The 52,377-nt window shown below is 29.6% G+C and carries 54 protein-coding genes and 1 pseudogene; 34 read left to right on the top strand and 21 right to left on the bottom strand.

Going from position 1 to position 52,377, the window contains the following annotated elements:
* From glyA to CRV03_RS13225, 12 genes and pseudogenes are all read left to right on the top strand, one after another.
* Window positions 1-134, top strand: a pseudogene (gene glyA, locus CRV03_RS13170) (serine hydroxymethyltransferase); the annotation flags it as partial.
* Window positions 135-170: 36 nt separating this feature from the next.
* The gene (locus tag CRV03_RS13175; RefSeq protein ID WP_129085609.1) at window positions 171-1,133 is read left to right on the top strand and encodes an SPOR domain-containing protein; all 963 of its coding nucleotides are present in this window, start codon (window positions 171-173) and stop codon (window positions 1,131-1,133) included.
* 15 nt (window positions 1,134-1,148) lie between these two features.
* Window positions 1,149-2,561 carry an anthranilate synthase component I family protein gene (locus tag CRV03_RS13180; protein WP_129085610.1) on the top strand — a complete coding sequence of 471 codons (1,413 nt, stop codon included), beginning with the start codon at window positions 1,149-1,151 and terminating at the stop codon, window positions 2,559-2,561.
* Window positions 2,562-2,572: 11 nt separating this feature from the next.
* The gene (locus CRV03_RS13185) at window positions 2,573-3,349 is read left to right on the top strand and encodes a pyridoxine 5'-phosphate synthase (protein ID WP_129085611.1); all 777 of its coding nucleotides are present in this window, start codon (window positions 2,573-2,575) and stop codon (window positions 3,347-3,349) included.
* Window positions 3,346-4,281 (top strand): 4-hydroxythreonine-4-phosphate dehydrogenase, encoded by a 936-nt coding sequence (gene pdxA / locus CRV03_RS13190; protein WP_129085612.1) that lies wholly within the window; start codon window positions 3,346-3,348, stop codon window positions 4,279-4,281. Before CRV03_RS13185 ends, pdxA begins: the two co-directional genes overlap by 4 nt.
* Window positions 4,278-5,345 (top strand): ATP-binding protein, encoded by a 1,068-nt coding sequence (locus tag CRV03_RS13195; RefSeq protein WP_129085613.1) that lies wholly within the window; start codon window positions 4,278-4,280, stop codon window positions 5,343-5,345. The genes pdxA and CRV03_RS13195 overlap by 4 nt, the downstream gene beginning before the upstream one ends.
* A gap of 60 nt (window positions 5,346-5,405) precedes the next feature.
* Entirely contained in the window at window positions 5,406-6,113 is a 708-nt protein-coding gene (gene pyrH / locus CRV03_RS13200; protein WP_129085614.1) for a UMP kinase, read from the top strand.
* 9 nt (window positions 6,114-6,122) lie between these two features.
* Window positions 6,123-6,338 (top strand): DNA-directed RNA polymerase subunit omega, encoded by a 216-nt coding sequence (locus CRV03_RS13205; protein ID WP_129007978.1) that lies wholly within the window; start codon window positions 6,123-6,125, stop codon window positions 6,336-6,338.
* A 41-nt stretch (window positions 6,339-6,379) separates the two neighbouring features.
* Window positions 6,380-8,518, top strand: a complete 2,139-nt coding sequence (locus CRV03_RS13210) for a bifunctional (p)ppGpp synthetase/guanosine-3',5'-bis(diphosphate) 3'-pyrophosphohydrolase (protein ID WP_129085615.1) — start codon at window positions 6,380-6,382, stop codon at window positions 8,516-8,518.
* Between the two features lie 20 nt (window positions 8,519-8,538).
* Window positions 8,539-9,747: a tyrosine--tRNA ligase gene (gene tyrS / locus CRV03_RS13215; protein WP_129085616.1), complete on the top strand. Its 1,209-nt coding sequence runs from the start codon at window positions 8,539-8,541 to the stop codon at window positions 9,745-9,747.
* A gap of 12 nt (window positions 9,748-9,759) precedes the next feature.
* Window positions 9,760-10,842 (top strand): nitronate monooxygenase, encoded by a 1,083-nt coding sequence (locus CRV03_RS13220; RefSeq protein ID WP_129085617.1) that lies wholly within the window; start codon window positions 9,760-9,762, stop codon window positions 10,840-10,842.
* 97 nt (window positions 10,843-10,939) lie between these two features.
* Window positions 10,940-12,259 (top strand): N-acetylmuramoyl-L-alanine amidase, encoded by a 1,320-nt coding sequence (locus CRV03_RS13225; RefSeq protein ID WP_129085618.1) that lies wholly within the window; start codon window positions 10,940-10,942, stop codon window positions 12,257-12,259.
* On the opposite strand, the gene CRV03_RS13230 is transcribed toward CRV03_RS13225, so the two are convergent.
* The 5 genes from CRV03_RS13230 to CRV03_RS13250 form a co-directional block, all read right to left on the bottom strand.
* Window positions 12,222-12,665 (bottom strand): NUDIX domain-containing protein, encoded by a 444-nt coding sequence (locus tag CRV03_RS13230; protein WP_129085619.1) that lies wholly within the window; start codon window positions 12,663-12,665, stop codon window positions 12,222-12,224. The two genes, CRV03_RS13225 and CRV03_RS13230, sit on opposite strands and share 38 nt — an antisense overlap.
* Window positions 12,658-13,728, bottom strand: a complete 1,071-nt coding sequence (locus CRV03_RS13235) for an LptF/LptG family permease (protein ID WP_129085620.1) — start codon at window positions 13,726-13,728, stop codon at window positions 12,658-12,660. Before CRV03_RS13235 ends, CRV03_RS13230 begins: the two co-directional genes overlap by 8 nt.
* 4 nt (window positions 13,729-13,732) lie before the next feature.
* Window positions 13,733-14,284, bottom strand: a complete 552-nt coding sequence (gene pth, locus CRV03_RS13240) for an aminoacyl-tRNA hydrolase (RefSeq protein WP_129085621.1) — start codon at window positions 14,282-14,284, stop codon at window positions 13,733-13,735.
* Window positions 14,285-14,297: 13 nt separating this feature from the next.
* Window positions 14,298-14,834, bottom strand: coding sequence for a 50S ribosomal protein L25/general stress protein Ctc (locus CRV03_RS13245; RefSeq protein WP_129085622.1), 537 nt, complete (start codon window positions 14,832-14,834; stop codon window positions 14,298-14,300).
* 69 nt (window positions 14,835-14,903) lie between these two features.
* Entirely contained in the window at window positions 14,904-15,269 is a 366-nt protein-coding gene (locus tag CRV03_RS13250; protein ID WP_258239099.1) for a c-type cytochrome, read from the bottom strand.
* 87 nt (window positions 15,270-15,356) lie between these two features.
* Between CRV03_RS13250 and folD the strand changes: the two genes are divergently transcribed.
* The 8 genes from folD (at window position 15,357) to doeB2 (ending at window position 24,327) form a co-directional block, all read left to right on the top strand.
* Complete coding sequence (gene folD / locus CRV03_RS13255) at window positions 15,357-16,217, top strand: bifunctional methylenetetrahydrofolate dehydrogenase/methenyltetrahydrofolate cyclohydrolase FolD (protein ID WP_129085623.1); 861 nt, start codon at window positions 15,357-15,359, stop codon at window positions 16,215-16,217.
* A complete protein-coding gene (gene lepB / locus CRV03_RS13260) occupies window positions 16,217-17,002 on the top strand; it encodes a signal peptidase I (protein ID WP_129085624.1) in 786 nt (261 codons plus the stop codon). The genes folD and lepB overlap by 1 nt, the downstream gene beginning before the upstream one ends.
* A complete protein-coding gene (gene rpiB, locus CRV03_RS13265; protein WP_129085625.1) occupies window positions 17,003-17,452 on the top strand; it encodes a ribose 5-phosphate isomerase B in 450 nt (149 codons plus the stop codon).
* 116 nt (window positions 17,453-17,568) lie between these two features.
* Window positions 17,569-18,798, top strand: coding sequence for an HD domain-containing protein (locus tag CRV03_RS13270; RefSeq protein ID WP_129085626.1), 1,230 nt, complete (start codon window positions 17,569-17,571; stop codon window positions 18,796-18,798).
* Between the two features lie 373 nt (window positions 18,799-19,171).
* Window positions 19,172-20,416 carry a diaminobutyrate--2-oxoglutarate transaminase gene (locus CRV03_RS13275; protein ID WP_129085627.1) on the top strand — a complete coding sequence of 415 codons (1,245 nt, stop codon included), beginning with the start codon at window positions 19,172-19,174 and terminating at the stop codon, window positions 20,414-20,416.
* 121 nt (window positions 20,417-20,537) lie between these two features.
* The gene (locus CRV03_RS13280) at window positions 20,538-21,932 is read left to right on the top strand and encodes an NAD-dependent succinate-semialdehyde dehydrogenase (RefSeq protein WP_129085628.1); all 1,395 of its coding nucleotides are present in this window, start codon (window positions 20,538-20,540) and stop codon (window positions 21,930-21,932) included.
* A gap of 22 nt (window positions 21,933-21,954) precedes the next feature.
* Window positions 21,955-23,139: a M24 family metallopeptidase gene (locus CRV03_RS13285; protein ID WP_129085629.1), complete on the top strand. Its 1,185-nt coding sequence runs from the start codon at window positions 21,955-21,957 to the stop codon at window positions 23,137-23,139.
* 30 nt (window positions 23,140-23,169) lie between these two features.
* Window positions 23,170-24,327, top strand: coding sequence for a N(2)-acetyl-L-2,4-diaminobutanoate deacetylase DoeB2 (gene doeB2, locus CRV03_RS13290; RefSeq protein WP_129085630.1), 1,158 nt, complete (start codon window positions 23,170-23,172; stop codon window positions 24,325-24,327).
* Between the two features lie 23 nt (window positions 24,328-24,350).
* On the opposite strand, the gene CRV03_RS13295 is transcribed toward doeB2, so the two are convergent.
* Window positions 24,351-26,303 carry a TonB-dependent receptor gene (locus tag CRV03_RS13295; RefSeq protein ID WP_129085631.1) on the bottom strand — a complete coding sequence of 651 codons (1,953 nt, stop codon included), beginning with the start codon at window positions 26,301-26,303 and terminating at the stop codon, window positions 24,351-24,353.
* Window positions 26,304-26,435: 132 nt separating this feature from the next.
* Between CRV03_RS13295 and CRV03_RS13300 the strand changes: the two genes are divergently transcribed.
* Genes CRV03_RS13300 through CRV03_RS13310 form a run of 3 tightly spaced genes read left to right on the top strand, consistent with a single transcriptional unit; the run spans window position 26,436 to window position 27,820 of the window.
* Window positions 26,436-26,657, top strand: coding sequence for a hypothetical protein (locus CRV03_RS13300; RefSeq protein WP_129085632.1), 222 nt, complete (start codon window positions 26,436-26,438; stop codon window positions 26,655-26,657).
* A 2-nt stretch (window positions 26,658-26,659) separates the two neighbouring features.
* The gene (locus CRV03_RS13305; RefSeq protein WP_129085633.1) at window positions 26,660-27,070 is read left to right on the top strand and encodes a hypothetical protein; all 411 of its coding nucleotides are present in this window, start codon (window positions 26,660-26,662) and stop codon (window positions 27,068-27,070) included.
* Between the two features lie 3 nt (window positions 27,071-27,073).
* A complete protein-coding gene (locus tag CRV03_RS13310; protein ID WP_129085634.1) occupies window positions 27,074-27,820 on the top strand; it encodes a hypothetical protein in 747 nt (248 codons plus the stop codon).
* A 231-nt stretch (window positions 27,821-28,051) separates the two neighbouring features.
* Here the strand turns inward: CRV03_RS13310 and CRV03_RS13315 are convergent, their stop codons facing one another.
* The 8 genes from CRV03_RS13315 to greA all read right to left on the bottom strand — a co-directional run bounded on the left by CRV03_RS13315 (window position 28,052) and on the right by greA (window position 34,389).
* Window positions 28,052-28,336, bottom strand: coding sequence for a hypothetical protein (locus tag CRV03_RS13315; RefSeq protein WP_129085635.1), 285 nt, complete (start codon window positions 28,334-28,336; stop codon window positions 28,052-28,054).
* Between the two features lie 84 nt (window positions 28,337-28,420).
* Window positions 28,421-29,074, bottom strand: coding sequence for an endonuclease III (gene nth / locus CRV03_RS13320; protein WP_129085636.1), 654 nt, complete (start codon window positions 29,072-29,074; stop codon window positions 28,421-28,423).
* A gap of 12 nt (window positions 29,075-29,086) precedes the next feature.
* On the bottom strand, window positions 29,087-29,662 hold the full coding sequence (locus CRV03_RS13325; protein WP_129085637.1) for a DJ-1/PfpI family protein: 576 nt from the start codon (window positions 29,660-29,662) through the stop codon (window positions 29,087-29,089).
* 1 nt (window position 29,663) lies between these two features.
* Window positions 29,664-31,637 (bottom strand): excinuclease ABC subunit UvrB, encoded by a 1,974-nt coding sequence (uvrB, locus tag CRV03_RS13330; protein ID WP_129085638.1) that lies wholly within the window; start codon window positions 31,635-31,637, stop codon window positions 29,664-29,666.
* 11 nt (window positions 31,638-31,648) lie between these two features.
* A complete protein-coding gene (locus CRV03_RS13335; protein WP_129085639.1) occupies window positions 31,649-32,218 on the bottom strand; it encodes a hypothetical protein in 570 nt (189 codons plus the stop codon).
* A complete protein-coding gene (locus tag CRV03_RS13340) occupies window positions 32,215-32,910 on the bottom strand; it encodes a UDP-2,3-diacylglucosamine diphosphatase (protein ID WP_129085640.1) in 696 nt (231 codons plus the stop codon). The genes CRV03_RS13335 and CRV03_RS13340 overlap by 4 nt, the downstream gene beginning before the upstream one ends.
* Entirely contained in the window at window positions 32,900-33,904 is a 1,005-nt protein-coding gene (gene argC, locus CRV03_RS13345) for an N-acetyl-gamma-glutamyl-phosphate reductase (protein WP_129085641.1), read from the bottom strand. Before argC ends, CRV03_RS13340 begins: the two co-directional genes overlap by 11 nt.
* The gene (greA, locus tag CRV03_RS13350; protein WP_129085642.1) at window positions 33,904-34,389 is read right to left on the bottom strand and encodes a transcription elongation factor GreA; all 486 of its coding nucleotides are present in this window, start codon (window positions 34,387-34,389) and stop codon (window positions 33,904-33,906) included. Before greA ends, argC begins: the two co-directional genes overlap by 1 nt.
* A gap of 78 nt (window positions 34,390-34,467) precedes the next feature.
* Between greA and CRV03_RS13355 the strand changes: the two genes are divergently transcribed.
* On the top strand, window positions 34,468-35,118 hold the full coding sequence (locus tag CRV03_RS13355; protein WP_129085643.1) for a ThiF family adenylyltransferase: 651 nt from the start codon (window positions 34,468-34,470) through the stop codon (window positions 35,116-35,118).
* Between the two features lie 81 nt (window positions 35,119-35,199).
* The gene (locus tag CRV03_RS13360) at window positions 35,200-36,105 is read left to right on the top strand and encodes a chemotaxis protein CheV (protein WP_129085644.1); all 906 of its coding nucleotides are present in this window, start codon (window positions 35,200-35,202) and stop codon (window positions 36,103-36,105) included.
* Between the two features lie 45 nt (window positions 36,106-36,150).
* On the opposite strand, the gene argH is transcribed toward CRV03_RS13360, so the two are convergent.
* The 5 genes from argH to CRV03_RS13385 form a co-directional block, all read right to left on the bottom strand.
* The gene (gene argH, locus CRV03_RS13365; protein WP_129085645.1) at window positions 36,151-37,548 is read right to left on the bottom strand and encodes an argininosuccinate lyase; all 1,398 of its coding nucleotides are present in this window, start codon (window positions 37,546-37,548) and stop codon (window positions 36,151-36,153) included.
* A 101-nt stretch (window positions 37,549-37,649) separates the two neighbouring features.
* Window positions 37,650-38,510 (bottom strand): DMT family transporter, encoded by an 861-nt coding sequence (locus CRV03_RS13370; protein ID WP_164968667.1) that lies wholly within the window; start codon window positions 38,508-38,510, stop codon window positions 37,650-37,652.
* A gap of 95 nt (window positions 38,511-38,605) precedes the next feature.
* Window positions 38,606-40,078 (bottom strand): PAS domain-containing methyl-accepting chemotaxis protein, encoded by a 1,473-nt coding sequence (locus CRV03_RS13375; protein WP_129085647.1) that lies wholly within the window; start codon window positions 40,076-40,078, stop codon window positions 38,606-38,608.
* A gap of 139 nt (window positions 40,079-40,217) precedes the next feature.
* A complete protein-coding gene (locus CRV03_RS13380; protein WP_129085648.1) occupies window positions 40,218-41,198 on the bottom strand; it encodes an iron-sulfur cluster assembly scaffold protein in 981 nt (326 codons plus the stop codon).
* Window positions 41,199-41,216: 18 nt separating this feature from the next.
* Window positions 41,217-42,413 (bottom strand): NifS family cysteine desulfurase, encoded by a 1,197-nt coding sequence (locus CRV03_RS13385; RefSeq protein WP_129085649.1) that lies wholly within the window; start codon window positions 42,411-42,413, stop codon window positions 41,217-41,219.
* Window positions 42,414-42,651: 238 nt separating this feature from the next.
* Here CRV03_RS13385 and CRV03_RS13390 point away from each other — a divergent pair, with 238 nt between their 5' ends.
* Together CRV03_RS13390 and CRV03_RS13395 are read left to right on the top strand one after the other, a co-directional pair.
* Entirely contained in the window at window positions 42,652-43,419 is a 768-nt protein-coding gene (locus CRV03_RS13390; RefSeq protein ID WP_164968669.1) for a transporter substrate-binding domain-containing protein, read from the top strand.
* A gap of 132 nt (window positions 43,420-43,551) precedes the next feature.
* Window positions 43,552-44,220 (top strand): amino acid ABC transporter permease, encoded by a 669-nt coding sequence (locus tag CRV03_RS13395; protein WP_164968668.1) that lies wholly within the window; start codon window positions 43,552-43,554, stop codon window positions 44,218-44,220.
* Between the two features lie 14 nt (window positions 44,221-44,234).
* On the opposite strand, the gene CRV03_RS13400 is transcribed toward CRV03_RS13395, so the two are convergent.
* Complete coding sequence (locus tag CRV03_RS13400) at window positions 44,235-44,768, bottom strand: GNAT family N-acetyltransferase (RefSeq protein WP_129085652.1); 534 nt, start codon at window positions 44,766-44,768, stop codon at window positions 44,235-44,237.
* Between the two features lie 184 nt (window positions 44,769-44,952).
* Between CRV03_RS13400 and sufB the strand changes: the two genes are divergently transcribed.
* The 7 genes from sufB (at window position 44,953) to CRV03_RS13435 (ending at window position 51,407) form a co-directional block, all read left to right on the top strand.
* Window positions 44,953-46,389: a Fe-S cluster assembly protein SufB gene (sufB, locus tag CRV03_RS13405; protein ID WP_129085653.1), complete on the top strand. Its 1,437-nt coding sequence runs from the start codon at window positions 44,953-44,955 to the stop codon at window positions 46,387-46,389.
* Window positions 46,390-46,525: 136 nt separating this feature from the next.
* Window positions 46,526-47,266 carry a Fe-S cluster assembly ATPase SufC gene (gene sufC, locus CRV03_RS13410; RefSeq protein ID WP_129085654.1) on the top strand — a complete coding sequence of 247 codons (741 nt, stop codon included), beginning with the start codon at window positions 46,526-46,528 and terminating at the stop codon, window positions 47,264-47,266.
* Between the two features lie 2 nt (window positions 47,267-47,268).
* Window positions 47,269-48,300, top strand: a complete 1,032-nt coding sequence (locus tag CRV03_RS13415; RefSeq protein WP_129085655.1) for a SufD family Fe-S cluster assembly protein — start codon at window positions 47,269-47,271, stop codon at window positions 48,298-48,300.
* On the top strand, window positions 48,293-49,474 hold the full coding sequence (locus CRV03_RS13420; RefSeq protein ID WP_129085656.1) for an aminotransferase class V-fold PLP-dependent enzyme: 1,182 nt from the start codon (window positions 48,293-48,295) through the stop codon (window positions 49,472-49,474). Before CRV03_RS13415 ends, CRV03_RS13420 begins: the two co-directional genes overlap by 8 nt.
* Window positions 49,475-49,482: 8 nt before the next feature.
* Entirely contained in the window at window positions 49,483-49,896 is a 414-nt protein-coding gene (locus CRV03_RS13425; protein WP_129085657.1) for a SufE family protein, read from the top strand.
* A gap of 18 nt (window positions 49,897-49,914) precedes the next feature.
* A complete protein-coding gene (locus tag CRV03_RS13430) occupies window positions 49,915-50,259 on the top strand; it encodes a metal-sulfur cluster assembly factor (protein WP_129085658.1) in 345 nt (114 codons plus the stop codon).
* Window positions 50,260-50,261: 2 nt separating this feature from the next.
* Window positions 50,262-51,407, top strand: a complete 1,146-nt coding sequence (locus CRV03_RS13435) for an MFS transporter (protein ID WP_129085659.1) — start codon at window positions 50,262-50,264, stop codon at window positions 51,405-51,407.
* Here the strand turns inward: CRV03_RS13435 and CRV03_RS13440 are convergent.
* Entirely contained in the window at window positions 51,400-52,251 is an 852-nt protein-coding gene (locus tag CRV03_RS13440; protein ID WP_129085660.1) for an EAL domain-containing protein, read from the bottom strand. The two genes, CRV03_RS13435 and CRV03_RS13440, sit on opposite strands and share 8 nt — an antisense overlap.
* Between the last annotated feature and the right edge of the window lie 126 nt (window positions 52,252-52,377).

A 52,377-nucleotide genomic window follows, 5' to 3' on the forward strand; every position in this document is an offset into this window, starting at 1 on the left:
AGTTTGAATTCATTGCTAATAAGATTGCTGATATTTTAGATGATATTAATAATACTGATTTACAAGAACAAATCAAGGGTGAGCTTAAAGATTTAGCTAACAACTTTGTTATCTACAATCAATCGACGTACTAATAACTGGAGTCAAACCGAAAGTAATAAGGATCAATTATGGAAATTAAAGGCGAAGATTTTATTAAGAAAGTTCAATTAAAGCAAGAAGAGACTGAAATTGAACAAAGACTAAGTGAAATTAAAAATGCTCAGTCTGCTTATGAAGAACAACAAAATCATCAGGAACAACCACAACCAAGGTTAAACCCTGATTTAGATAGAGAAGTTAGAATGCAAGAGGAACAAGAGTATAGCGATATTATGCTAGGTAAAACTCCCTCTTCTGCAGGAAAAAATAGTGATAATAAAAAGAAATATCTAGTTTTAGGTTTAATTCTTGTTATTCTATTTTTATTAACAATTATTATTATTCGCCTTTTAACTAATGATTCAACTGAGGATGAATCTTTTTCTAAAACAGCATCTGATAAAGAAAATACTCAAACTATCTTAGCAGATGAAAACATTGAAGAACAATATCAAAAGATAATCAATGAAAAACTAAAAAACATTAAAGAAGAGAATAACAAAGAAGCAACTACTTTAAAAGAGGCGACTACAAATCTTGACCTTGAAAAAATAGAAGAGAAAGAAAAAGTTGTAAAAGAAGAGCCTGTTGCTAAAACAAAACCAAATGTTTTTGATGTAAAAGAAACAGTAAAACCTGAGCCTAAACCTGTTGTTAAAAAACCAGAACCAAAACCAGTTGTTAAAAAAGTAGAGCCTAAACCTGTTGTTAAAAAGACACCAGTAAAAACAGCAGCTAGTTCAACTATTACGACAAAACCTTCTGGTACATTTGTTCAAGTTGGTGCATTTTCAAAAATGCCAAATGACAAATATCTTGATACTATTACTAAAAAAGGTTTTAAATACAAAATTTATAAAGTTTCTATAAACAATAAAATGTTCCATAAAGTTTTAATTGGACCATATAACTCAAGAGGACAAGCAAAACTTGCTATAGACAATATTAAAAAACAACTTAATATTTCTGGAGCATTTATTTTAACATTCTAAAAGGCTATATATATAATGCAATTTTACTCTAAAGTGCTTTTTCTAGATCAGTTCACTCCGGTGTCGATCTACGAAAAAGTTAAAGAACTATACTCAAACGAACTAACATTTCTTTTCGAAAGTACTATCAACTCAAGTGATGGGAACTACTCATTTATTTTTATTGGACAAAGAGAAAGAGTTTGGCATGAAAACAATCAAACTTTTTTTAGAAATGAAGCTGGAGAAACTAAAGAGGTTGATTCAAACCCATTAAAATTTTTACAAAAATACTATAAGCAGTTTGATAAAGCTATTTACAAAGAAAAAGCAAGAGAGTTAGGAATTGGTCTTGTTGATGGATTTATTGGAAATGTTGGTTATGATATTGGAAAAGAGTTTGAACCAAAACTTAAAAAATCAATGGATAATTTAGTTGACCAACTTAATATCCCTGATTTAGACCTGGTTAGACCAAAAATTATTTTAGGTTTCTCTCACAAAACATCTAAACTTGTAATGGTAACTTCATTAGAAGAGAAAAAAGATGATTTAGAAAAGATTGAAGAGAAACTTTATACTCCATACTCTTATCAACCACTAAAAAAAGCAGAGCTTTTAGATGAAGGTAAATTCAACTACTCAAAAGAAGAGTTCTTTGAAATGGTTGCAAAATCTAAAGAGATGATTAAAAGTGGTGATGTATTCCAAATTCTTATGTCAAATAGATTTATTCAAAAAGCAAAAGTAGACCACTTAAGTTTCTATAGAGCATTAAGAAGTAAGAACCCTAGCCCATATCTATTTTTCTTAGAGTATGAAAATTTTTGTATTGCAGGAAGTTCTCCTGAAGTAATGATTAGACTTGTTGATGGACATATCCTTTTAAGACCAATTGCAGGAACTAGAAAAAGAGGGAAAAATCTAGATAGAGATTTAGAGCTAGAACAAGAGCTTTTAGGTGATGAAAAAGAGAGAGCTGAACATATCATGCTTATTGACTTAGGAAGAAATGATGTGGGAAGAGTTGCAAAAAAAGGAACAGTAAAAGTAACTGACCTTATGAGGGTTGAAAGATATTCTCATGTTATGCATATTGTTTCAGATGTTGAAGCTTTAATTGATGATGAAAAATATGATATGTTTGACTTATTTGCTGCAACATTTACAGCAGGAACTATGACTGGAGCACCAAAAATTAGAGCAATGGAATTGATTGCTCAATTTGAAGGTATAAAAAGAAACTTCTACTCTGGAAGTATTGCTTACTTCGGTTTTGATGGAAATATGGACTCAGCAATTACTATTAGAACAACTATGCTTACAGAAGATAAAGTTATCTTCCAAGCAGGAGCTGGTGTGGTAGCTGACTCTAAGCCTGAGCTAGAATACTTAGAAGTTCACAATAAACTTGCAGCTAATATTGCAACACTAAAAGATTTATCATAAAAAGGAAAACTATGTTACTTGGAGTAAATATTGATCATATTGCTGTGTTAAGAGAAGCAAGACAAATAAATGACCCTAATCCACTAGATGCTTTAGGAATTTGTAAACTTGCTGGTGCTGACCAAATCACAATTCACTTAAGAGAAGATAGAAGACACATCCATGATAATGATGCAAAAGCTATCATTCAACAATCTTCACTTCCAGTAAACTTAGAGTGTGCTATTGATGAAGAAATTATTGATATAGTTTGCAAATTAAAGCCTGCTAGAGCAACACTTGTTCCAGAAAAAAGAGAAGAAGTTACAACAGAAGGTGGATTGAATTTAGATACATACTATACTAAAATCAAAAAAGCCGTTAAAAAACTACATGATAATGAAATTGAAGTTTCACTATTTATTGACCCAACAAAAGAGATGATTGAATTAAGTTCAAAACTAAAAGTTGAATGGGTAGAGCTTCATACAGGAACATTTGCAAATATCTATGCAATGTTACATAGTAACTTAAGTCAAACTCACCACTCTATTGAAGAGTTTGAATTACCTAAAAAAGTTTTAAAAGATTTACTTCATAAAAGTAGAAAAGATATTAAAAAATCTGCTGCTTTAGCTCAACAATTGAACCTAAAAGTTGCTGCAGGACATGGATTAAACTACCAAAATGTAGGATTAATTTCATCTATTAAAACAATTGAAGAGTTAAATATTGGACAAAGTATTATTGCTAGGTCTGTATTTACGGGACTTGAAAAAGCTATAAAAGATATGAAAGACTTAGTATGAGTAAAAAACCTAAAATTGCTATTTCTATAGGTGATTTAAATGGTATTGGTATAGAAATAGCTCTTAGTGCTCATGAAAAGATATCTGCTTATTGTGAACCTATTTACTGCATAAATAAACCTATGCTAAAGAGTGCTTCAAAACTTTTAGGAATGGATATTCCAAAAAGTTTTAAGACACATAATATAAAAGCAGACTTTGAGATAAAACCTGGACAAGTTACAAAAAAAAGTGGTAAATTTTCATATGATTCATTTTGTGAAGCAATTAATCTAGCAAAAGATAAAAAAGTAACTTCTATTGTAACTCTTCCAGTAAATAAAGAATCATGGAATAAAGCTGGCATAAAATATAAAGGTCATACAGAAGTACTAAGGGACTTTTTTGGTAAAAATGCAATTATGATGCTTGGATGTAAAAAGATGTTTGTAGGTCTTTTTACTGAGCATTGTGCCCTAAAAAAAGTTCCTAAAAAAATAAATGAAAAAGATTTAACAACTTTTCTTTTAGATTTCCAAGAAAGTGTAAATGCTAAAAAAATAGGTGTTTTAGGGCTTAATCCCCATGCAAGCGATAACGGGGTTTTAGGTGATGAAGAAGTAGAAATATTTAAAGCTATTAAAAAAGCAAATAAAGAGTTAGGTAAAGAACTTTTTAAAGGACCATTAGTTCCAGATACTGCTTTTTCTCCTATGTCTAGAAAAAACTACAAATACTTTGTAGCAATGTACCATGACCAAGGTTTAGCACCATTAAAAGCTTTATATTTTGACCAAAGTATAAATGTAAGTTTGAATCTTCCTATTATTAGAACTTCAGTTGACCATGGAACAGCTTTTGATATAGCCTATAAAAAGAATAGACAACTAAATACAAAAAGCTACATAAATGCAGTAAAAGAAGCTGTAGTACTTCACGAAAAAAGAAAATGAATACTTTAGAGTATTGTCATGAGTTTGAACTTTCTAAAATAAACTTTATTGAAAGAAAGACACGAATAACTCACCCTAAGACAATGCTCTCTGGACCAATAGGGTCAGGAAAAACCTTTTTAATTTTTGACTATCTATCAAATTTTGAAACAAAAGACTATTTATATATTGACTTTAATGATATTAGAAACTCAAAAGAAGTAATAAAAGAAAACCTTGAAGAGTATGTTTTTAGAAACAATATTAAAGTGATTGTATTAGAGAACTTTGATTTTTCTTTTAAGATTCCATATTGCGATAGTGTAATAATTTCTACTTATGAAAAAAAAGAGTTAAAAGGGTATAAAAACCTATTTTTAAGCCCTTTGGATTTTGAAGAGTATTTACTTCATGAAAGTAAACATCAAAATATTACCCAAAGCTTTAATACCTTTTTAAAACATGGAAACCTTCCTCAATCAGTAAACTTAGCTGAATACAAAGTTTATTCACAACTACAAGAGATGCTAAAACTTTTTACAAAAGATGAAACTAGTGAAAAAATATTAAAACTATTATTTGAAAATATTGATGAAAAGAAGTCTTTAAATCAACTTTTTTTAACCCTTAAACAAGATATTAAAATTTCAAAAGATAAATTCTATGCAAAATGTAAAGAGTATGAAGACAAGAAAATTATATATTTTATAAAAAAGTATAATCAAGATAAAGCTACAAAAAAAATATACTCTTATAATTCTGCTTTTTTAAATGCAATTAGCCATAAAAAGAAGTTTAAAAATGAACTTACAAACATCATTTTTCAGGAGCTAATAAATAAAAAACAAGAGATTTTTTATTTAGATTATATTGATTTTTACTTACCCAAAGAGAATATTGCTATTTGCTCTATTCCATTTTTTAACTCGATGCTTATGGCTGCACAACTTAAAAAAATTATTAAATCAGCAAATGAATATAATATTAAAGAAATTTACATAATTACTGTATCAAACAATGAAACTATAAGAAAAGAAAAGAATATTGTAAATGTTTTACCATTTTATGAGTGGGCATTAAGTTAATCTTATTAACTTTTTTTTTAGAATTTTTAGGTATAATCCCGTAATTATTAAAGGAACAGAATGAACAAAAGAGTACTTGTAAAGTTTTCAGGTGAAGCACTTGCTGGTGCTGACGGGTATGGTATCGACACTCAGATTTTAGACTATATTGCTAATGAAATCAAAGAGTTAGTTGATAATAATATCGCAGTTGGGATAGTTATTGGTGGTGGAAACATCATTAGAGGTGTTACTGCTGCTGCTGATGGTGTTATAAAAAGAACAAGTGCTGACTATATGGGTATGTTAGCAACTGTTATCAATGGTGTTGCAATGCAAGAAGCATTAGAACACAAAGGTTTAAGTGCAAGACTTTCAACTGCAATCAAAATGGAACAAATTGCTGAGCCATTTATTGTTAGAAAAGCACAAAGACATTTAGAGAAAGGTAGAGTTGTAATTTTCTCTGCTGGAACTGGAAACCCATACTTCACAACAGATACTGCTGCTACATTAAGAGCAACAGAAATTGATGCTTCAATGTTAATTAAAGCAACAAAAGTTGATGGTGTATATGATAAAGACCCAATGAAGTATGAAGATGCAGTAAAACTTGATACAATTTCTTATGATAGAGCTTTAGAAGACCATATCAAAGTTATGGATGATACAGCTATTGCATTAGCTAAAGATAATAAACTTCCAATTGTAGTTGCAAATATGAACGAAAAAGGTAATCTTTTAAAAATTGTTCAAGGTGACTATACTAAATGTTCAATTGTTAAATAAAGGAAAAAAATGAGACTAGAAGAAAGAATGGCAAAAGCCTTAGAAAGAGTAAACAACGATAGATATATTTTATCAATTGCAGTTGGTCAAAGAGCAGATGAACTAAGTAAAGGTGCTAAGCCATTATTAGAAAAAAACACTCAAAATATGAAATATACTGATATTGCAATTGATGAGATTGCAGATGGCCTACTTGTGATAGAAGGTTTAGTAGATAAAAATTAATTATAAAAGCTTAGGCTTTTATAGTTAATTAAAAGATCATTATGGATCCATTTATTGAAAAAATAGAGAGTATAAATACTCTTGACGACGCTATCCACCTACTTCACTCTGAAGCAAAAATCACCCCAAAACTTCAAGAAATTATTGACTTTGTTATTGAGGCTCACAAAGGACAATATAGAAAAAGTGGTGAACCATATTCTGTGCACCCTCTTTTGGTTGCATCAATTGCTTCACACTTTTCAAAAGAAGAAGATGTAATTGCTACAGCTTTACTTCATGATGTAGTAGAAGATACAAAATATGATATCAATTTTATTAGAAGTAACTGGGGAGATGAAGTTGCTCATATGGTTGATGGACTTACAAAAATTGATGAAATAAGAGAGCATGAGTTAGCACCATCTGATTCAGATAAAAAGCTTATTGCTTCTGCTCTTACATTTAGAAAAATGTTAATTGCATCAATTGATGATGTTAGAGTTTTAGTTGTTAAACTTTGTGATAGGCTACACAATATGTTAACACTAGATGCACTACCTCACAAAAAACAGCTAAGAATTGCAGAAGAGACTCTTGTTGTATATGTTCCTATTGCTCATAGACTTGGTATTTCAACTATTAAAAATACTTTAGAAGATTTAGCATTTTTTTATATCTACCCACAAGAGTACAAAAAAATTGATGACTTTATAAAAGAGCATCAACATGCAATCCAGTTAACTTTTAATAAGTTTATCTCTTCAACAAAAAAATTGTTAGAAAAGAATGGATATGATTTAAGTAAAATTCATATTTATAGTAGAATTAAACACCACTACTCTATTTATCTAAAAATGCAAAGAAAAGGTGTAAGTATAGATGAAGTACTTGACCTACTTGCTATTAGAATTTTAGTTGAAGATGACATTGACTGTTATAAAATCCTTGGATTCTTACATTTAGAGTATAAACCTTTAATCTCAAGATTTAAAGACTATATTTCAACACCAAAAGAGAATGGTTATAGAACTATCCATACAACTGTATTTTACAACTCTAAAATATATGAAGTTCAAATTAGAACTTTTGAAATGAATAAAATTGCAGAGTATGGTATTGCAGCACACTGGAAATATAAAAGTGGAGCAAAACAAGGGCCAAATTTAAATTGGCTAAAATCATTAGAGTACTCAACTGAAAATATTGAAGAGTTCTATCAAGATACAAAAGATGACTTATTTTCAGAAGATATTGTTGTTTATTCACCACAAGGTGATACATTCAACTTACCTCGTGGTTCAACTGCACTTGATTATGCCTATGCTGTACATACAGATGTAGGAAGAAATGCCGTTGAGTGTTTTATAAATAAAGTTAAAAAACCACTTTTAACAGAGCTGAAAAGTTCAGACATCGTTTCAATTAAAACAGTTGATTATGCAATCCCAAGATGTTCATGGACTGATTTAGTTAAAACAACTAGAGCTAAAAAACAAATCAAGTTTTTATGCTCTCAAAGATTAAAAGAGATAGATGAGTTAACAGGAAGAAATATATTAAACTCTTTCTTCTCTAAGTATTTTGATAGTATTACATCTTTTGTAAAAAAAGAGCCTTTACAAAAAGTACCACACAATCTTGATTACTTTAAACACTTAAAACATGAAATTGAGAAAAAAGTAATAGAAAAACAAGGTTTTGTAGCTAGATTTAAAATGTATACTAGTAAAATCAAAAAATTTAAATTTGATAATATACTTATATATTCAAATTTTAGTATTAATTCTGTATCATTTGACCACTGTTGTCACCCTAAATTTGCCGATGAAATCGTTGCATTTAAAGAAGGGAACAAAGCACTTATTCATCATAAAATGTGTGATAAAGCATATAAGAAAATCATGAGTAATGATGAGATGTTATTTTGCAAATGGACAAAAGATACACTTTACCAATACAGAATGGTAGTTAGTTTACCAAATACAAAAGGTGAATTAGCAAGACTTCTTATGTATATGACTCAATTTGAAGGTTATATATTATCTGTTGAGTATGGAAGAGAAAAACACTCATATAGACAATATTGCGATATTGAGTTTGAAGTAAACAAATCAAATATTGAAGAAGTTAGAAAATTAATTGAAAAAAAAGCAAAAGTTATAGAGTTTTTCTCAAAAAAAGACGCATATAACAAATAAGTTTTAAAAAAAGAGGATTTATGGAAGAACAAATTAAAGAAGCTTTAGCAGAAATTCAAAGAGGAACTGCAGAAATAATAGATATTGAAAGAATTGAAAAACTTATTAGAAACTATTATGAAAACGGTGAGAATTTTAATGTAAAAGCTGGATTTGATCCAACTGCTCCTGATTTACACTTAGGACATACAGTACTTATTCAAAAAATGGCAACATTTCAGAAACATGGTGGAATTATTCAATTTTTAATTGGAGACTTCACAGCTACAATTGGTGACCCAACAGGGAAAAGTGAAACAAGAAAAGTTTTAAGTGCACAACAAGTTTTAGACAATGCAGAAACATATAAAGAACAAGTATTTAAAATTTTAGACCCAGAAAAAACAAAAGTTATGTTTAACTCACAATGGTTAAATGAACTAGGAACTGCAGGACTTATTAACTTAGCATCAAACTTAACAGTAGCAAGAATGTTAGAAAGAGATGATTTCTCAAAAAGATATGCATCAAATACTCCTATTGCAGTAAGTGAGTTTACTTACCCACTACTTCAAGGATATGATTCAGTTGCAATGGATACTGATATCGAAATGGGAGGAACTGACCAAAAGTTTAACTTACTTATGGGAAGAACTTTACAAAAAGCATATGAGTGTAAAAAACAACAAGCTGTTTTAATGATGCCTATTTTAGAAGGTTTAGACGGTGTTCAAAAGATGTCTAAATCTTTAGGTAACTATATTGGTGTTACTGATGAAGCAAATGATATGTTTGGAAAAGTATTATCAATTTCTGATGAATTAATGTGGAGATATTTTGAATTATTATCTTCAAAATCATTAAAAGAGATTGAACAAATGGAAAAAGATGTAAAAGATGGTTCTTTACATCCTAAAAAAGTAAAAGAAAACTTAGCTATGGAAATTGTTGAAAGATACCATGGTATTGGTTCTGGTGAAAAAGCAAAAGAAGAGTTTGAAAAAGTTTTCGCTAAAAAAGATATTCCAACTGATATGCCAGAGTTTGAATTAGAAGCTGGTACTTGGATTTGTCAAGCTTTAGTTGATGCACAATTAGTTAAATCTACTTCTCAAGCAAGAAGAGATATTAAAGCAAATGCTGTTTCAATAAATCAAGAAAAAGTTAGTGATGAAAAACTAAATTTAGAAGCGGGAGAATATATTTTACAAAAAGGTAAAAAAAGTTTCGCTAAGATAATAATAAAATAAAGAAGGTCAGATTTGAAAATAGGGAAATATGAGATAAAGCACCCGATTATCCAAGGGGGAATGGGTGTCGGAATTAGCTGGGATCAATTAGCAGGAAATGTAAGTAAAGAAGGTGGCCTTGGAGTTATTTCATCTGTAGGTACTGGATATTACAAAGATGCAAGTGAAAATGTAAATATCGTATATAGAAAAGATAAACCAAAAGATGTGATGAACTTCTACTCAAGAGATGCATTTTTTGAAATTGTAGAAAATGCAAGAAAAATCTGTGGCGATGCTCCATTAGCTTGTAATATTTTATATGCATGTAATGACTATGGTAGAATGGTAAAAGATGCTTGTGAAGCAGGTATTAATATTATCATTACTGGTGCTGGACTTCCTACAAATATGCCTGAATTCACACAAGACTACCCTGATGTAGCCCTTGTTCCTATTGTAAGTTCTGCAAGAGCACTTAAACTTATTTGTAAAAAATGGAAAAAATATAACAAAGTTCCAGATGCAATTATCGTTGAAGGTCCTTTAAGTGGAGGACACCAAGGATTTAAATATGAAGATTGCTTTAAAGAAGAGTTCCAATTAGAAAATATTGTTGGCCCTGTTATTGAAGAAGCAAAAAATTGGGGAGAAGATATTCCAATTATTGCTGCTGGTGGAATTTGGGATAAAAATGATATTGATAAGTTTATCGCTATGGGATGTACTGGTGTACAAATGGCAACAAGATTTATTGGTACTTACGAATGTGATGCCTCACCTATTCTTAAAGATGTATTATTAAATGCAAAAGAAGAAGATATTAAATTAGGAAAGTCTCCTGTTGGATTACCAGCTAGAAGAGTTGTAACTAAATTACAAGAGACAATTGAAGATGGTACTGCTCCAAAAGTAGTATGTATTTCTAACTGTGTTGCTCCTTGTCACAGAGGTGTGGAAGCAAGAGCTGTAGGTTATTGTATTGCGGATAGACTTGGTGCTGCATACAATGGTGACTTAGATACAGGACTATTCTTTACAGGTTCTAATGGATATAAGCTTAATAAAATTATATCTGTACATGAATTAATGGAAAAGCTAACAAAAGGAGAATAAAATTTTTAAAAAATTTATTCTTCTAACTTTTTTTATACTAACACTAACTACAAGTTCCATTTTTGCTAGTACCTTAGATGAGTACAATGAAGCAAGAATGGATTATCTAAAAGCTGTACTTAACAGTGATAAAGATAAAGAAATAAAAAACCTAAAAACACTTATTAAAACTGGTAAAAAATTAAATAAAGATACTAGTAAATACCAAAGTGAATTAAATAAATATAATAAACAAACAAAAAAACATATTAAAATTGAACCTATTAAAGTTGAAAAACCTAAAAAAATAGAGAAACCTAAAAAGATTACAAAAGCAAAAATTTCAAAAAAAATACAAGAAAAAACAGAAAACTTCAAATACACAATTAAATCTGTTGAATCAAAAAACAATATGGTTATTATTGATTTTAAAACAAAAGTTTCAAAAAGCTATATTAAATTTTTCGAACAAAAAGTAAAATCAGGATTCCAAGACGTATATGATATAAAAGGTAGTTTTAAAGATGCATACCCTACTAAACTAAGTATAAATGGTGTTAAACAGATTGTTATTAAACAAGAAACATCAAATACTCTTAGAATATTATTTGAAGATAAATATAATTTAAAAACAGTCTACTTTTTTGTAAATGATAAAAGATTGATTTTAAAAGTACTAGACATTAAAAATAAAGCTACGACAAGCAGTACAAAAACTATTGCAAAAAAGCCTAAAAAAGTACAATATAGACCAGGTCTTAACAAAGTAGTTGTAATTGATGCGGGACATGGTGGAAAAGACCCAGGTGGAATTGGTCCTAGAAAAAGATATGAAAAAGTTGTAGTATTTAAAGTTTCAAAATACTTAGAATCTCACTTGAAGAAAAGAGGATATAAAGTATATCTTACAAGAAATACAGACAAATATCTAAAAGTTAGAAACAGAACAGTCTTAGCAAATAAAAAGAAAGCTGATATCTTTATTTCTATTCATGCAAATGCAATAGGAAAAGCAAAAGCACATAAATTAGAAGGAATAGAAACTTTCTTCTTAAGTCCAGCAAGAAGTGAAAGAGCAAAAAGAGTTGCAGCAAAAGAGAATGGTTCAGATGTTAGAAAGATGAGTGGTTCAACAAAAAGAGCCTTCTTAGAATCACTAAATAGACCAAGAATTACTGCTTCACATAAACTATCAATAGATATTCAAAGAAACATGCTATTTAATGCAAGGAAGGTCTATAAGAAAGTTGTTGATGGTGGAGTTAGAGAAGGACCATTTTGGGTTCTAGTTGGTGCACAGATGCCATCTGTTTTAATTGAGCTTGGATATATTACTCATCCAGAAGAATCAAGAAGACTATATCAGACTAAATATCAAAAAGCATTAGCAAATGGTATTGCTAATGGTGTTGATTCATATTTTCTAAAAAACCCTTAATCTTAGAGATTAATTGAGATTGTTTTTTCTTTATCTTAGGGAGTTCACTTATATCAAAGAACTTAACCTTTGAGTTCTCCCAAGAAAGATAACTCTCTATAAGTTTATCTTTTGTGAAGTATGAGTCAATATTATCTATTTTATTAGCATTTACAATCCAAATACCAATATCTTTTTCATCATTTTCCTGAGAGAAGTATTTTTCAAAAAGATAAGTTTGGACATTTATCCCACACTCTTCTTTAAACTCTCTTTTTGCACACTCTTTTGCATTTTCACCTTTTAAGATAACACCTTTAAGGCATCCCCATCTATCAAGGCTCTTTACAGATTTGCAAAATAGAACTTTTATACTCTTATTCTCTATTTTATATAATAAAATTCCATATGCTTTAATTTTACCCATTCTTCTTTCTCTTCTTATAAATAATATATGTACCACTAAACCACAAGAATAAAGGTAATAACAACGATAATTCTGGCTTAATTACACCACTATTTGAGAATTTATACAGCATAAAAAAGAATCCCCAAATAACTAATGTACCAAATATCGTTAATGATGTATAACTACCTACATTAAAAAATCTTCGATTTAAAGAAGTATATATAAATATTATCATAATTAAAGGTAAAATAAAAAACGGAATAAATAGTTCATAATAAATTGCTGCTCTAATCTTATCAGTATTTACACCTTGTTTTTCTAATAAAGAAAGAGCTGAAACTGCATCCATAATAGAGAAGTTTGATTTCTCTTCATATACATTGTCAAGAATCTTAGGCTTAAACCCTTCTAGAGTATTTAAAAATTTTTCATATCTAACTTCTAATTTTGAAGTTTCAAAGTTCATTTCTTTTGGTTTTTTAACTATTTTTGCATCAACAACATACCATTTATTATTTTGAAAATATGCTTTTTTTGCAATTATAGTTTCAACTAAATCTCTATCTTCAACTTTATAAATATGAATATCTTCTGCTTCTTTTCTTAAAGGATGAAGCTTTTTAAAATAGATAAAATTGTTGTCATATTTTAAGAAAATATCTGATTTTGTACTTGAGAAATAGTTTCCATCAAGTATCTTTTTCTTTTGTTCATAAGAGTATGCTAGAGGAGTTGTTTGAATAGCAATTAAAATAGTTAATAAAATAAAAGAGATTATAACCACAGGTAAATAGATATTAACTCTTTTTGCTCCTAAAGATGAAAAAGCAACTAATTCGTTGTTTCTAACAAAGATTACTAAAGTAACAATCCACCCAAATACTAATGATAGAGGTAAAGTTAATGTTAGTGTAAAAAAACTATTATACATAAGATATAAAAGTTGTAAGTTGGCAGAATCAGGTAAATCTTTTGAATTTTGTAAAAAGTCCATTCCCACAAAAAATAGTTGTAGGGACATTAGTACAATAATAAAATTAATTAGGTATTTTCTTAGAATATATTTTGTTATTATGCTCATATTATTATTTCAATGTAAATTTAGATTTTACTTCGTCAATTTCTTCACTTTTTAGTGCTTCAATTGCCTTAATAGTATGAGTGATTATACCTTCTAATTTATTTAATTCCTCTTTTGAAAAGTTCGATAATACATAATTTGCAACTTGAGATTTATCTTCTGGTTTTCCTATACCAATTCTTACTCGAATATAGTCTTTACCAATATGAGAATCTAATGATCTTAATCCATTATGTCCACCATGACCACCACCTACTTTAAACTTTACAGTTCCAAATGGTAAATCTAAATCATCATGAATAACAATTATGTCTTCCATATCAATTTTATAATAATCTTTGATAGCAACAACTGCTTGTCCAGAGTTGTTCATGTAAGTTGTTGGTTTAACGTATAAGTTATACCCAGCTTTTAAAACATCAGCTTTGAAGTTTGATTTGTTTATATTTGAAGATTGTAGGCTTTTAGTTATTTCATCAATAACTAAAAAACCTACATTGTGTCTAGTTAATTGGTATTGTTCACCAATATTGCCAAGACCTACTATTAAATGCATTATTAACCTAAGATTACTTAGCTTTAATTACACCTACGATTGGTACTCTTGGGTCTAAGAAACATTGAACACCTTCTGGTAATTCTAAGTCTCTAACTAGAATGTTATCACCAGTATCAAGATCAGAAATTTCTAAATGGAAAGACTCTGGTAAGTTTTCAATTGTAGATTTAACTGGAACTCTTTTCTTGTGATAAATGAATAGACCTTTATTTTTAAGACCTTTTGGTGTACCTTCTACAGTTACTGGAACTTTATAAGTAGTTTTAACACCTGGTTGTGCAACCATTAAATCAACATGTAATAAATCAGAAGTGATTGGACATTTTTGATATTCTTGTACTACAACTTTGATTTGATTTCCACCAACGTTTACATCAAATGCAAGTGTTGATTTATTTCTTAAAAATTTAATGAATTCATTCTTTTTGAATGCTGCATTAACGTTTTCTAAACCTTTTCCATAGATATTTGCAATTAAGAAACCATCTCTTCTTAAAGTTTTAGTTGCTTGTTTTGTCATACTATCTCTTACGATACCCTCTAACATAACATTTCCTTTGTTTTAAATTTGAACGCGAATTTTACTTAAAATTATATTAAGATTTGTTTAAGAAGTTTATTTTATATTTTTTATGTAGTAATATAGTGATTTTAACTCTTCATTTGTCATAAAATATGTTGGCATAACTTTTGATTCTGTTTTATCAGATCTTAATTTGTCTAAAAAAACTTCAAAGCTTACATTATTTATAGCAGGTGCTACAATTTTTTTCTCAACTAATTTTTTTGTTTTCTTATCGAACTCTTTGTATTTTGCTATTACAACTGGTTTGTTTCCTTTTCCATGACATTTTATACACCCTACTCCCCTAGGATTTTCGTATAACATCGCTCCATATTCAAACCTAGTTATAAATGAATTATCTAAACCATTTGCAAAGATAAAACTTGTCATAACTAAAACAAAAGATATAAACTTCAATATAAGCCTTTATTATGTAATTCTATATTAAAAAGATTTTAGATATTATACTAGCTTAAAATTAAATAGATATGAGGCTATAACCCAATGACACTACTTGATGGAAAAGCATTATCAAATAAAATCAAAGAAGAAGTAAGAGTTGAAGTTGAAAAACTTAAAAATGAACAAAATATTACTCCAGGACTAGCTGTAGTTCTAGTTGGTGATGACGCGGCAAGTGCAACTTATGTAAATAGTAAGCATAAATCATGTGAAGCTGCTGGTATTTATTCAGAAGTTCATACAAGAGATTCTTCAACAACTCAAGAAGAGTTACTAGAATTAATTGAAAAAATGAACAATGACCCAAAACTTGATGGTATTTTAGTTCAACTACCATTACCAAAACACATTGATACTACTACTGTTTTAGAAGCAATTAATCCTTTAAAAGATGTAGATGGATTCCACCCATACAATGTAGGAAGAATGGTTTCAAACTTAGATTCATTTTTACCTGCAACACCATTTGGTGTAATGAGAATGTTCGAAGAGTATGGTATTGAACTATCTGGAAAAAATGCAGTTGTAATTGGTTCATCTGATATTGTTGGAAAACCAATGGCATCACTTTTAATCAATGCAAAAGCTACAGTTACAGTTTGTAACTCTAGAACAAAAGACTTAAGCGCTCATACAAAAGCTGCTGATATTGTAATTATTGCTGTTGGTGTTCCACATTTATTAAAAGGTGATATGTTAAAAGAAGGTGCAGTTGTTATTGATGTAGGGATCAATAGACTTGACACGGGTAAACTAACTGGTGATGCTGACTTTGAAGATTGTAAAGAGAAATGTACACATATTACTCCTGTTCCAGGTGGAGTTGGACCAATGACTATTGGTATGCTTCTAAAAAACACACTTAAAGCTGCATACTTAAGAGACAAAAGAGAAAGTAAATAATGCTAAGAAAACTATATAACTGGTCTTCTTCTTGGACTGGTACAATTGTAATTGTATTAACAATTATATTTTTTGTTGCGCAAGCATTTGTTATTCCAAGTGGAAGTATGAAAAATACTCTTCTTATTGGGGATATGCTTTTTGTTAAAAAGTTCTCATATGGTATTCCAGTTCCAAGAATTCCTTGGATTGAAGTACAAGTATTACCTGATTTTAAAGGAAATGGTCACTTAATTGAAGGTGATAGACCTAAAAGAGGTGATATTGTTGTATTTAGATACCCAAATAATGATAACATTCACTATGTAAAAAGAGCAGTTGCTCTTCCTGGTGATATTGTTGCACTAAAAGAAAAACATCTATTTTTACACCCAAGAGAAGGTAATGATTTCGTAAGGGAAAACTATCCAAAAGAAAAAATTATTGAAACTGGTGGAAAACTTTTTGTAGTAGATCCATATAGAGATGAGCACCCAGGAATTCACAATGACCCAAGTGTAAAAAGAGACGGATTACAACCATATCAACTATTTGATATGATGCCTATTAAAATCCCAGAAGATGAGTTCTTCATGATGGGTGATAATAGAGACCACTCAAACGACTCTAGATTTTGGGGAACTGTTAACTATAAATTTATAGTAGGAAAACCTTGGTTTATCTATTTCTCTTGGGATGAAAACAAAGAAGTTAGATGGGACAGAGTATTTAGAACAGTAGAGTCTTTAGAAGAAGACATGCACGGAAAAGAGTTAGAAATTAATCACGAAAAAGGAATATACTAAATGAAATACTTTATTGCAGCAGATCACGCAGGTATTGATTTTAAAGCTTATGTAAAAGAGCTATTTGAAGCAAGAGGACACGAAGTAATTGACTTAGGACCAAATACAAAAGATAGAGTTGATTATCCAGACTTTGCAGCAAAACTATGTAAAGAAGTATTAGCAAATGAAAATAGCAAAGGTGTTTTAATTTGTGGTTCAGGAATTGGAATGTCAATGGCAGCTAATAAGTTTGATGGAATTAGAGCTGCACTTTGTCACAATGAATACTCTGCAAAAATGGCAAGAGAGCACAATGATGCAAATGTACTTTGTTTAGGTGAAAGAGTTTCTGGTCCAGGAATGATTGAATCAATTATTGATGCATGGAACTCATCTTCTTTTGAAGGTGGAAGACATGAAGGTAGAGTTGAAAAAATAAACAACCTATTTGGTTCTTGTAGAGTATAAAAAATGCATGAACCTTGGGTAGCCTATGTCGTCGTCGGTGTGGTCGTCGCACTGATGATGCTAGGAAAAAAAATGATCTTCTTTGGCGATGACTCAAAAAACAAAAAGGATGATTGATGATAAATCCAAAAATAATTGATTATATCTTCTCTTCTGCATCTATTCAAAGATGGAATGACTACCCAAGAATGGTTGAGCTTGTAGAGCTTGACAAACAAGCCCACAAATTTATTATCGCTTACTTTATCGCAAAATTTGAAAAAGACATAAACTACACTCACTTAATTGAAGCTGGTGTTTTTGAATTCCTTAGACGTGTAGTTGTAACTGACATAAGACCTGATGTTTTTAGAAATGCCTTACAAAAAAGAGCAAAAGAGATTAACTCTTGGGTAATTGCAAATTTAAAAGAATCTTTACAAAATATAGACAATGGTATTTTTCTTCAAAAATTTGAAGACTATTTAAACAACCCTAATATGTATAAAAAAGAGAGGTTTATACTAAAAGCAGCATCATACCTTTCTACTAAGTGGGAGTTTTCTATTGTATATCAAACTTCACAATTTCTTTCAGATATTGAAGATGTTAAAAAAAGTGTTGAAGAAGAGATTGAAGACTATTATGAATTAATTGGTGTTAGAAAAATTGCACTAAATAAAAAACTTGCAAAAATAGTTGACTTAAGTGGAAGACTAAGATTTCAAAAAAGATGGGCACAAACTCCAAGAGTTCCAGAAACTTCTGTATTAGGTCATATGCTTACTGTTGCAATTTTTTCTTACTTCTACTCACTTGAAGTAAATGCTTGTGATAAAAGATTAGAAAACAACTTCTTTGTTTCTCTTTTCCATGATTTACCAGAAGCTTTAACTAGAGATATAATTACTCCTGTAAAATACTCAGTTGATGATTTATCAGATATTATTGCTGAGTATGAAATCAAAAAAATCAATGATGAGATTTTACCAAATATTCCAGACTCTATTCATGATGAGTTTTGCTACATACTTGGAATGTTTGAAGAACATAAAGATGAGTTTGAAAATAGAATCTATGAAGATGGAAAATCAAAACTTGTTGATGATGTCTCAAAATATAATATGGATAAATACAACGCAATTGATGGTGTTGCACTTAAGCAGTGTGATAAACTTTCTGCCTTTGTTGAAGCATCTCTTTCTATCTCCCATGGTATTAAATCAAAAGAGTTAGTAAATGGAAAAAAACAGATAATGAAATCCTTCAAAAAAGTTCAAGGTGTAGACTTTGAAACAATTGCTAAAAAAATTGATGAAGAGTTCTGTACAACAGGACAAACACAAGTAAGAATGGATTTTGATTAATTTTTATACAAAATTTTTCTAAAAATGATTGACTCTTTTAAAAATATTAGTTACCATCTAATATAAACTTTTTAAAGGAGCTTTCAAATGAGTTTTTTTAACTTCTTTATTTTAAAAATCAACCATACAATTTGTTTCGCTCTAAACTTATGTAAAAACATTTATATAAGTAATCACCCTATTAAATATATTCAAAACTTACTAGTTCAAGAAAAAAGCCTTATTATTATCGCCAGATAGACCCTTCCTACAATTAATTACAATAAAAAATTAATTGTCTATTGGAATAACTAATTTGCATATTAATTATCAAATTAGAATGGGTCTTTTCAAATACTATAAAACAAATAAAAAATTTAAAAAAGGATCTAAAATGGCAAATGAAACAATAACTTTTGAAAAAAATGAATCAGAGATTAGAGCATATTGTAGAGCAGTTCCAACTGTATTTAAAAAGTCAAAAAATGCTGTTATGACAGATGAAAATGACAAAGAGTTTGTTGACTTCTTTGCAGGTGCAGGGGTTTTAAACTTTGGACACAATAACCCTAAAATGCAAGAAGCAATTATAGATTTTATTCAAAGAGATGGTGTTGTTCACTCTTTAGATATGTTTACAGATGTAAAAAGAGAATTCATAGATACTTTTGTTGAAACAATTTTAAAACCACGTGGATGGGAAGATAGAAAACTTCAATTTACAGGACCAACTGGAACAAATGCAGTTGAAGGGGCATTGAAACTTGCAAGAAAAGTTACAGGAAGAACAGAAGTTGTTGCTTTTAATAGAGGATTTCATGGAATGACACTTGGAGCTTTAGCTTGTACAGCTAATAATGCTTTTAGAAGTAGCTCAGGTGTTCCTTTAACTCATGTTATTAGAGATACGTTCAATGATATGGAAGCCTTAGAAAACTTACGACAAAAAATGTTTGATTTAGCATCAGGAATGCTTCCTCCAGCAGCATTTATTGTTGAGCCTGTTCAAGCAGAAGGTGGTGTTAGAGTTGCTACAAAAGAGTGGCTACAAGGTGTTCAAAAACTAGCAAATGACACAGGTGCACTATTTATTCTTGATAGTATTCAATGTGGTAGTGGAAGATGTGGTAGTTACTTTAGTTTTGACGACCTTGACATTGACCCAGATATTATTATTTTAGCAAAAGGTCTTGGTGGTCTTGGAACTCCTATTGGCATGCTAATTAATAAACCTGAAGTAGATAAAGCTTGGAGTCCAGGACAACATACTGGAACATTTAGAGGCCAAGGACTATCTTTTGTTGCTGGTAAAGTTGGTATTGAGTACTTTAAAGATGAAGAGTTTAACAATGAAACAAAAAGAAAAGGAAATATTATTAGAGAAGTTTTAGATGAACTAAACTCTAAATACTCAAAAGTAGTTGATGTAAGACAAAAAGGAATGATGTTAGCAATTGAGTTTGATAGTGCTGATACAGTAAAAGAGATAACTGCAAACTGCTACAAAAATGGCTTAATCATTGCAGCTTGCTCAACGGGAGAGATTATTAAATTTATTCCACCTTTAACAATAGAAGATGATGTTTTAAATGAAGGTCTAAATAGATTTGTTGCTTCAGTAGAAGCAGTTTTAGGATAAAAGCAACTTGTTGCTTCCTTTAGGATTTGTTTCTTTAGATGAGATTTATTCTCATCGCTAAAAGAAAATATAAATAAATTTAGGTCCCTTAAAAACTGGGACATTTTTTAAGGATAGAAAAATGGGATACAGCAATACACACTTTAAATCAATCAATCCATATACACAAGAGACTGTATATGAAATAAAAATGCATACACTACAAGAAGCTCGAGAAATTTTAGAAAAAGCCCAAGATGTTTTTGAAACAACTTGGGAAGATACAAGTTATGAAAAAAGAGCAGAACTTTTAAATGCCGTAGCAAAAGAGATGAAAGACAATCTTGACTACTATGCACTTCCTATGACAGAAGAGATGGGAAAACCTATCAACGAAGCAAGAGGAGAAGTAAACAAAGCTGCTTGGGCAGCTGAACACTATGCACAATTTGGTGAGGACTATTTAAAAACTGAATTTTTAGAATCTGATGCAACTGAAAGTTATGTACAATACCTTCCTATAGGAGTTACTCTTGGTATTTTACCTTGGAATGCACCATTTTGGTTAGCATTTAGATATTTAGCACCTGCACTTATGTCTGGAAATGCTTGTGTTATGAAACATGATTCCCACACTCCACTTTGTGCAGTAAGAATTATTGAGGCCTTTGAAAAAGCAGGTGCTCCTAAAAACTTAGTTCAAAACTTAGTAGTAGGACATGAAAGTTTAGAATCAGTTATTAGAAATCCTATTGTAAAAGGTGTATCTTTAACAGGTTCATCAAAAGCAGGTGCAAGTGTTGGTGCTATAGCAGGAAGTGAAATAAAACCAGTAGTTTTAGAATTAGGTGGAAGTGACCCAGCTATTGTATTAGCTGATACAAGTGATTTAGAAAAAGCTGCTGATACTATTGTTCTTTCAAGATATATCAATGCAGGACAGTCTTGTATTGCAGCAAAAAGAATTATAGTAGAAGAGCCAATCTATGAAGAGTTTATTGAACTTTTAAAAACAAGATTTGAAAAACTTAAACTAGGTGACCCAAAAGATGAATCAACTACTATTGGACCTATTGCAAGGAAAGAGCTAGTTGAAGAAATGCACAATCAAGTAGATAGATCTATACAAGCTGGGGCTAGACTTGTTTTAGGAGGACAAAGACATGAAGGTCAAGGCTTCTTCTTCCCTGTAACAATGCTTGTAGATGTGAATCCTGGAATGGTAGTATCATGCCAAGAAACATTTGGACCAATTGCAGCAGTAATAAAAGCAAAAGATGAAAAAGAAGCTATAAAAATAGCAAACGATACAGAGTATGGTCTTGGTGGTTCAATCTGGACAGGAGATGTTGAAAAAGGAAAAAAACTAGCAAGCAAAATTGTTACAGGACAAGTTTCTGTAAATGGTATTGTTAAATCAGATCCTAGACTTCCAAGTGGAGGGGTAAAAAAATCAGGTCTAGGAAAAGAGTTAGGACCACATGGTATTAAAATGTTTGTAAATACTCAACAAGTATGGGTAGGTCCAGTCAAATAGACTTATAATAAAAGGAAGAACTATGCAAGCAAAATTACCTTTTACTAAAAAAGAGTATATTCAAAGAATCAGAAAAGTAAAAGCAATGATGCAACAAAGAAGAATTGATGTTTTACTTGCTACTGACCCAGGGAATATGAACTGGCTTACAGGATATGATGGATGGTCTTTTTATGTTCATCAAGGAGTAATAATCAGTCTTGATGAAGAAGAGCCTATTTGGTTTGGAAGACTTATGGATAGAAATGCAGCCTTGATAAAATGCTATATGAAAGAAGATAATTTATATGGCTATCCTGAAAAGTATGTACAAAACCTAGACGAACACCCAATGACTTGGATTGGAGAAAATATTATCAATAAAAAAGGTTGGGGAAAAGTAAATATTGCAACAGAAAGAGATAACTATTACTATTCAGCAGAAGCACACTTTAGATTAATGGCAACTCTTCCAAATGCAAACTTTATAAATGCAAACAACCTAGTAAATTGGGCAAGGGGCAAAAAGAGTAAAAAAGAGATTGAGTATATGAAGATTGCAGGAAGAATCACTCAAAAAATACATCAAAGAGTACTTGATATTGTAAGAGTTGGTATTCCTAAAAGTCATGTTGTATCACAAATCTATGAAACTGCCATTGAAGGAGTCGATGGTTTTGGAGGAGACTACCCTTCTATAGTTCCCTTACTTCCATCAGGGCCAGATGCATCAGCTTCTCATATTACATGGGATGATAGACCTTTTAAAAGAAAAGAAGCAACATTTTTTGAGATATCAGGCTGTTATAAAAGATACCATGCACCAATGTCAAGAACAATTTTTATGGGAAAACCTGAACAAAAGTTTCTTGATGCCCAAAATGCTTTACAAGAAGCTATTCATGCTGGATTAGAAGAAGCAAAACCAGGAAATAGAACTTGTGACATAGCAAATGCTGTAGACAAGGTAATGAAAAAATTTGGAATAGATAGAAATGGTGCAAGATGTGGCTATCCAATTGGAGTTAGTTATCCACCAGATTGGGGTGAGAGAACTTGCAGTTTAAGAGCTTCAGATTTAACAGTTTTAGAAGCAGGTATGACCTTTCACTTTATGCCAGGAATTTGGCAAGATGATTGGGGAATGGAGATTACGGAGAGTATTCTAATTACAGATGATGGAGTAGAAACACTATGTGATTTTCCAAGAAAGCTATTCATAAAATGATATAATTGGATTAATAAGAAAGGAGTTATTATGTATAAAAATTTTGATGAAGTAATAGATTATGCAATAAATTTTAGACATAATTTACATAAAAACCCTGAATTAAAATGGGAAGAAACTAATACTGCAAAAAATATTAGAGAAGTTTTAGAACAACATGGAATTCCTTTTAAAACCTATGCAAATACAGGAACTGTCGGTTTACTGGCTCAAGATAAAAAAGGCCCTCATATTGCCTTAAGAGGAGATATTGATGCCTTACCTTTAGAAGAGAAAACTGATGTAGCATATAAATCACAAAAACCTCAATGTATGCATGCTTGTGGACATGATGGACATACAGCTACCTTAATAGCTGCTGCAATTTGGTTAAAACAAAATGAAGACAAACTTCCAAACCCTGTTTCATTAGTTTTCCAGCCTGCTGAAGAAGGAGGACATGGAGCTAAAAAGATGATTGAAGAAGGTTGTTTAGAAGGTGTTGATATGATATTTGGTTGGCATAATTGGCCAGCTATAAAGTTTGGTCAAGCAGTTTGCCCAGATGGTACAGTTATGGCAGGAAATGGAACTTTTCATATTGATGTAAAAGGAAAAGGTGGACACTCTTCTCAACCTGAAATTTGTAAAGACCCAGTTTTAGCTTCAAGTGCTATAACTTTGGCTTTACAACAAATTGTTGCAAGACAAATTGCTCCTCAAGATAGTGTAGTAGTTTCAGTGACATCAATTGACGCAAGAAGTGAACTTACTACCATTCCTGATAATGCAAAAATAGAAGGAAGCATTAGAGTTCCTACAATTGAGCTAAAACAGTTTGTTTTTGAACAAATAGAAAAGATTACAAAAGATGTAGCAAAATCTTATAATGTAGAAGTTGAAATTGAATTAAGAGATAGATATCAAGCAACAATAAATCATGAAATACAAGCTTCCATGATGAGAGAAGCTTTAAAGAAAACTCTTGGCGAAAACTGGCAAAGTAATATAGCTACACCAATTATGGCAAGTGAAGACTTTAGTTACTACTTAAATACAATCCCTGGTGCTTTTGCACTTATTGGAAGTGATGATGGAATTGAGAAACATCAAAAACCTTGTCACAATGTATATTATGACTTTAATGATAAGCTTATAAAACCAGCTAGTACTACACTTATGAGACTAGCTAATTTTGATATTAATTAAACTAAGAAGTAAAGCTTCTTAGTTTAAAAAGAGTATTTTAAATTTACGTAAAAATATCTTCCTGGGTCATTAATAAGAGTTTGTTCTCCTGCTGTAGGAATATATTTTATATCTTGGTAAGTATTTGTTGAAGCATATGTTTTGTCAAATAAGTTATCAACACCAAGAGTTAAATTAAAGTTTTTATTTAACTCTCTATCATACTTCATATTTACAACTGCATAACCATCTAAGTTCTGTTCATTTGCAGAACTATCATATTCATTCCAGTTATCAACCGCAATAAGCTCTGTAGTAAACTTAGATACATCTTTTTGATATGTTAAACTTAAGTTCATTTTTAATGGTGGGATTTCTGCTAAATCTTTATCAGCATAATTACCATCTTTTTTACCTCTTTGATAAGCTAATCCATAATCTAAAATGAACTCATCATTTAATAAGTAGTACCCGTTTACACTTGTACCATAAATTTTTGCATCAATATTTTCAAAAACCCCTGCTCCCATATTATAAATATAGTCATCAAGTTTTGAATAGAATAGTTTAGTTTTTACATTGAAATCACCAATAGTTTTTTCAAACCCTAAATCTATTTCATAGTTTTTTGTAGCTTCTAAATCATGGTTTGTTGAACCATAGTATAACTCTCTTGCATCTGGAACCCTTGAAGATTTACCAATACCTGCAAAGATTTTAGTATCTTTATCAAGATTATAAATAGAGAAAATATGTCCATTTAATTCATTATAGTCTCTATCTGTTTTAGATGAATCAGTAACATCAATTTCAGTATCATCATATCTTGCACCTACTTCTAAATCAAGAGCTCCAAATGATTTTTTGAAAGAAGAGAACATTGCAATATTTCTTGTATCAGTTGATGATAGTGAAGTACTATCCATGGTACCTGTAGAGTTATACATTCTACCTCTCCAGTTTCTTGTACTTGTATCAAGTCCAACTAATAATTCACCATTTGCAATATCTAACTTATTTTTTAGTTTTGTTCCCCAAATTGAAGATTTCATATGATTAGTTATAATTGCCATAGGAGGCATCATTCCAGTTGTTCTATTTCTTAAAGCTGTACTCATTGGGTGGTCAACTTTTGAGTAGTAGTATTCTAAGTTTAACTCTTTTGAATATTCTCCTAGATTTCTTTTCGTATAATCAAATGTATAAATATCTGAATCATCATAATCTGCATCCATTGGAGTATTTGGATATAAAACATTATCACTTCTATTTGCAGTATACGACACAGTTATTTCAGAAGAATCATCAATATTAAAAATTGCTTTTGTTAAAATAGTCTCTTTTTCATAAGCTTCAATATCATCACTTTTATATCTATTTGCAACAGGAACATTTTTTTCAATTTGTTGCTCTAAAAAGTCATTACCATCACCATCTTTATATTGGTCTGATTCTTCTTTTGAAGCTGATAATAAAAGTTTTACATGTTCATTTCCACCACTAACAGTAAATGAACCTTTTTTATAACCATAACTTCCTAGGTTTAGATTAACTTCACCACTTAGCTTTTCACTTGGTTCTTTTGTTTTAACTTTAACTAAACCACTTAATGTACCAAAATTTTCAATATCATAAGGACCTTCAATTACTTCTACAGTTTCTATATTATTTGTTAGTACATGAGAAGTTGCTGGGTCCATTCTATTTGGACATGCTCCATAAATCTTACTATCATCAATTAATATATTGATATTATCTTTTTTTGCACCTCTTAAAATAATATCATTTGCAATACCACTTCTTCTTACTAAACTTATAGAAGGAACTTTTTTTGTAAGTGTTTCTGCTAAGTCAGCAGATTTTATTTGTTCACTACTAATATTATTTACAACTTTTTTATTAACTTTTTCAGAAACTTCAACTAAAGGTAGGTCAATAGTTTCATTAGCAAGTAAAGATAATGTACAAGCCATAGATAAAGAAATAATCTTTTTCATTTAACGTCCTTGAATTTTTTTATTATTCTAATCTGCCTGTGTTAATTAATTGTTAAACTTTATATATTTTTAAGAAAAGACTTAAAAACTTTTTTTATTTTTTTTTATGATATACTTCCACAAAGGATTTTTATGGCTAAAATTACACTTGATATTGATGAAAAAAATGTAAAAACTGTAATGAATATTTTAGATAATTTAAAAGATGGACTTATAAATAACATCTCAACAAATAGACAATATAATAGTGCAAAACCAGTATCTAGTTCTATTGATAAAACATCGAAAAAAGCACCCTCACCAAATAAGTATTTAAGTCCTAGTGAATTTAAAAACAGACTAAAAGGAAACTAATTATGCAAATAATGTTAATAGCAATTTTATTTATTGTTTTAGTAGCTTATATAATATATAAAGTAAATGGAAAATTTGAAGGAAAAGAGTTCGGTATTCTAATTGCTGTTTTAGTTTTAAGTGGTATTCTAACTTATGCTTTAATAGAAGACAAAAAACAAGAAGTTCCAGAAGTTTTTAAAACAAAATATGAAAAAACACATGAGGTTAAAATCTCTAAGTTCTCATATGAAAGATTAAATAATAAAATGGTTTCTTCAAAAACTAACTTTATATATGATTTTGACTTTATTACTTTAAAAGATGGCAAAGAGTACCTTTGTAGTGTAAAAAATGTTAAAGTAGTAAAAATAGAAGATGAATTTGTATTTGAAAACTTTGACAAACTAGATGAAAAGTGTACAAAGAAATAGTAAATGTCACTAGAAAAAAAGTTTTTAAATAATATTAAAAAAACAACTTCTCAATTAAAAACTATTCCTTCACATAAAATGGATAGTGACTATAAAGCCTTGAAAAAGGCTTTTGATATTGCTTATGAAAATGAGCTTTTCTCTTTTCATAAATATCCTAGCCATAGTCCTGAACTACTAAAGTTTAGACTATTTAGAAAAATTACACCCTATTCTGGTTCTTTATCTTTTTTAGCTATTCAAATACTTGCAGCAAATGCAATTATGACAAAAAATAATTTTAAAAGAAAAGAACACTTCTTTAAAAAGAAATGTGGTATTTCTATAAACCACTTAAGAGATAATAAGACTGTTGTAAGTGCAAAGAAATGTCAAGGTGGATATAAATTAAATGGTCAACTTACATGGGCAAGTGGATATAAAATATTTGATAAACTGCTAATTGGTTTTCACTATGACAATAAAGAGTATGAAGTTCTTGCAAAGTTCAAAAAGAAAAAGGGGTTTAATATAATTGAAGCCCCTGAGACTTTTGTAGGCTACTCTTTAAATACGGTAAATATAGAATTAAAAGACTTTTTCGTAAAAGAAGAAAATATAGTTTCATCTCATGAAATAGGACACTATACAAAAAATAAATCTCTATCAAAAACTGTTCATTATGCTCTTTATGGAGTTGCATTAGGTGCAATTGAAAATATTGAAAATGAAAAATTAAAAAAGAGTCTAAAAAAAGAATCAATAAACTAAAAGATGCTTTTATTGAAACACAAAATGGAGCTTATTTAGACCAAATTAGAATTGACTTATTTAACACAATTCAAGATATTATTACAACAGCTATGATTTTAAATGGTGGAAAGTCTATTTTAATAGAAAAGAATCTTCAAAGATTTTATAGAGAGATTATAATGTTTAATTCAAATGGATTAAACTCACATATCAAAAATCTATTTTTAGAGAAGTTCATCTAAAAATAGACTACTGACCTCCTCCAACATCTGCTGCTAACTCATCATGTAAATCTTCTGTTTTAGGATTTGTGTCAAACTTCTCTTTTACTTTTGTTAAAGTATTGATAATACTATCAATATTTTCATAAGGAACTTCAACTTGTCCAGTTATTCTATCATTCTCTAAAATTTCAATCTTAACAATAGAGTCACTAAACTCACCATAAGGTTTTTCCACATAATAAAGATTGATTGAATCTTTTTTAAAATGATGTGCTAATCTAATAGAATCTATTTTTGTAACTGTTTTCATAATCAACTCCTTTTTGGAATTAATTAATAATAACAGTTATAATAAAATTTGTAAATAAAATAAAAAAACTAATTTTTTCTTTTATTATTGTGGTTTAAAAGACTTTGTTGTTTTGCATACATGGGGAAATAAACAATTGTCGCAATCAGGACTTAATGCTTTACATGTATATCTTCCAAATAAAACCATTGCTTGATGAAAAATATGCAAATCATCTTTTAATTTTTTTACTAAATCAGCTTCAGTTTTTTCAACTGTTTTTTCATATGAAAGTCCAAGTCTATGAGAAACTCTAAATACATGAGTATCAACAGCCATTAAATTTGCGCCCTCAAACTCAATCATAAATACATTAGCAGTTTTATTTCCTACTCCTGCTAGTTTGATAAGCTCTTTTTGATTATGTGGAATATCCCCATCATAATCGGCAATAACACTTTGTGCCATTTTTATAATATTTTTTGCTTTATTATTAAAAAATGAACAAGTTTTAAGTAACTCTTTTACATCATCTAAAGAAGCTTCAGCAAGTGAAAAAACATCAGGATACTTTTCAAATAAAGCTGGAGTAATAATATTTACTCTTTTATCAGTACATTGTGCTGAAAGAATAATAGCTATTAATAACTCATAGTCATTTTTATATTCTAACTCAGTAACAGCACCTGAATATTTTTCTTGGAAGGCTTCTTTAATAATTTGTATCTCTTCTTTTGTTGCTTTTTTAAGTCTTGGCAATTTTTTCTTCCTTTAATTTTTTGTCCAGTCAAACTGCATTTGTTTTGCGGTTTTTAAAGCTAAGTCTTCATTATAAAGTTTTGAAATCAAATGTAAACTCATATCAATACCAGCAGATATTCCAGCAGAGCTTACAATATTTCCTTCATCTACCCATCTGACATCATCTTTTACATCTAAGCTAGGAAAACTATTTTTTAAATCTTCAATATCTTCCCAGTGAGTAGTTACTTTATGGTTTGTTACAATATTTGCTTTTGCTAATAAAAAAACTCCTGTACATACAGAAGCTATAAGTTTACAAGTTTTTGTTTGTTTTGTAAGCCAATTAATAACATTTTGTTTTTCTAGTTCCTTAGTATGAACTCCACCAACAACTATTAAAACATCAAGTTTAGGATGAGTTTCAATTGTAAAGTCACTTAAAACCTTATACTCACCTCTTGCTTTTATTACTTCTTCTTTTTCAGAAATAAAAAATAGATTGTGTTTTTCTTCTAAAAATCTATTTGCTACAGAAAAAACTTCATAAGGTCCAGAAAAATCTAAAACCTCAGCATTATCATAAATATAAATTCCAATATTCATTTTACGCCTTTTTTAATTTCTCAATCTCATCACGTAATCTAATTGCTTCTTCAAAGTTTAAATCTTTTGCAGCTTTTTGCATCTGTTTATTTAACTCAATTAAGATTTTCTTTCTCTCTGCTGCTGGCATTTTTTGTAACTTCTCTTTTTTCCAAGCTACATCATCGTACTCTTCAAGTTTTAGATTTTCATCTATTGATCTTTTTGTTGTTTTAGGAGTTATTCCATGTTTCTTATTAAACTCTTCTTGTATAGCTCTTCTTTCATTTGTTAAATCAATTGCATACTTCATAGAATCAGTAATTTTCTTTGCAAAAAGGATTACTCTACCATTTTGATTTCTTGCAGCCCTTCCCATTGTTTGAACTAAAGAAGTTCTACTTCTTAGGAAACCTTCTTTATCTGCATCTAAGATAGCTACAAGTGATGTTTCTGGAATATCAAGTCCCTCTCTAAGTAAGTTAATTCCAACAAGAACATCAAACTCACCTACTCTAAGCTCTCGAATAATTTGATTTCTCTCAATTGCATCAATATCAGAGTGCATATATTTAACTTTAATTCCTAAATCAGAATAATAAGAAGTTAACTCTTCTGCCATCTTTTTAGTTAATACGGTTACTAAAACTCTTTCATCCTTTTCAACCGTTTTTTTAATCTCATCATGTAGTTTCTCTACTTGATACTCACTATCTTCTATTTGAATAATTGGGTCTAAAAGCCCCGTTGGTCTAATAATCTGTTTTGCTACCACATCACTTTTTTCTATTTCAAGCTCAGCTGGTGTTGCAGATACAAAAAGATATGAAGAAGCTTTATTTATAAACTCATCAAATTTTAATGGTCTATTATCTAAAGCACTTGGTAATCTAAATCCATAATCAACAAGAACCTCTTTTCTACTTCTATCTGCTGCATGCATTCCTCTAAATTGAGGTAAAGAAACATGTGATTCATCAACAATTAGTAAGAAGTCTTTTCCTATTTGTTCAAAATAATCCATAAGTGAATAAGGAGTTTGTCCGGGTTTTAGTCCAGTTAAATGACGTGCATAGTTTTCAATTCCTTTACACATACCAGTACCTTCAATCATCTCTAAATCAAACTCAACTCTTTGTTTTAATCTTTGATACTCAACTAGCTTATCTTCTTTTGTAAAGTAATCAAGCCTTTCATCAAGCTCTTCTTCTATTTGCTTTACTGCTTTGCCTAAATTTTCACTTGTAACAACAAATGGATTAACTGAGTAAATAATAGCTTCTTCTAAAGACTTTGTTTTTTCATTTGTTAAGTATTCATGTTTTGTGATTGATTCTACTTCATCACCAAAGAACTCAACACGAATATACTCATCTTCAAAATAAGCAGGATAAATATCAATAACATCACCATTTACTCTAAAATCAGCCCTATCAAAAAATGAATCATTTCTTTTATATCCCATCTCTACAAGTTTAAGTAAAAACTCTCTTTGAGAATATTCAAAGCCTACTTCAATTCTTTGAACCATTGCTTTATATTCATTTGGATTACCTAAACCATAGTTAGCTGAAACTGAAGCAATAACAATAACATCATCAAAGCTAAGTAATGATGCTGTTGCACTAAGTCTTAATCTTTCTAATTCACTATTAATAGATGAATCTTTTTCTATAAAAAGGTCAGTTCTTGGAATATATGCTTCTGGTTGATAATAATCATAATAAGAGATAAAATATTCTACGTGATTGTTAGGAAAGAACTGTCTAAACTCAGAATATAACTGTGCAGCAAGAGTTTTATTATGAGTCATAATTAATGTTGGCTTTTGAGTTTTCTCAATTACCTTTGCCATAGTATAAGTTTTACCAGAACCAGTAACACCTTCTAATGTTGTATATCTATTTCCATCTAAAATTGATTTACTAATTGCATCAATTGCTACAGGCTGGTCACCTGCTGGTTCATATTCACTATTAACTTTAAATTGTGCGATAATATATCCTTTTAATAGTTTTTATAATTTGCCAAGAAGTAAAAAAGTATTGAGATATCTTTATTTGACCATAAATACTCTTTACATAAAGAGTCTTTATCTAAAGAAGTATCTACATGATTTTCATATTTTTTTATTAAACCCCTTACAAAGCTTTTCATATCATTTGCTGATGATTTAATTAAAAATGGATGAAAAATTGCATCTTGATTTGGAATAAAAAACTCTTGGTCTTGTTTATACATCATAAATAAAAAAGAAACCTGCCAAGTATGCCACTCTTTTTTATCTAATTCATTTAAGTCCATTTTTTTATAGTCAAAGATTTTATAAGACTCATATACTTTTTTAGTAATTCCTAAAACTTCTTTTTTAGACATTTTTTCAATTACATTTGGTAAATAAAGCTTCATTGTATTTGGCATATTTACTTTATGATAAGAAGTACTCATCTTATGCCTTTTCTTACTTTTTTTACCACCTTTATTTTGCATTATCAACATAATGATAATAACTAATAAAACTACAATGATTACAGATATAACCATAAGAAAAGTCATAATTGTACTTTCATTAATCATATATTTACTCCTGCAAATTCACCATCAAATAATACATACTGTTTAGAACAACATAATGATGGAATATTTATATAAGTTTGTTTTTCGCTTTTGAAAGTTTTACCTTGATGAAAATGTCCTTCAACAACTAAATCTGTTTTATAATTAGAAAGTCTTTTTTTAGCAAAAGAGTCAAAGTCATCAATCACACCACAAATATTTTTTTTAAGTAAAGAACTCTCTATTTTTTTAGAGATTACATTAGCAAAATCTATTAGATTTAAAAATACAAGTAAAGGTTTATTCCTAATAATTGTGCAATACAGATTATAATGCCACGGAGTAAAAATATCTCCATGGGACATAGCTATTGTTTTATCTTCAAAGATAAAGTTAACTGGTTGATTTTCTCTTTTAAATACTTTTACATTTGGAAATATATTTTGAAGATTGTAGTCATGATTTCCCTCTAAATAAAAAACCTCAATACTATTTGAGATTTGATTTATTAAATCAACAACTTTTTTATTTGTTTTTATAAAGTATTTACTTTCACCAGAAATAAAATCAATAATATCCCCCATCAAAAAAAGTTGTGATGGGTTCAATTGTTTATTTGCAATTTTTTCTAAAAGTGTTAATAGCTCTTGGTTTTTCTCGTTAAAATGAGAATCAGCTATAAAAATTGAATCTTTTTTTATACTATGGAACATAAGCTATTTTTGGAATTCCTTCTTCTTCATCTAATCCACACATTAAGTTTGCATTTACAACTGCTTGAGATGAAGCACCTCTTAATAGATTATCAATAGAAGAGTTTACAAATAGTGCTTTTCCATTTGTTTCGACAAAGATATCACAGAAGTTTGTTCCTGCTGTTGATTTTAAATCAACAGGAGTATTTCTAACTCTAACAAAAGGAGAGTCTTTATAAGCTTCTTCTAAAACTTTGTTTACATCAACATCTTCTTTTAGTGTTGCAAATACAGAAACTAACATTCCTCTTGTAATAGGTAGTAGATGTGGCACAAAATTGATTTGACAATCAACACCCTTTACTATTTTTACTTTCTCTTGAATTTCTGGCATATGTCTATGTTTAAAAGGATTATATGCATGGCAATTTTCATTTAAATGACCAAAATGAGTAACCTCTTTTAAACCTTTTCCAGCTCCACTCATTCCTGTTTTTGCATCAATAAAGATTTGTGCATTTGTGTCAATATAATCAATAAAAGGGAAAAGCGCTAAAAGTGCTGCTGTTGGGAAACATCCTGGGTTTGCAACTAGTTGTGAAGACTTTAACTCTTCTTTATAGTACTCAGGAAGTCCATAAACTGCATCTTTTATATGTTCTTTATCTTCATGTGGACAATAGTGCTCTTCATATGTTTCAAGCTCTAATCTATAATCAGCAGATAAATCAACAACCTTTACTCCAAGCTCTAAAAGCTCTTTTGCAAAAGACATAGAAGTTTTATGAGGAAGTGCTAAAAATGCTAAATCTGCAACTTTAGCTACCTCATTTGCATCTGCTTTTGAAACTTCAACATCAATAATATCTTTTAAACAAGGATGTAGTTCTTGAACATTTTGTTCCCCTGTAGAGTTTGCAATATAAGAGATATTAAATGTTGGATGATTAATAAGAATCTTAATTAACTCTAGTCCTGTATAACCACTTGCTCCAATAATTGCTACATTCATTATAGTTCTAGCTCCTTATATCCTACACTTAAAATTTCAAAAGATGTTTCACCACCTGGTAAAGTAGCAGTAAGTTCATCACCTTCTTGTTTTCCTAAAAGCTGTTTTGCTAATGGAGAGTTAAAAGAGATTAAACCTTTTTCGGCATTTGACTCTATTCCACCAACAATTGCATATGTAAACTCTTCATCTGTTTCTACATCTACTAATTCAACTGTTGAACCAAAACTCACTCTATCATGAGGTAAAGTTTCTGGGTCAATAATTACAGCCTTAGAGATAATTGAACCTAATTCACCAATTTGAGAATCTATAATTGCTAACTTATCTTTTGCAGCATGATATTCTGCATTTTCTTTTAGGTCACCTAGCTGTCTTGCCTCATCTAATGCAATCACTGTTTCAGGTCTTTCTTTATTTTTTAAAAAATCTAATTCACCTGTAATTTTTTCATATCCAACTCTTGTCATTGGCTCTTTATCCATGATAAGGCTCCTATTATATTATTGTTTTATTTTCATATTAATTTGATATAATATCGAAATTTTTATAAAAGAGTAGATATGCAAGAATACGATAGAACCATAAAATTATTTGGTGAAGAAAATTTTGAAAAAATTAAAAATGCGAAAGTTATTTTATTAGGTGTAGGAGGAGTTGGAAGCTTTGCTTTAGACTCACTATATAACACAGGTTTAACAAACATTACAATTGTTGATTTTGATACTTATGAAGAATCAAATATGAATAGACAATTAGGAAGTCATGGTAATGTTGGAAGAGTTAAAGTTGATGCTTTAAAAGAGAGATATCCAAAGGTTGAAGCAATTCATGCAAAAATAACCCCTGAGTGGATAGACAATTTTGATTTTTCATCTTACGACTACATTTTAGATGCAATTGATGATGTTGCTCCAAAAGTTCATTTAATCCAAAGATACTTTACAAAAATCATTAGTACAAGTGGTGGTGCAAAAAGGTTTGATCCAAGTAAAATTGAATACAAATCAATCTGGGACACCTACAATGACCCATTTATTAGAAAAATTAGAACTGAACTTAAAAAAAGAGGTTTCAAAAAGAAGTTTAAAGTTGTTTTCTCAGGAGAAAATCCAAACTGTATAGAGAAAGGTAGCTTTGAAGCAGTTACTGGTTCATTTGGCTTTATGATGGCTGCAATTACCATAAATAAGTTACTAAGCAGGGACAAGTAAAGTAATATTTTAGTAATATTCTAAAGTTTATTGTAAGAAAAAAACGTATATAATCTAGTATATTAGTCAAAAAGGGCATACATGAGTGGTATCAATAGTGTTGAACAAATGACACAAGGACATTTAAGAAATGTACAGCAACTAGCTGTTTTCTATACTGGTCATAATAATATTTACGCAATTAATATTGCAAAAGTTAAAGCATTTGTTATTGCAGAAGAAGTAACTATCAACGATACTCCTGCAGATAGTGATGTTGTTGCTGGTATTGCGACAATTAGAGGGGAACCTGTTACATTAATCAACCTTGATGCTTGGCTTGGTATTCCAAAGTTAAAGCAAGAAGAATACAAGTTAATTATCTATTGTGAATTCAATCACAAAAAAGTAGGTTTCTTAATTAAAGACATGCTGGATATTGTTGAAAAAACAACTGATGAATTAAGACATACAGAAGAAACAAACTCTAAAGTTACATATACAACTTATGTAAAAGTAAATGAAAAAGATGAGTTATGTACTGTATTTAATGCTGAACAATTATTACAAGACTTAGGTTGGGTTGAAGATGGAGAAGATACATTAAATAAATATGTAGAATCTAAATTCAATACAAATAAAATTGTATTAGCAGCTGAAGATTCAGGTGTTGCAAGAGAAGTATTAACTAAATTCTTCAAAAAAGCAGGAATCAATTATGAGATTTATAATAATGGAGCACTACTATTAGACAGACTTGAAGAGATTGATCCTTCATCAGTAGCACTTATTATTACTGATATTGAGATGCCTGAAACTGATGGTTTCCAAGTTGCATCTTTTGTGAAACAAAATAGTAAATACTCTGAGATTCCAATTATTGTAAACTCATCTATGACTACAGATGCAGTAAAAAACAAAATGAATAGTATTGGAGTTGATGGATTTATTGGAAAAACTGATATCCAAGCTCTATATGAAGCTGCAAAGAAGCACTTATCTTTCTAAATAAAAAAGACTAAATTTAGTCTTTTTTATTCTCTTTTCTTTTAATTATTTTCCTTGACTTTCTAGCCAATTTTTAAAATCATCTATTTGATTCTGAGTTTGTTTTGTTGATGTTCCACCTAATGAAGTTCTAGCATTCATAGAGTTTCTTAAATCTAAATACATAATAATCTCTTCATTAATATCTTTTAACTCTTCACTTGAACTTCTAATTTCATCAATTGTAAGTTCAGAGATATCTTTGTTTAAAGAGTTTGCTTTTGCCACAACATCTTTTGTAATATAATAAGCAGTTCTAAATGGCATATTTTGTTTTTGTACTAAATAATCAGCTAAATCAGTAGCACTTAAGTGCCCTATTTTACAAGCACCTTCCATTTTATCTACATTTACAATCATAGTTTTGATAACTTCATTTAAAATAGATATTGAAATTTCAACTGTTTTAACAGAATCAAAAACACCCTCTTTATCTTCTTGAGTATCTTTGTTATAGGCTAATGGTAAACCTTTCATAACTGTTAAAAGTGAAATTAAATTTCCATATACACGTCCAGTTTTCCCTCTTAAAAGTTCTGGTACATCTGGGTTTTTCTTTTGAGGCATAATAGATGAAGTTGTAGCATACTCATCACTCATTCTTACAAATTGGAACTCATAAGAAGACCAAGTAATTAACTCTTCAGAAATTCTTGAAATATGCATCATACAAGTAGAGATATTAAACAGAATTTCTAATGCAAAATCTCTATCTGAAACTGTATCCATTGCATGAGAAGTTGGAGCAGTGAAGCCTAACTTTTCACAAGTTGAGTTTCTATCAATATTATGTGGTGTTCCAGCTAATGCAGCACTTCCTAATGGAGAATAGTTGTTTCTTTCATAGGAACTTTCAAATCTTTGAAAATCTCTTTTAAACATATTTGCATAAGCAAGCATATGATAACCAAAATTAAGTGGTTGTGCATGTTGTAAGTGTGTCATTCCAGGAATTAAAGTTTCAGTATGTTTGTTTGCAACATTTACAAAAGTATCAACTAACTCTTTTAATTGAGCTTTAATTGAAAGAGATTTTTCTTGAACATAAAGTCTAAAGTCAGTTGCAACTTGGTCATTTCTACTTCTTGCTGTATGAAGTTTTTTCCCTGGTTCACCTATGATTTCAGTAAGTCTTGACTCAACTGCCATATGAATATCTTCTGTTGCAAGTGTAAATTCAAAATCACCTGACTCAATTTCTTTTTTTACTTGAAGTAAACCTTGCTCAATTGCTTCTTGTTCTTCTTTTGTTAAAACACCTTGTTCACAAAGCATTTGTGAATGAGCAATACTTCCTCTAATATCTTGAGAATATAACTCTTTATCAAACATGATTGAAGCATTAAACTCATCTAAAATCTGTGCATTTGTATTTTTTAGTATTTGATTATTTTGATTTGACATTTATACAATTCCCTATTTTTAACTATTAAATTGGATTATATCAAAATTAGGATATATTTGGCTAAAGGACATTATTGAATACACTTGAATTAATAAAAATGTCAATAATTACTTAAATAAACCCCAAGAGCAACTATTGCAATTCCTAATATTGTAATAAGCTCAAAGGTCTCACCATAAATAAAATATCCACTTATTGCTGCACTTACAGGTATTAAATAAAAAATAGAAGCTACTTTACTAACTTCTGCTCTTCTAATCATTATATATAATAAACTTAAAGCTCCAATAGAAACCCCAATTGTCATAAACAATAAAGCATAGATAAACTCACTTGTCCAAACAACTTCATATGAGTCAAACATTAACATTAAAATAAGACAAACAAAACCTGAAGCTATTGATTGAATGGCTCCACCAGAAAAGATATTCATATTTTCACAAAATTTCTTTTGATACAAATTTCCAAGAGAAAGTCCTAGTAAACCAAAAACAGATAAAGCTATTGAGTATAAACCTGCTGTTGTAATATCCATATTATTTACTAAAACTAACATTACGCCTACAAGCCCTACGAGTAAGCCAAAGGCTTGTATAATTCCAGTATCTTCACTTAGAAAACTTTTTGCCAATACTGCTACTAAAATAGGTTGTAAAGCAATAATCATAGCACTAAGAGCAGGTGAAAGCCCCATATCAATAGATATAAAAATCCCGATTGAAAATACTGCTACAGTTAGAATTCCAGCAATACTTATATGAAAGATATCTTTTATACTTGGTAAGTTTACTTTCATATATTTCATTATAAAGAGTAAAATTAAACCAGCAAGAAAAAATCTTAAAGTCAAAAAACTTAAAGGAGTAGAATATGGTAAACCATATTTTGCACCAACAAAACCACTTCCATATAATGCTACAAACAAAAAAGGAAAAACCAAATGTTTAATTTTTTCAATCATAATTATCTTTTCCCCATTAATAATATTTACTGATGTTAAAAAGTATAGCAACATTTGACTAGCTAGTCAACAAAGAAAATTAAGATTAAAAAATGCTAATGTTTATAATTATCTGTACCATTCAAACTTTTTGCTTTTACACTATCTTTTCCAATAAACTCTTTTTCATTTGCATTTGAAACAATAAGTTTTGCTATAGTATCTGTTTGAACAGTGATATCATGAGTTTGATTAGCAATTGATGCATTTTGTTGAGTTTGTTTATCTAAAGTTGTAACAGCATCATTTATTTGTTCAATTCCTAATTGTTGCTCTTTTGATGCACTTTCAATATCTGAAATAAGCTTTATTGTTTTAGTAATATTATCACTAAGACCATTATAACCTTCAATCATCTTATCTGAAATAATTTTACCATTATTAGCTTTTGTTGTTGCATTTTCTACTAAGTCTTTAATCTCTTTTGCTGCTTCAGCTGACCTTGATGCTAGGTTTCTAACCTCTTGAGCAACTACAGCAAAACCTTTCCCTGCTTCACCTGCTGTTGCTGCTTCAACTGCTGCATTTAGTGAAAGGATATTTGTTTGAAATGCAATTTGATCAATAACCGTAATAGCTTCATTAATAGCATTTACTTCATCATCTATCTCATTCATTGCAGTTGTAGTTTCTTGCGCTAATGTTTTTCCTTCATTTGCAGAACTAGTTACTTGATTTGCAAACTCTGCCATTTTCATTACATTTTGAGTATTTGAAGAGATATTACTTGTAATTTGCTCTAATGCAGCAGCTGTTTCTTCTAATGAGGCTGCTGCTTCATTTGAATTAAGGTTTAACTTATCTACATTTTCAAGTAGTATATTTGAGCTTTCATCAAGGGTTAAACCATTACTTTTATTCTCAACTAACATTTTGTTTATTACATCAGAAAGACTATTTAAACCATTAGCTGTCTCACCTAAATCCTTTCCTTCAACTCTATAAGTAAAATCTAATTTTTGATAAGAAGTTAATGCATTTGAGATACTATTTAAATCTCCATTAACTTTAGAAGAAACTATTTGAAATAGGTCATTTATACCATTTTTTAGTTCTTCTATTCCATCATTTTGTGTTTTTTCAGTGATAGTTTGGTCCATAACTCCCGTTTTTGCAATATCAATAGCCTCTTTTACACTCTCAATAACTTTTTTTGAATCAGTTATATCTTGTGCAAATTTAACTACTCTAGTTACTTTTCCACTTTTGTCTTTTACAGGAGTATATGAAGCTTGAATCCAAATAGAACTACCATCTTTTTTAAATCTTTCGAACTCATCTATTTGTGATTTTCCACTTGCTAGGTCTTTCCAAAAGTTTGTATATTCAGTAGTATTTATATATGTTTTATCACAAAACATACTATGATGTTTCCCTGCAACTTCATTTAAGTTATATCCTAATGCATTTAAAAAGTTATCATTTGCTTGTATTATTGTTCCATCAGGCTTAAATGATATGATTGCATAATTTTCTTCCATTGCAGCTAATCTTGCTGCCTCTTCTTCTGTTTTTCCTAAACCAAACATAAACTACTCCAAAAGTTGCTAATAATATTTTTCTTCTTTTACTTTACCTTAATCTTTTTAAATCTCTAGTTAGTAAAAATAAAAAAACCCAAGTTGAGTAAACAACTTGGGTTTTTAGTATAGTTGATTAAACTAATGATTAGATTGGTAATACTCTAATGTTTTCATCAACTTTTTGCTTAAGTACAGACTCAATTGCATATAATGTTCCAGTATCTCCTGAAGCACATCCTGAACATGCACCTAAGTATCTAATATATAAGTCATAGAATGGCATATTTTCTTTAATATCAATGATTTCCATGTTACCACCATCCATCATTAACATTGGTCTAATATCAGCATCTAATACTTCATCAATTGTTTTAATTCTTTGAACAATAGTCATTTTATCAAAAGTTGAAGAACCAGCAGCACTTGCATCAGCAGCTTCTTTTAATTTTTCTTGTTCCATTTCAGCTCTAACATCATTTAAAATATCAACTAAATAAATATCTTTCTCTTCATGTCCACCTGGTTTAATACATGATTTACAGAAAGCTCCTGCTTTTGTATAATCAGTAATCTCTTCAACAGTTTTTAAATCATTTAATCTAACAACTTCTTGAATTGTTCCTAAAGTTACCCTAGCACACTCACAAATAATTACTTCAGTCTCAAAAGATTCCATATCTACACCTTTATATGTAGCAGCAGCTTTTTTGATAACATCATAAGCCATTACAGAACAGTGCATTTTTTGAGGTGGAACAGCAGGAACATCTGGATGGTCTCTTAATGCTTTTTCAACATCAATATTTGTAATCTTAACAGCTTCATCAACTGTTTTACCTTCACATAACTCAGCCATAGCATCAGAAGAAGCAATTGCAGTACCACAACCAAAAGATTTGAATTTTGATTCTAAAATTTTGTTTGTACCTTCTTCAATACACCAGTAAAGTCTTACTGCATCACCACATGATTCTGCACCAAAGTCAGCAATGATTAGTTTTCCACCTAACTCTTTTGCTCTTTCTTCAGTAATTTCACCTTGGTGAGTTGGGTCATCCATTCTTCTAATAACTTGATTTGAGTATTCGTCCCAAATTGATCCACTAATTAAATCATTTTTTGCCATTTAAATATTCCTTAGTTTTTATAATTCTGATACGTGATTTTTTGGAGTGTATGCATAAGAACTAGAGATTCCTCTTAGTCTTGCAATAGCACCTTTAATAACATTGATTGCATAATCAATCTCTTCTTCTGTATTAAATCTACTTAAAGAGAATCTAACACCTGTATGAGCTAGCTCACTATCACTTCCAAATGCATTCATTACTGGATTTGCTTCTAAATCTTCTGAAGCACATGCTGAACCAGTTGATGCACCGATTGTTTTTTGATTCATATCCCATAGCATTGATTCACCCTCAACACCTCTAATAGAAATAAGTGTAGTATTTGGTGTTCTATTATCTTTTCCACCAATTACAATTGTTTCTGGGATTTCTAAAATTGCATTCTCTAATTTATCTCTTAATCTTCTAACTTCAGTATTTTCATACGCTAATGCCTCTGGTGAAGTTGCAAGTTTCATAGCAACTCCCATTCCAATCATAGATGCAACATCAACAGTACCTGCTCTGTGTCCACCCATTTGCTCACCACCATGTAATAATGGAGTTAATTCAAAACCTTTTTGAATATATAATCCACCAATACCTTTTGGTCCGTGGAATTTATGAGCTGATAATGATAAGTAGTTTACATTACACTCTTGAACATCAACTGGAACTTTACCAATTGCTTGAGTTGCATCTGTATGGAAAGGTACTCCTGCATCTTTACAGATTTGACCAATCTCTTTTACTGGGAAAAGTTTTCCAGTTTCATTATTTGCCCACATAATTGTAACTAGTGCTGTATCTTCTTTAATATAATCTGCAACTTGTTGTGCTTCTAATACACCCTCTTCATTTACTGGAAGATATGTAACGCTTACACCTTGAGATTCTAAAAATTTACATGTTGCAGTAATTGCTGGGTGTTCTACTTCACTTGTAATAATATGGTTTTTATTTCCATTTAAAATTTTATCTACCCAAATACCTTTAATAACAGTATTATTACTCTCAGTTGCATTTCCAGTGATGATAAAATCATCTTCATCTGCTGCGTTAATTCCAGAGTATAAGTAATCTAAAGCTTCAACCATTTTTGGATGTGTTCCTGCTCCAAACTTGTGTAAAGAGTTAGGATTTCCATAAATATGACAGAAAAAAGGTTCCATTGCTTTAAAAACTTGTGGATCAACCTTAGTTGTGGCATTATTGTCTAAGTATACTTCCATTCTTATTCCTATTTTTATTTACATTTTAACACGATATTATTCCATAATTATGTGTTATTTCTAATTAAATCGCGTAATTATATTTTAAATAGGATAAAAACAGTCTTAATTAAAAAATGTAGATATTTTTAATTAATTCTAATAAAAAAATAAGCTTCTTATGACATAATATAAAAAACTTTAAAGGTTATTATTTATGTTAAAAAAATTACTATTAACACTTATCGTACCGTTTCTAATGGTATTTATTTCTGGTTGTAATGATGATTCTTCTCAAACAAAAGAAGAGAAGAAAGTATTAAAAGTTGGGATGGAGCTTGCTTACCCACCTTTTGAAATGAGTGAAAAAGATGGAACACCTTCTGGAGTATCTGTTGATTTTGCAAAAGCTTTAGGTAAAGAGCTAGGACGTGAAGTTATTATTGAAAATATCGCTTGGGATGGTCTTATTCCTTCACTTAAAACAGGAAAAATTGATTTAATCATCTCTTCTATGACAATTACTGAAGAGAGAAAAAAGTCAATTGACTTTTCAATTCCTTATGCTCAATCTTCACTAGCTATCTTAGCAAACAAAAACTCTGCTATTTCTTCAATTAATGATTTAAACCAAGAGGGTAAAAAAGTTGCAGTAAAAAAAGGTTCTACTGGACACGTTTATGCAAAAGACAATTTACCAAATGCAGAAATTTTAGTATTTGATAAAGAAGCTGCTTGTGTTTTAGAAGTAGTTCAAGGTAAAGCAGATGGGTTTTTATATGATCAATTAACTATTTATAAAAACTATGCAAAAAATAAAGATACAACTGTAGCACTTCTTCAATCTTTCCAAGAAGACTTTGAATACTGGGGAGTTGCACTAAAAAAAGATAGCCCACTTAAAAAAGATGTTGATGCATTTATTAAAAAAGCAAAAGCAGATGGAACATTTGACTCTTTTGCAAATAAATACCTAACTGATGCTAAAAAAACATTTGATGACCTTGGCATTCCATTTTTCTTCTAGGACTTAAAAATTAAACTAAAAAATCTATTTATTAATGAATTAGGATTTAAAAAAGGTAAAAAGCTTTCAAAAGCTGCTTACCTTTTTAATTTTGTTCTTCTTATTGCTATTGTTTTTATTACATTTTATTTTATGTTTAAAAACATCTCTTATAACTTCAATTGGACAAGTGTTTATGAATATAGGCAAAAGTTTATTGATGGCTTTTTAATGACTATTATTATTTCATTTTTTGCTCTTATTCTAAGTTTTATTATTGGTCTATTTTTTGCTTATGGACAAAACTCAAAGTTTATACTACTTAGATTTTTTTCAAGGTTTTATATTGAACTAATAAGAGGAACTCCTCTTTTAGTACAAATACTTATTTTCTTTTATGTATTTGCAAATAATTTAGGCTTTGAAAATAGATATGTAGTAGGAACAGTTATTTTAGCTCTTTTTGCAGGAGCTTATGTAAGTGAGATTATAAGAGGTGCTATACAATCAGTTGAAGTAGAACAGTTTGAAACAAGTCTAAGTTTGGGAATGACAAACTATCAAATGTACAGATATGTGATTTTCCCTCAAGCTTTTAGAAGAATGTTGCCTGCTTTAACGGGACAGTTTGCAAGTATTATAAAGGACTCTTCACTACTTTCAATTATCTCTATTAGTGAATTTACAATGAATGCCCAAGAGGTAAATGCATATACTTACTCTACACTAGAAAGTTATATTCCCCTTGCAATTGGATATTTACTTCTAACCTACCCTATTTCATACTATACAAATAGATTAGAAGCAAAAATAAAAATGTAAAATTATGAAGTATGTTAAAATCTTTTAAGAGATTTTTTCATACTCTCATAAAGATCTTTATACTCTTGTTCTGAAAGAGTTTTTTCTTGACTCATTAACACTAACTTTAATTCTTGTGCATCTTTTCTAAAAGGTATTTGTAAGTGTTCGTAAGAATTTACAACAAAATCAAACCTTTTATAAAAGTTTAGTCTTTTTTGTGTGATTTCATCTACTATTGGTTCTATTTCTAAAACTATATTCTTATTATCACTTATAAATTTTTCTAAAATCTTAGAACCATATGATTGCCCCCTTAATTCACTATTTACAGCAAAATGTTCTAAAAAAGTATATATTTTATTTTTTGTATTGATTTTCCAAAAAAAGACAATAGAGATTAAAACCTCATCTTCCACATAACAAGTCATCTTAAAATTTTTATCAGTTAAAATCTCTTCTTGCTCTTCTAATGTTCTTCTTTCAACTTCAGGAAAAGAGTCTAAATATAATTTCCATGCTTTATCAAAGTACTTATTATCTTTACTTTCAATAAATACAAGTTCCATAATATCTCCTATTATAAAATCAAAGCAGTAATCTACTCAAAACTACTTGTAAAGAACTTGAAATAAAGTTAAAATTTTATTTAAAGTAAAATATTAGTTAAACATTTATACTATTATTTAATGAACATATGTTAAATTTCTCTAAATAGGACAATTTTAGTCCTAATTAGAAAAAGGCTTTAAAATGAGTGAAAACAAACATTTAAAAGAGATTTTAAAACAAGACTACAAACTAGGTTTTGAAACACTTGTAGAGAGTGATACATTTCCTAAAGGCTTAAATGAAGATGTGATAAAAGCCATCTCAAAAAAGAAAGAAGAGCCAGAGTGGTTACTTGACTTTAGATTAAAAGCATACAAGATTTGGCTAAAGATGGAAGAGCCAGATTGGGCACATCTAAACTATCCAAAAATAGATTATCAAGATATTGCATACTATAGTGCACCTAAAAAAGCATTGGATTCTTTAGATGAAGTTGACCCAGAAATTTTAAAAACATATGAAAAACTTGGTATTCCATTAGAAGAGCAAAAAATGCTTGCTGGTGTTGCAGTTGATGCTGTATTTGATTCAGTTTCTGTTAAAACTACTTATCAAGAAGAGTTAGAGAAATTAGGGATTATCTTCTGTTCTATTTCAGAAGCAGCTCATTCTCACCCAGAAATTCTAAAAAAATATTTAGCCTCAGTTGTAAGTAAAAACGACAACTACTTTGCAACACTAAATAGTGCAGTATTTACAGATGGAAGTTTTGTATATATTCCACCAAATACTAGATGTCCAATGGAGCTTTCAACTTACTTTAGAATAAATGCTTTAAATACAGGACAGTTTGAAAGAACACTTATTATCTGTGATGAAAACTCTTATGTTTCATACAATGAAGGTTGTTCAGCTCCAATGAGAGATGAAAGACAACTTCACGCAGCTGTTGTTGAATTAGTAGCCCTAGAAAATGCACAAATAAAATATTCTACTATTCAAAACTGGTACCCAGGTGATGAGCAAGGTAAAGGTGGTATTTTAAACTTTGTTACTAAAAGAGGTTTATGTAAAGGAGATAACTCAAAAATCTCTTGGACACAAGTTGAAACAGGTTCAAGTTTAACTTGGAAATACCCTTCATGTGTTTTAAAAGGAAATAACTCAGTTGGAGAATTCTACTCTGTAGCAATTTCAAGCAAAGCCCAACAAGCTGATACTGGTAGTAAAATGATTCACTTAGGTGAAAATACAAAATCTACTATTATCTCAAAAGGTATCTCTGCTATGACTGGTGTAAATGCCTATAGAGGATTAGTTAGTGTAGGTAAAAATGCAAAAAATGCAAGAAACATTTCAGAGTGTGATTCACTGCTAATTGGACATAAGTGTAAAGCACATACATATCCATACCATGAGATTAAAAACTCAAGTGCACATATTGAACATGAAGCAACAACTTCAAAGATATCTGAAGAACAATTATTTTATTTATCTCAAAGAGGTATTGACGAAGAAGATGCTATTGCTATGATTGTAAATGGATTCTGTAAAGAGGTATTAAAAGAGTTACCTATGGAGTTTGCAGCGGAAGCTAAAGAGTTATTAAATATCTCTTTAGAAGGAAGCGTCGGATAAAACAAAAAGAGATAACTCGTTATCTCCTTTAGAGTTTTTGGTCACTTTTTAATGATTTTTTATAAATCATGATAAAAAAGTGTTAATAAATAAAAAGGTTCCCTTGAAAAATGGAACATTTTTAAAGGAATAAATTATGTTAAATATTAAAGATTTAAAAGTAAATATAGAAAATAAAGAGATTTTAAAAGGTTTAAACCTTGAGATTAAACCAGGTGAAATTCATGTACTTATGGGACAAAATGGTGCAGGAAAATCAACTTTAGTAAAAACTATTAGTGACCATTATGACTGTGAAGTTACTGGTGGTGAAATAAGTTATAAGAAGAAAGACCTTTTAGATTTAGATGTATCTGAACGTGCTAAAGAAGGAATCTTCCTAAGTTTTCAAAACCCAGTTGAAGTTCCAGGAGTAAACAATAGTTATTTTCTAAAGACTATTGTAAATGAAAAAAGAAAATACCACAATGAAGAAGAACTAGATGCAATGGATTTTCTAAAATACTCAAAAGGTGAACTAGAAAAATTTGATATTGATAAATCACTTTTAAAAAGGGATTTAAATGATGGTTTCTCTGGTGGTGAGAAAAAAAGAAATGAGTTGATTCAACTTTTACTTTTAAAACCTGATTTAATCATGCTTGATGAGATAGACTCAGGACTTGATGTAGATGCAATTAAAACTGTTGCAAATGTTATAAATAGTCTATTAGAGGATAAAAGTAGATCACTACTTATGATTACACACTATGACAAACTATTAAATCTTGTAAAACCTGACTTTGTTCATATTTTAAAAGATGGAAAGATAGTTAAAACGGGAGATTATAAATTAGCTCAACAACTTGACAGTGTTGGGTTTCAAGGATTGGAGTAATTATGAAACTAATTGATTTAAAAGATATAAAATTTCCAACAAAAAAAGATGAAGATTTTAGAAAAATAAATTTAAACCCTATATTAGAAAAAGAGTTTGAATCTTTCAATGAATACAAACTAAATATAGAAGTTCAAGAAGGTAGTGAACTTATTAGCTCTACAAATGAACTGATTAAAATAAACGAAAGATTAGAAACTAAGAATTATGAACTAAATATAAATGAAGATACAAACGAGCCAATTGTGATTGTACACAAACTAGAAGACGAAAATAGTATAAACACGAACTCTTTAAAAATAAATGTATCAAAAGATATAAAAGCTTCAGTTATTGAAGTGTTTATAAATGAAAAAGAGAATAACTTTTATAATGTTGTTAGAGAATTTAATATAAATGAAAATGCCCACTTAGAGTATTTAAAAATACAAGATATGAGTGAAAAAACATCTTTGATATTAAACTATATAAACAACTTAGAAGATGAAGCATCTATAAATCATACAAATTTTGAATTAGGAAAAGGTTTCGCCCTTAATATCTATGACTCAAATTTAGAAAAAGAGAATACTAAACTAAATATAAATGGTTATGTAAATCTTTTTGAAAAGGCTAACTCTTCTTCTATATTTAATACAAATCATATAGAAAAAAACAATGCAAGTCATATAAAATACAAACATATTTTACATGATAATTCAAAAGCAGTATTTGAAGCTATGTCAAAGGTAAATGAAAAAGCTTTATACTCAAAGGTTCATCAAAATACTGACACTATTTTATTAAGTGATGATGCAACTATTTTTGCAAAACCTCACTTAGAGATAAATATTGATGAATTAGAAGCAAGTCATGGGGCAACAACAGGTTCCCTAGACCAAGACCAACTTTTATATCTACAATCAAGGGGTATAGATGAAGCATTAGCTAAAAAAATGCTTTTAAAAGCCATTGAAAATGAGATTTTAGATACTATTTTAGACGAAAAAGTAAAAGATTTTGTAATAAATTATGAAAGGAGCAGTTATGTTTAAAAAAGATTTTCCCTATTTTTCAAATAGTGATATTGTCTATTTAGATAATGCTGCTACAACACAAAAACCAAAAGAAGTTATAAGCTCACAAGTTGAGTATTATGAAAAATATTGTGCAAATACGCATAGAAGCTCTTTTGGTGATGCAAATAAAGCAACTTTAAACTATGAAAATGCAAGAAAAACTTTACAAGAGTTTATCAATGCTAAAAGTAAAGAGCAAATAATATTTACAAAAGGTGTAACAGAGTCAATTAACTTTATTGCATCTTCATATGCTAAAAAGTTTAAAACAGTAATCATCTCTTCACTTGAACACCACTCAAATATCGTTCCATGGCATATGCAAGGAAGAACACTTGGGGATGGACTAGAAGTAGTTTCTTGTAATGAAAACTTAGATTTTGATTTTGTAGATTTTGAAAATATATTAAAAGCTAACCCAAACTCATTTGTAAGTGTTACTCATATTTCAAATGCCTTTGGAAAAATACATGATATAAAAGCAATTATAAAACTAGCACATAAATATAATAGTGTGGTTATGATTGATGGAGCCCAAAGTTTAGCCCATATGAGCGTTGATATGCAAGAGCTTGATGTGGACTTTTTTGCTATTTCAGCACACAAAACATTTGGACCAACTGGGGTTGGAGCTATTTACATAAAAGAAAAATATTTAAAAGAAGTAGAACCATATCAAACAGGTGGAGCAACTATAGACCAAGTTGATTTTTCAAGTTCAACTATGCTTGATGCCCCTTATAAGTTTGAAGCTGGAACGCAAAATATAGCTGGTGTAATTGGTTTTGCTAAAGCTTTAGATTATATAAGTGAAGTTGGTTATGATGTAATTATGAAACAAGAGCATGAAGTTTATGAGTATTTGACTGAACAGTTAAGCAAACTGCCAAATATAATCTTCTATAATAATTTAGAAGACTCAATTGGAAGTAAAAGTTTTAACTTTAAAAATATCATGCACGATGATATTGGTATTTTACTTGACAAAATGAAAATCGCTTTAAGAGTGGGTCACCACTGCGCTCAACCAATTATGAAACAACTAAATATCAAAGGTACTATAAGAGTTTCTATTGCCTTTTATAATACAAAAGAAGATGTTGATAAACTTATAACTGCTTTGAAAAAAGCTCTTGATATGCTAAGTTAAGGAGTGATATGAATACTATTGAAAAAAGAGTTCAAGATATAAAAGAGGATTTAGACTTTTTTGATGATGAACTACAAAAATATGAATATATTATTGATTTAGGAAAAAAACTTCCTGAACTTGAAGAGAAACATAAAGTTCCTGAAAATATTGTACATGGTTGTACTTCGCAAGTATGGCTTATCGTAGAAAAAAAAGACGACAAACTTTATTTCAAAGGAACTTCAGACGCAGTTATTGTAAAAGGTTTAGTTTATATTATTCTAAATATATTCTCTGATTCTTCTATTGAAGAGTTAAGAGAAGTGGATATGGATATAGTTTATGAACTAGGTCTTAGTGAAGTTATTACTCCAAACAGACAAAGTGGAGTAATTGGCATGATTAAAAAAATTAAAGAGTATGCTCTAAGTATCAACTAGAGTCAAAAAGGATTATATATGTCAATTATTGAAAACAAAGAAGCTTTAAAAGAAGATGTAATTAAAAGATTAAAATCAGTATATGACCCAGAAATACCAGTAAATATTTATGATTTAGGGTTAATATATAAAATAGATTTTGAAGAAAAAAATAACTATGTTTATGCAAATGTTGAGATGACTTTAACTTCTCCTGCTTGTCCAGTTGCAGAAAGCTTAGTTGAACAAGTTAAATATGTAACACAAACAGCTGATATTATTGATGAAGCTTATGTGCAGTTAGTTTTTGATCCACCTTGGGATCCTTCAATGATTAGTGATGATGGAAAGGATATTATGGCAGCTTCTGGAGCTCACATCTAAAAATGAAAAGAAACGAGCTATTAATTATTATATATACAATTACTGTTTTATTATCAGTAATGTACGCAACACAACCTATTCAACCATTATTAGCAAAAGAGTTTGACGTATCAGTTGTAAAAGCTTCATCTTTTACAGCTGTTATCATGCTTTTCTTAGCAATATCACCTATTATTTATGGATATATTTTAGAGTCAGTAAAAACTAAAACTGTTTTAACAGTTGCTTCAATTACACTATTTGTAACAAATCTAGCACTTAGTTTTTCAAACTCTTATGAAGTTTTCTTAACTATTAGAACCATTGAAGCTATGATAGTTCCAGCTATTTTAACAGCCTGTATGACAATTTTAGCAAATGATAAAGAGAATACTAAAGTAAATATGTCTATCTATGTAGCAGCAACCGTTTTTGGTGGTCTTGTAGGAAGGGTTTTCTCAGGATTTATTGCTACAGAGTTTGGATGGAGAACTGTATTCTTCTCACTATCATTAGCTCTTTTATTTGGTTTACTTTTAATTAGAAAACTATCTTTTGAAGGTGATACTGAATTAGCCAAACCAAAACTAGCTGATATAGCAAATATTCTTAAAGACAAAAGGTTTGTTGTAATATATTCATTAATGTTCGTTATCTTCTTTATTTTTGGAGGAATATTAAATATTCTACCATTTAGAATTAAAGAGCAAGTTCCAGATATAACAGAAACACAAATTGGTTTATTATATCTTGGATATGGAGTTGGAATTGTAGTTTCTCTTACTATTCATAAAATTATTGCCCTATTTAAAACAGAACTACCAACTGTTTTAGCAGGTATAGGAATATTCTTTATTGCAACAGTAGGATTCTTTAGCTCAAATGCCCTATTCTTATTCTCTTTAGTGTTTTTATTCTGTTTAGGGATGTTTATTATACATACCGTTGCAACAAGAATTGCAAACTCTTTAAAACAAAACCAAAAGGCACTTACCTCAGGTATGTATCTTAGTTTCTATTATCTAGGTGGAGCGATTGGTTCTTTTGCCCCATCATTTGTATATGCAAACTTTGGATGGAATATCACAATGCTAGTATTTATTTCAATGTTAGTAGGAATTTTCCTATTTGTATTTTTAAATAGAGGTTTATTTAAAAACTTTAACTAACCTCTATATTATCAATAATCTCTTCATGGGGCTTACCTATATAGTAGCCTTGTGAATAGTTTATTCCCATTGACTTTACGTAATCAAATATCTCTTCATTTTCTATATACTCAGCAATTGTCTTAATCCCTAAGTTATCACATAAAAACTTTAGTGTACCTACTAATAACTGTGTTTTTCTATTTGTATGAATATCTCTTATTAAAGTTCCATCTATTTTAAGATAATCGATATACTCATTTAGATTAATAATATACTGATAATTTGAATAGCCACTTCCAAAATCATCAATTGCAATCTTACAACCTAAAGATTTAACATCTTTAATAAATTTTAAAAACTCATCATAATTTTCAATTGCCTCAGACTCTACAATCTCAATTACAAGTCTATCTCCAACCTTATACTCAGTTATCATTTTATAGATATAGTTTATCATCTCTTTAGAAGAGATATCTTCTGCACTAAGATTTATAGAAAACTCTGAATCAAGATGCTCAAAATATTCAAAAGATTTTTTTACTATTGCTTTTGTAACTTTTTTATATTTTTTTATATCCTTAGAAATAGACAAAAAACTATTTGGATAGATAATCTCATCTTCATATTTTAACCTAACTAAAGTTTCATACTTTTCAATTATCTTTGTTTTATTATTGTAAATTGGTTGAAAATATACAAGAACATCATCGTTTTCAATAGCTTTTTTTACTTTTGTAGCTAACCTAATATTGTCTTTATTTAGCTCTACTCTTCTATCATTTTTATTATAAATATAAATATCATTTTTTTTGTGATGTGCCGTTTCTAAAGCTACTTCTGCTTCCTCTAACTTCCTTGAAATATTATAATGCCACTAAATATTAAGACATAAACAACAAAGTTTAAATTCCTAAAAGATAAAATAAATTGAATAATTTAGGAGAAAGATATGGCAAGAGGAAGAGGTAAATCTTTCAGTGCAGATTTT

It is taken from the genome of Arcobacter sp. F155 (assembly GCF_004116455.1).
Taxonomy (GTDB): Bacteria; Campylobacterota; Campylobacteria; order Campylobacterales; family Arcobacteraceae; genus Halarcobacter.

Excerpts from the sequence above, each read along its gene's own strand:
- CRV03_RS13325 (WP_129085637.1), bottom strand. The coding sequence starts at position 29,662 with ATGAATATTGGAATTTATATTTATGATAATGCTGAGGTTTTAGATTTT.
- CRV03_RS13275 (WP_129085627.1), top strand. The coding sequence starts at position 19,172 with ATGGCAAATGAAACAATAACTTTTGAAAAAAATGAATCAGAGATTAGA.
- CRV03_RS13360 (WP_129085644.1), top strand. The coding sequence starts at position 35,200 with ATGAGTGGTATCAATAGTGTTGAACAAATGACACAAGGACATTTAAGA.
- rpiB (WP_129085625.1), top strand. The coding sequence starts at position 17,003 with ATGAAATACTTTATTGCAGCAGATCACGCAGGTATTGATTTTAAAGCT.
- CRV03_RS13385 (WP_129085649.1), bottom strand. The coding sequence starts at position 42,413 with ATGGAAGTATACTTAGACAATAATGCCACAACTAAGGTTGATCCACAA.
- sufC (WP_129085654.1), top strand. The coding sequence starts at position 46,526 with ATGTTAAATATTAAAGATTTAAAAGTAAATATAGAAAATAAAGAGATT.
- argH (WP_129085645.1), bottom strand. The coding sequence starts at position 37,548 with ATGTCAAATCAAAATAATCAAATACTAAAAAATACAAATGCACAGATT.
- CRV03_RS13375 (WP_129085647.1), bottom strand. The coding sequence starts at position 40,078 with ATGTTTGGTTTAGGAAAAACAGAAGAAGAGGCAGCAAGATTAGCTGCA.
- argC (WP_129085641.1), bottom strand. The coding sequence starts at position 33,904 with ATGAATGTAGCAATTATTGGAGCAAGTGGTTATACAGGACTAGAGTTA.
- CRV03_RS13185 (WP_129085611.1), top strand. The coding sequence starts at position 2,573 with ATGTTACTTGGAGTAAATATTGATCATATTGCTGTGTTAAGAGAAGCA.
- CRV03_RS13230 (WP_129085619.1), bottom strand. The coding sequence starts at position 12,665 with ATGGGTAAAATTAAAGCATATGGAATTTTATTATATAAAATAGAGAAT.
- tyrS (WP_129085616.1), top strand. The coding sequence starts at position 8,539 with ATGGAAGAACAAATTAAAGAAGCTTTAGCAGAAATTCAAAGAGGAACT.
- CRV03_RS13395 (WP_164968668.1), top strand. The coding sequence starts at position 43,552 with ATGTTTAAAAACATCTCTTATAACTTCAATTGGACAAGTGTTTATGAA.
- CRV03_RS13430 (WP_129085658.1), top strand. The coding sequence starts at position 49,915 with ATGTCAATTATTGAAAACAAAGAAGCTTTAAAAGAAGATGTAATTAAA.
- CRV03_RS13435 (WP_129085659.1), top strand. The coding sequence starts at position 50,262 with ATGAAAAGAAACGAGCTATTAATTATTATATATACAATTACTGTTTTA.
- pdxA (WP_129085612.1), top strand. The coding sequence starts at position 3,346 with ATGAGTAAAAAACCTAAAATTGCTATTTCTATAGGTGATTTAAATGGT.
- CRV03_RS13245 (WP_129085622.1), bottom strand. The coding sequence starts at position 14,834 with ATGTTAGAGGGTATCGTAAGAGATAGTATGACAAAACAAGCAACTAAA.
- CRV03_RS13315 (WP_129085635.1), bottom strand. The coding sequence starts at position 28,336 with ATGAAAACAGTTACAAAAATAGATTCTATTAGATTAGCACATCATTTT.
- CRV03_RS13340 (WP_129085640.1), bottom strand. The coding sequence starts at position 32,910 with ATGTTCCATAGTATAAAAAAAGATTCAATTTTTATAGCTGATTCTCAT.
- lepB (WP_129085624.1), top strand. The coding sequence starts at position 16,217 with ATGCTAAGAAAACTATATAACTGGTCTTCTTCTTGGACTGGTACAATT.
- greA (WP_129085642.1), bottom strand. The coding sequence starts at position 34,389 with ATGGATAAAGAGCCAATGACAAGAGTTGGATATGAAAAAATTACAGGT.
- CRV03_RS13270 (WP_129085626.1), top strand. The coding sequence starts at position 17,569 with ATGATAAATCCAAAAATAATTGATTATATCTTCTCTTCTGCATCTATT.
- CRV03_RS13195 (WP_129085613.1), top strand. The coding sequence starts at position 4,278 with ATGAATACTTTAGAGTATTGTCATGAGTTTGAACTTTCTAAAATAAAC.
- pyrH (WP_129085614.1), top strand. The coding sequence starts at position 5,406 with ATGAACAAAAGAGTACTTGTAAAGTTTTCAGGTGAAGCACTTGCTGGT.
- CRV03_RS13425 (WP_129085657.1), top strand. The coding sequence starts at position 49,483 with ATGAATACTATTGAAAAAAGAGTTCAAGATATAAAAGAGGATTTAGAC.
- folD (WP_129085623.1), top strand. The coding sequence starts at position 15,357 with ATGACACTACTTGATGGAAAAGCATTATCAAATAAAATCAAAGAAGAA.
- CRV03_RS13305 (WP_129085633.1), top strand. The coding sequence starts at position 26,660 with ATGCAAATAATGTTAATAGCAATTTTATTTATTGTTTTAGTAGCTTAT.
- doeB2 (WP_129085630.1), top strand. The coding sequence starts at position 23,170 with ATGTATAAAAATTTTGATGAAGTAATAGATTATGCAATAAATTTTAGA.
- CRV03_RS13280 (WP_129085628.1), top strand. The coding sequence starts at position 20,538 with ATGGGATACAGCAATACACACTTTAAATCAATCAATCCATATACACAA.
- CRV03_RS13180 (WP_129085610.1), top strand. The coding sequence starts at position 1,149 with ATGCAATTTTACTCTAAAGTGCTTTTTCTAGATCAGTTCACTCCGGTG.
- pth (WP_129085621.1), bottom strand. The coding sequence starts at position 14,284 with ATGCATTTAATAGTAGGTCTTGGCAATATTGGTGAACAATACCAATTA.
- CRV03_RS13205 (WP_129007978.1), top strand. The coding sequence starts at position 6,123 with ATGAGACTAGAAGAAAGAATGGCAAAAGCCTTAGAAAGAGTAAACAAC.
- CRV03_RS13390 (WP_164968669.1), top strand. The coding sequence starts at position 42,652 with ATGGTATTTATTTCTGGTTGTAATGATGATTCTTCTCAAACAAAAGAA.
- CRV03_RS13175 (WP_129085609.1), top strand. The coding sequence starts at position 171 with ATGGAAATTAAAGGCGAAGATTTTATTAAGAAAGTTCAATTAAAGCAA.
- CRV03_RS13310 (WP_129085634.1), top strand. The coding sequence starts at position 27,074 with ATGTCACTAGAAAAAAAGTTTTTAAATAATATTAAAAAAACAACTTCT.
- CRV03_RS13335 (WP_129085639.1), bottom strand. The coding sequence starts at position 32,218 with ATGATTAATGAAAGTACAATTATGACTTTTCTTATGGTTATATCTGTA.
- CRV03_RS13370 (WP_164968667.1), bottom strand. The coding sequence starts at position 38,510 with ATGATTGAAAAAATTAAACATTTGGTTTTTCCTTTTTTGTTTGTAGCA.
- CRV03_RS13210 (WP_129085615.1), top strand. The coding sequence starts at position 6,380 with ATGGATCCATTTATTGAAAAAATAGAGAGTATAAATACTCTTGACGAC.
- CRV03_RS13420 (WP_129085656.1), top strand. The coding sequence starts at position 48,293 with ATGTTTAAAAAAGATTTTCCCTATTTTTCAAATAGTGATATTGTCTAT.
- CRV03_RS13400 (WP_129085652.1), bottom strand. The coding sequence starts at position 44,768 with ATGGAACTTGTATTTATTGAAAGTAAAGATAATAAGTACTTTGATAAA.
- CRV03_RS13415 (WP_129085655.1), top strand. The coding sequence starts at position 47,269 with ATGAAACTAATTGATTTAAAAGATATAAAATTTCCAACAAAAAAAGAT.
- CRV03_RS13300 (WP_129085632.1), top strand. The coding sequence starts at position 26,436 with ATGGCTAAAATTACACTTGATATTGATGAAAAAAATGTAAAAACTGTA.
- CRV03_RS13285 (WP_129085629.1), top strand. The coding sequence starts at position 21,955 with ATGCAAGCAAAATTACCTTTTACTAAAAAAGAGTATATTCAAAGAATC.
- sufB (WP_129085653.1), top strand. The coding sequence starts at position 44,953 with ATGAGTGAAAACAAACATTTAAAAGAGATTTTAAAACAAGACTACAAA.
- CRV03_RS13225 (WP_129085618.1), top strand. The coding sequence starts at position 10,940 with ATGGATTATCTAAAAGCTGTACTTAACAGTGATAAAGATAAAGAAATA.
- CRV03_RS13295 (WP_129085631.1), bottom strand. The coding sequence starts at position 26,303 with ATGAAAAAGATTATTTCTTTATCTATGGCTTGTACATTATCTTTACTT.
- CRV03_RS13355 (WP_129085643.1), top strand. The coding sequence starts at position 34,468 with ATGCAAGAATACGATAGAACCATAAAATTATTTGGTGAAGAAAATTTT.
- CRV03_RS13235 (WP_129085620.1), bottom strand. The coding sequence starts at position 13,728 with ATGAGCATAATAACAAAATATATTCTAAGAAAATACCTAATTAATTTT.
- CRV03_RS13380 (WP_129085648.1), bottom strand. The coding sequence starts at position 41,198 with ATGGCAAAAAATGATTTAATTAGTGGATCAATTTGGGACGAATACTCA.